The sequence below is a fragment of the Sphingomonas oligophenolica genome (genome assembly GCF_006438955.1).
Classification (GTDB): Bacteria; Pseudomonadota; Alphaproteobacteria; order Sphingomonadales; family Sphingomonadaceae; genus Sphingomonas; species Sphingomonas oligophenolica_A.
In genome coordinates, this window is the sequence record NZ_RCZK01000006.1 from 168,038 (window position 1) to 224,757 (window position 56,720).

51 protein-coding genes and 2 tRNA genes (2 of these 53 running past the window's edge) are annotated in these 56,720 nt (G+C 66.3%); 25 read left to right on the forward strand and 28 right to left on the reverse strand.

What is annotated here, in order from left to right; all coding sequences use genetic code 11:
• Positions 1 to 170, reverse strand: the beginning of a protein-coding gene (locus tag EAH84_RS09605) for a type II secretion system protein N (RefSeq protein ID WP_140871231.1). It extends 667 nt beyond the left edge of the window; only the first 170 of its 837 coding nucleotides appear in the window; it begins with the start codon at positions 168 to 170; its stop codon lies off the left edge, out of view.
• A gap of 127 nt (positions 171 to 297) precedes the next feature.
• Here EAH84_RS09605 and EAH84_RS09610 point away from each other — a divergent pair, with 127 nt between their 5' ends.
• Entirely contained in the window at positions 298 to 966 is a 669-nt protein-coding gene (locus EAH84_RS09610) for a prolyl hydroxylase family protein (protein ID WP_140871234.1), read from the forward strand.
• 31 nt (positions 967 to 997) lie between these two features.
• Here EAH84_RS09610 and EAH84_RS09615 read toward each other — a convergent pair whose 3' ends face one another.
• The 6 genes from EAH84_RS09615 to lon all read right to left on the reverse strand — a co-directional run bounded on the left by EAH84_RS09615 (position 998) and on the right by lon (position 9,294).
• Entirely contained in the window at positions 998 to 3,721 is a 2,724-nt protein-coding gene (locus tag EAH84_RS09615; protein ID WP_140871237.1) for a TonB-dependent receptor domain-containing protein, read from the reverse strand.
• 77 nt (positions 3,722 to 3,798) lie between these two features.
• A complete protein-coding gene (locus EAH84_RS09620) occupies positions 3,799 to 5,448 on the reverse strand; it encodes a hypothetical protein (RefSeq protein WP_140871240.1) in 1,650 nt (549 codons plus the stop codon).
• Between the two features lie 243 nt (positions 5,449 to 5,691).
• Positions 5,692 to 6,198, reverse strand: a complete 507-nt coding sequence (locus EAH84_RS09625; RefSeq protein ID WP_140871243.1) for a hypothetical protein — start codon at positions 6,196 to 6,198, stop codon at positions 5,692 to 5,694.
• Between the two features lie 117 nt (positions 6,199 to 6,315).
• A tRNA-Val gene (locus tag EAH84_RS09630) sits at positions 6,316 to 6,390 on the reverse strand.
• 87 nt (positions 6,391 to 6,477) lie between these two features.
• Positions 6,478 to 6,750, reverse strand: a complete 273-nt coding sequence (locus EAH84_RS09635; protein ID WP_140871246.1) for an HU family DNA-binding protein — start codon at positions 6,748 to 6,750, stop codon at positions 6,478 to 6,480.
• A 150-nt stretch (positions 6,751 to 6,900) separates the two neighbouring features.
• Positions 6,901 to 9,294 carry an endopeptidase La gene (gene lon, locus EAH84_RS09640; protein ID WP_140871249.1) on the reverse strand — a complete coding sequence of 798 codons (2,394 nt, stop codon included), beginning with the start codon at positions 9,292 to 9,294 and terminating at the stop codon, positions 6,901 to 6,903.
• Positions 9,295 to 9,439: 145 nt separating this feature from the next.
• Between lon and EAH84_RS09645 the strand changes: the two genes are divergently transcribed.
• The 3 genes from EAH84_RS09645 to EAH84_RS09655 are packed head-to-tail and all read left to right on the forward strand — an operon-like array spanning position 9,440 to position 11,975.
• On the forward strand, positions 9,440 to 11,158 hold the full coding sequence (locus tag EAH84_RS09645; protein WP_140871252.1) for a M1 family metallopeptidase: 1,719 nt from the start codon (positions 9,440 to 9,442) through the stop codon (positions 11,156 to 11,158).
• Positions 11,155 to 11,388: a hypothetical protein gene (locus tag EAH84_RS09650; protein WP_140871254.1), complete on the forward strand. Its 234-nt coding sequence runs from the start codon at positions 11,155 to 11,157 to the stop codon at positions 11,386 to 11,388. The genes EAH84_RS09645 and EAH84_RS09650 overlap by 4 nt, the downstream gene beginning before the upstream one ends.
• Positions 11,385 to 11,975 (forward strand): methyltransferase family protein, encoded by a 591-nt coding sequence (locus EAH84_RS09655; RefSeq protein WP_140871256.1) that lies wholly within the window; start codon positions 11,385 to 11,387, stop codon positions 11,973 to 11,975. Before EAH84_RS09650 ends, EAH84_RS09655 begins: the two co-directional genes overlap by 4 nt.
• Positions 11,976 to 11,985: 10 nt before the next feature.
• Here the strand turns inward: EAH84_RS09655 and thiE are convergent, their stop codons facing one another.
• The 8 genes from thiE to gap form a co-directional block, all read right to left on the reverse strand.
• Positions 11,986 to 12,669, reverse strand: coding sequence for a thiamine phosphate synthase (gene thiE, locus EAH84_RS09660; protein WP_140871258.1), 684 nt, complete (start codon positions 12,667 to 12,669; stop codon positions 11,986 to 11,988).
• A gap of 105 nt (positions 12,670 to 12,774) precedes the next feature.
• Entirely contained in the window at positions 12,775 to 13,071 is a 297-nt protein-coding gene (locus tag EAH84_RS09665) for a hypothetical protein (RefSeq protein WP_140871260.1), read from the reverse strand.
• A gap of 282 nt (positions 13,072 to 13,353) precedes the next feature.
• Positions 13,354 to 14,262, reverse strand: coding sequence for a class I fructose-bisphosphate aldolase (locus EAH84_RS09670; protein WP_140871261.1), 909 nt, complete (start codon positions 14,260 to 14,262; stop codon positions 13,354 to 13,356).
• A gap of 16 nt (positions 14,263 to 14,278) precedes the next feature.
• Positions 14,279 to 14,590 carry a type II toxin-antitoxin system PemK/MazF family toxin gene (locus tag EAH84_RS09675; protein WP_206663956.1) on the reverse strand — a complete coding sequence of 104 codons (312 nt, stop codon included), beginning with the start codon at positions 14,588 to 14,590 and terminating at the stop codon, positions 14,279 to 14,281.
• 11 nt (positions 14,591 to 14,601) lie between these two features.
• Positions 14,602 to 14,838, reverse strand: coding sequence for a type II toxin-antitoxin system RelB family antitoxin (gene relB / locus EAH84_RS09680; RefSeq protein WP_140871267.1), 237 nt, complete (start codon positions 14,836 to 14,838; stop codon positions 14,602 to 14,604).
• A 48-nt stretch (positions 14,839 to 14,886) separates the two neighbouring features.
• Positions 14,887 to 16,077: a phosphoglycerate kinase gene (locus EAH84_RS09685; RefSeq protein ID WP_140871270.1), complete on the reverse strand. Its 1,191-nt coding sequence runs from the start codon at positions 16,075 to 16,077 to the stop codon at positions 14,887 to 14,889.
• The gene (locus EAH84_RS09690) at positions 16,074 to 16,481 is read right to left on the reverse strand and encodes an MOSC domain-containing protein (RefSeq protein WP_194150382.1); all 408 of its coding nucleotides are present in this window, start codon (positions 16,479 to 16,481) and stop codon (positions 16,074 to 16,076) included. The genes EAH84_RS09685 and EAH84_RS09690 overlap by 4 nt, the downstream gene beginning before the upstream one ends.
• 62 nt (positions 16,482 to 16,543) lie before the next feature.
• Entirely contained in the window at positions 16,544 to 17,551 is a 1,008-nt protein-coding gene (gene gap / locus EAH84_RS09695; RefSeq protein ID WP_140871276.1) for a type I glyceraldehyde-3-phosphate dehydrogenase, read from the reverse strand.
• Positions 17,552 to 17,723: 172 nt separating this feature from the next.
• Here gap and EAH84_RS09700 point away from each other — a divergent pair, with 172 nt between their 5' ends.
• From EAH84_RS09700 to EAH84_RS09715, 4 genes are all read left to right on the forward strand, one after another.
• Positions 17,724 to 17,906 carry a hypothetical protein gene (locus tag EAH84_RS09700; protein ID WP_140871279.1) on the forward strand — a complete coding sequence of 61 codons (183 nt, stop codon included), beginning with the start codon at positions 17,724 to 17,726 and terminating at the stop codon, positions 17,904 to 17,906.
• A complete protein-coding gene (locus EAH84_RS09705; RefSeq protein ID WP_140871282.1) occupies positions 17,906 to 18,214 on the forward strand; it encodes a cell division protein ZapA in 309 nt (102 codons plus the stop codon). Before EAH84_RS09700 ends, EAH84_RS09705 begins: the two co-directional genes overlap by 1 nt.
• Before the next feature lie 176 nt (positions 18,215 to 18,390).
• Positions 18,391 to 18,945, forward strand: coding sequence for a 5-formyltetrahydrofolate cyclo-ligase (locus EAH84_RS09710; RefSeq protein ID WP_140871285.1), 555 nt, complete (start codon positions 18,391 to 18,393; stop codon positions 18,943 to 18,945).
• The gene (locus EAH84_RS09715; protein WP_140871288.1) at positions 18,930 to 19,154 is read left to right on the forward strand and encodes a DUF2842 domain-containing protein; all 225 of its coding nucleotides are present in this window, start codon (positions 18,930 to 18,932) and stop codon (positions 19,152 to 19,154) included. Before EAH84_RS09710 ends, EAH84_RS09715 begins: the two co-directional genes overlap by 16 nt.
• A gap of 17 nt (positions 19,155 to 19,171) precedes the next feature.
• On the opposite strand, the gene EAH84_RS09720 is transcribed toward EAH84_RS09715, so the two are convergent.
• Positions 19,172 to 19,248 (reverse strand) — tRNA-Asp (locus EAH84_RS09720).
• Positions 19,249 to 19,293: 45 nt separating this feature from the next.
• Complete coding sequence (locus EAH84_RS09725; protein ID WP_140871291.1) at positions 19,294 to 20,562, reverse strand: AI-2E family transporter; 1,269 nt, start codon at positions 20,560 to 20,562, stop codon at positions 19,294 to 19,296.
• 54 nt (positions 20,563 to 20,616) lie between these two features.
• Here EAH84_RS09725 and EAH84_RS09730 point away from each other — a divergent pair, with 54 nt between their 5' ends.
• From EAH84_RS09730 to EAH84_RS09745, 4 genes are all read left to right on the forward strand, one after another.
• The gene (locus tag EAH84_RS09730) at positions 20,617 to 22,086 is read left to right on the forward strand and encodes an FGGY family carbohydrate kinase (RefSeq protein ID WP_140871294.1); all 1,470 of its coding nucleotides are present in this window, start codon (positions 20,617 to 20,619) and stop codon (positions 22,084 to 22,086) included.
• Between the two features lie 95 nt (positions 22,087 to 22,181).
• Positions 22,182 to 22,961 carry an SDR family oxidoreductase gene (locus EAH84_RS09735; RefSeq protein WP_140871297.1) on the forward strand — a complete coding sequence of 260 codons (780 nt, stop codon included), beginning with the start codon at positions 22,182 to 22,184 and terminating at the stop codon, positions 22,959 to 22,961.
• Between the two features lie 78 nt (positions 22,962 to 23,039).
• The gene (gene dinB / locus EAH84_RS09740; protein ID WP_140871300.1) at positions 23,040 to 24,128 is read left to right on the forward strand and encodes a DNA polymerase IV; all 1,089 of its coding nucleotides are present in this window, start codon (positions 23,040 to 23,042) and stop codon (positions 24,126 to 24,128) included.
• Positions 24,129 to 24,352: 224 nt separating this feature from the next.
• The gene (locus EAH84_RS09745) at positions 24,353 to 25,492 is read left to right on the forward strand and encodes an SET domain-containing protein (RefSeq protein ID WP_140871302.1); all 1,140 of its coding nucleotides are present in this window, start codon (positions 24,353 to 24,355) and stop codon (positions 25,490 to 25,492) included.
• A 270-nt stretch (positions 25,493 to 25,762) separates the two neighbouring features.
• Here the strand turns inward: EAH84_RS09745 and recA are convergent, their stop codons facing one another.
• The 4 genes from recA to EAH84_RS09765 all read right to left on the reverse strand — a co-directional run bounded on the left by recA (position 25,763) and on the right by EAH84_RS09765 (position 31,044).
• A complete protein-coding gene (gene recA / locus EAH84_RS09750) occupies positions 25,763 to 26,833 on the reverse strand; it encodes a recombinase RecA (protein WP_140871305.1) in 1,071 nt (356 codons plus the stop codon).
• Between the two features lie 125 nt (positions 26,834 to 26,958).
• A complete protein-coding gene (locus EAH84_RS09755) occupies positions 26,959 to 27,795 on the reverse strand; it encodes a 4-(cytidine 5'-diphospho)-2-C-methyl-D-erythritol kinase (protein WP_140871307.1) in 837 nt (278 codons plus the stop codon).
• A complete protein-coding gene (locus tag EAH84_RS09760) occupies positions 27,795 to 29,267 on the reverse strand; it encodes a tetratricopeptide repeat protein (protein ID WP_241656533.1) in 1,473 nt (490 codons plus the stop codon). The genes EAH84_RS09755 and EAH84_RS09760 overlap by 1 nt, the downstream gene beginning before the upstream one ends.
• 121 nt (positions 29,268 to 29,388) lie before the next feature.
• Positions 29,389 to 31,044: an electron transfer flavoprotein-ubiquinone oxidoreductase gene (locus tag EAH84_RS09765; RefSeq protein WP_140871313.1), complete on the reverse strand. Its 1,656-nt coding sequence runs from the start codon at positions 31,042 to 31,044 to the stop codon at positions 29,389 to 29,391.
• A 130-nt stretch (positions 31,045 to 31,174) separates the two neighbouring features.
• On the opposite strand from EAH84_RS09765, the gene EAH84_RS09770 reads away from it, so the two are divergent.
• Together EAH84_RS09770 and EAH84_RS09775 are read left to right on the forward strand one after the other, a co-directional pair.
• The gene (locus EAH84_RS09770; protein ID WP_140871316.1) at positions 31,175 to 31,942 is read left to right on the forward strand and encodes a uracil-DNA glycosylase; all 768 of its coding nucleotides are present in this window, start codon (positions 31,175 to 31,177) and stop codon (positions 31,940 to 31,942) included.
• Positions 31,939 to 33,777: a lytic transglycosylase domain-containing protein gene (locus EAH84_RS09775; RefSeq protein WP_425326452.1), complete on the forward strand. Its 1,839-nt coding sequence runs from the start codon at positions 31,939 to 31,941 to the stop codon at positions 33,775 to 33,777. Before EAH84_RS09770 ends, EAH84_RS09775 begins: the two co-directional genes overlap by 4 nt.
• Positions 33,778 to 33,978: 201 nt before the next feature.
• On the opposite strand, the gene EAH84_RS09780 is transcribed toward EAH84_RS09775, so the two are convergent.
• The 3 genes from EAH84_RS09780 to EAH84_RS09790 all read right to left on the reverse strand — a co-directional run bounded on the left by EAH84_RS09780 (position 33,979) and on the right by EAH84_RS09790 (position 36,106).
• A complete protein-coding gene (locus tag EAH84_RS09780; RefSeq protein WP_140871318.1) occupies positions 33,979 to 34,701 on the reverse strand; it encodes a Crp/Fnr family transcriptional regulator in 723 nt (240 codons plus the stop codon).
• A 66-nt stretch (positions 34,702 to 34,767) separates the two neighbouring features.
• Positions 34,768 to 35,379: a sigma-70 family RNA polymerase sigma factor gene (locus EAH84_RS09785; protein WP_277753728.1), complete on the reverse strand. Its 612-nt coding sequence runs from the start codon at positions 35,377 to 35,379 to the stop codon at positions 34,768 to 34,770.
• Positions 35,372 to 36,106: an ATP-binding protein gene (locus EAH84_RS09790; protein WP_140871324.1), complete on the reverse strand. Its 735-nt coding sequence runs from the start codon at positions 36,104 to 36,106 to the stop codon at positions 35,372 to 35,374. Before EAH84_RS09790 ends, EAH84_RS09785 begins: the two co-directional genes overlap by 8 nt.
• Before the next feature lie 234 nt (positions 36,107 to 36,340).
• On the opposite strand from EAH84_RS09790, the gene EAH84_RS09795 reads away from it, so the two are divergent.
• The 4 genes from EAH84_RS09795 to EAH84_RS09810 all read left to right on the forward strand — a co-directional run bounded on the left by EAH84_RS09795 (position 36,341) and on the right by EAH84_RS09810 (position 40,072).
• A complete protein-coding gene (locus tag EAH84_RS09795) occupies positions 36,341 to 36,622 on the forward strand; it encodes a hypothetical protein (RefSeq protein ID WP_140871326.1) in 282 nt (93 codons plus the stop codon).
• Positions 36,623 to 36,960: 338 nt separating this feature from the next.
• Positions 36,961 to 37,488 (forward strand): molybdenum cofactor biosynthesis protein B, encoded by a 528-nt coding sequence (gene moaB / locus EAH84_RS09800; RefSeq protein WP_140871329.1) that lies wholly within the window; start codon positions 36,961 to 36,963, stop codon positions 37,486 to 37,488.
• A 40-nt stretch (positions 37,489 to 37,528) separates the two neighbouring features.
• Complete coding sequence (locus EAH84_RS09805; RefSeq protein ID WP_140871332.1) at positions 37,529 to 38,599, forward strand: PA0069 family radical SAM protein; 1,071 nt, start codon at positions 37,529 to 37,531, stop codon at positions 38,597 to 38,599.
• Between the two features lie 39 nt (positions 38,600 to 38,638).
• Positions 38,639 to 40,072 carry a hypothetical protein gene (locus tag EAH84_RS09810; RefSeq protein ID WP_140871336.1) on the forward strand — a complete coding sequence of 478 codons (1,434 nt, stop codon included), beginning with the start codon at positions 38,639 to 38,641 and terminating at the stop codon, positions 40,070 to 40,072.
• Here EAH84_RS09810 and EAH84_RS09815 read toward each other — a convergent pair.
• The 3 genes from EAH84_RS09815 to EAH84_RS09825 all read right to left on the reverse strand — a co-directional run bounded on the left by EAH84_RS09815 (position 40,044) and on the right by EAH84_RS09825 (position 47,092).
• Positions 40,044 to 41,636 (reverse strand): long-chain fatty acid--CoA ligase, encoded by a 1,593-nt coding sequence (locus EAH84_RS09815; RefSeq protein ID WP_140871339.1) that lies wholly within the window; start codon positions 41,634 to 41,636, stop codon positions 40,044 to 40,046. The two genes, EAH84_RS09810 and EAH84_RS09815, sit on opposite strands and share 29 nt — an antisense overlap.
• Positions 41,637 to 41,739: 103 nt before the next feature.
• Positions 41,740 to 45,231, reverse strand: a complete 3,492-nt coding sequence (gene dnaE / locus EAH84_RS09820; RefSeq protein WP_140871342.1) for a DNA polymerase III subunit alpha — start codon at positions 45,229 to 45,231, stop codon at positions 41,740 to 41,742.
• A gap of 112 nt (positions 45,232 to 45,343) precedes the next feature.
• Entirely contained in the window at positions 45,344 to 47,092 is a 1,749-nt protein-coding gene (locus tag EAH84_RS09825; RefSeq protein WP_241656534.1) for a class I adenylate-forming enzyme family protein, read from the reverse strand.
• Between the two features lie 145 nt (positions 47,093 to 47,237).
• Between EAH84_RS09825 and EAH84_RS09830 the strand changes: the two genes are divergently transcribed.
• From EAH84_RS09830 to EAH84_RS09860, 7 genes are all read left to right on the forward strand, one after another.
• A complete protein-coding gene (locus tag EAH84_RS09830; RefSeq protein WP_241656535.1) occupies positions 47,238 to 48,458 on the forward strand; it encodes a serine hydrolase domain-containing protein in 1,221 nt (406 codons plus the stop codon).
• 94 nt (positions 48,459 to 48,552) lie between these two features.
• Positions 48,553 to 50,577, forward strand: coding sequence for a 3-hydroxyacyl-CoA dehydrogenase NAD-binding domain-containing protein (locus tag EAH84_RS09835; RefSeq protein ID WP_140871348.1), 2,025 nt, complete (start codon positions 48,553 to 48,555; stop codon positions 50,575 to 50,577).
• Between the two features lie 145 nt (positions 50,578 to 50,722).
• Complete coding sequence (locus tag EAH84_RS09840; RefSeq protein WP_140871351.1) at positions 50,723 to 52,033, forward strand: amidase family protein; 1,311 nt, start codon at positions 50,723 to 50,725, stop codon at positions 52,031 to 52,033.
• 90 nt (positions 52,034 to 52,123) lie between these two features.
• A complete protein-coding gene (locus EAH84_RS09845) occupies positions 52,124 to 53,311 on the forward strand; it encodes an acyl-CoA dehydrogenase family protein (RefSeq protein WP_140871354.1) in 1,188 nt (395 codons plus the stop codon).
• 178 nt (positions 53,312 to 53,489) lie between these two features.
• The gene (locus EAH84_RS09850; RefSeq protein WP_140871357.1) at positions 53,490 to 54,617 is read left to right on the forward strand and encodes an acyl-CoA dehydrogenase family protein; all 1,128 of its coding nucleotides are present in this window, start codon (positions 53,490 to 53,492) and stop codon (positions 54,615 to 54,617) included.
• Entirely contained in the window at positions 54,617 to 55,519 is a 903-nt protein-coding gene (locus EAH84_RS09855) for an acyl-CoA thioesterase (RefSeq protein WP_140871361.1), read from the forward strand. The genes EAH84_RS09850 and EAH84_RS09855 overlap by 1 nt, the downstream gene beginning before the upstream one ends.
• Positions 55,520 to 55,595: 76 nt before the next feature.
• Positions 55,596 to 56,003, forward strand: coding sequence for a BLUF domain-containing protein (locus EAH84_RS09860; RefSeq protein WP_140871364.1), 408 nt, complete (start codon positions 55,596 to 55,598; stop codon positions 56,001 to 56,003).
• Between the two features lie 9 nt (positions 56,004 to 56,012).
• On the opposite strand, the gene EAH84_RS09865 is transcribed toward EAH84_RS09860, so the two are convergent.
• Positions 56,013 to 56,720, reverse strand: the 3' portion of a protein-coding gene (locus EAH84_RS09865; RefSeq protein WP_140871367.1) for an SDR family NAD(P)-dependent oxidoreductase. It continues 105 nt past the right edge of the window; 708 of the gene's 813 nt are visible here — the last part of the coding sequence; the start codon falls outside the window, past its right edge — the gene reads right to left on this strand; its stop codon occupies positions 56,013 to 56,015.

Consider the following 56,720-nt stretch of genomic DNA (forward strand, 5'->3'; position numbering starts at 1 on the left):
GGGGGGCGCCAGTCGCCGAGCGGCGCGATCGGCGTCACGATCGTCCACACCAGGCGCGAGGCCTGCGCCGCCAGCGCTGCGATCAGCACCAGTTCGGTCAGGCTATAGACGTTGACGACGGGCAGTCGCCGCAAGATGCGGCGCGCGCGTGCGTCGAATTTCAACTGCATGGCGATTCCTGATCCCGCGTGCCTGCGCCTACGCATGGCATGTTACAATCCTGCGTCAATCGCTCGCGGTGCGGTGCAGCGCCTCGGGGCTGGCGCCGAGACACCCGATCGCGATAGACCAGACGACATGACCGCGAACGATACCGATATGCCGAAGCTTGGCAGCGGCCTCGATGCCGCACCCGTCGTCGATCACATCATGACCCAGCCTGGCGTCCAAAAGGCCGCCGGCGCGAAACTGACCTTGTTTCTCAAGCGCGGCTTCCTCGCCCCCGAGCTGTGCGCGACGATCATCGACCGGATCGACGCGGTGCGCCGCCCTTCGACGATCGCGGACAGCAATGGCGATGCGGCCTACCGGACGAGTGAGACCGGCGATCTCGCCCCCGACGATCCCGCGGTGATCGCGGTCGAACGCGCGCTCGCCGCGTTCACCGGCCTTGCGCCCGAATTCGGCGAGCCGCTCCAGGGCCAGCGCTATGCGGTCGGGCAGGAATTCAAGCCGCACACCGATTATTTCGAGCCCGGCAATGCCGATTACGACCGCTATTGCAGTGTCGCGGGCAACCGCACCTGGACGGTGATGGTCTATCTCAACCAACCCGAAGCAGGCGGGGCCACCCGGTTCAAGGCGATCGACCGGATCGTCCAGCCCGAAACCGGCAAGCTGCTCGCTTGGAACAACCGCCGCCCGGACCAGTCGTTGAACCCCGCCACGCTCCACCATGGGATGAAGGTGCGCAGCGGGGTCAAATACGTAATCACCAAATGGTATCGCGAGCGGCCGTGGGGATGACCCGTCGCGCGCGCCTCCTACCCAACGACGATCAGAAGTTTACCGCTACCCCCAGCGTCGCGGTCGTGCCGACGTTGTAGAGGTTGTAATAGATGCGGTTGTCGCCGCTCTGCTGATATTCCTGATATTTGGTCCCGGTGATGTTGCGCACCTCGAACTTGATTTCGGCGGGCACGCCCTCGAACTCCACGCCTTCGCGCGCGATGAAATCGAGGTGAAATCCGGGCTGTTCGCGAATGTCGGGCTGGCCCGACGGCCCGCGCCGCGTCGTCCGCATGCTCGCATAGGATAGCAGCAGCGTCTGCTGCGACAGGTTATCCTGATCCTCCAGCCCCAGCTCGATATTGGCAATGTGGTTCGACTGGCCGGTCAACGGCGTGCCGTCACGGAACAGCTGGTTGGCCAGCGTCACCGACAGCGGGAACGCCGCCACCGGATCGTCGGGGCCGACTTTGATCCGCGAATGGGTGTAGGTGTAGTTAGCGACGACCACCGCCCGGCGCGACGCGAAGAACTCGCCCGGTAACGACGACAGGTCGAAATATTTCTGGGTTTCGACCTCCGCGCCATACAGGTTCGCGCGCGGCGCGTTGGCGAAGCTGGTGGTGACGTTGTTGCCGTCGAAGCTGGCATAGGTTTCGATTGGATGATCGATCCGCTTGAAGAACCCGGCAAGCGAGATGCGCTGGTCGCGCGCGAAATAATATTCGTAGCGCGCCTCCGCATTATAGAGCTGGCTGTCGGTCAGCTGCGGGTTACCGCGGAACGATGCGTTGGTTTCCGGATCATAATAGGTCTGGAACACCAGCTCGCGAAACTGCGGGCGCGCGATCGTCTTCGATCCGCTGAGCCGGAACTGCATTTCGGGGTTGAGCTGATAGGTCAGCGTCAGCGCCGGCAGGAAATAGTCGCGGTTCAGGTTCGTCGCGGGCGGTAGCGTGGGATTGACCGTGAACACCTGGATCGGCGCCACGGTCTGTTTGGCGGTCTCGTAGCGGACCCCGCCGTTGACGCTCAGCGCATCGGTGATCTGCGCCTGGAACTGCGCATAGCCCGCGTGATTGCGCAGCTTTGCCCGGTACGAAGGATTGCCGCCCTCGTTATTGACCAGGCCGATGCCGAACGCGTTGATGACCGAGGATTGCAGCAGAAAGTCGGGACGGAACAGCGAGACGCCGAGCGGCACGTTGCTGTTGCCCTGAAACAGGAACGATCGCCGATCGGTCCGGCGATTCGTGTCCGAATAGGCATAGCCGAAGGTCAGCGTCAGGTCGGGGAACAATTTGTAGCTCAGATCCGCACCGCCCGACCACAAATCCTCGTTCAGTTTCGAAAACGCGATCGACGCGGTGCCGGCGTTGCCGCCGACGTTGAGCGTATCGAGGAAATACTGGCCATAAGGGTCGGCGGATTTGTTGCTGCGCGCATAGGTGAAGCTGATCTCATCGGGCGCGTCACGCTGCGAATTCGCGTACCCGCCGCGCACGTCGAGCGACAGCGCGTCGCTCAGGTGGAATTCCCCAACCAATTGGCCATCGATCAGCTGCCGCGCGAACCAGACCGAATCCTGTTCGAGGAAGCTGACGCCGGGGCTGTCCGAATTCAGGCTGCCCAGCCCGAGCCGGGCCTGTTTCAGCGTATCGCGGATGTACAGGCCGGTGGCGCGGACCTTGTTGCGCCCGAATTCCGCGGACAGCCCGAGCAAGCCGTTGACGACGATCCGGTCGTCGGTGACGACGCGACGGAAATCGCGGTTGGTCGACGACAGGTCGAGCGCGTTCGCGGTCTGCTGGATGATGTCGCGGGTACGCCACTTGTTGCTATACCCTGCGGTCGCGATCACGCCGAGCGTCGCGCCGCCGGCATCGAAGGACGCGCCCCCGCTAAGCAGCGCTGCGGCGTTCGCGGGGATCTGATTGTTGCGCTGGATGAGCGAATTGTTGCCGGTGATCAGCTGGCTGGCGATCGCCTGCTGATCGACCCCCGGATCGCTGATCCGCTTGCCGCTGTCGAAGAACGACTGCAGCAGCGGCGGAACCCGGCGGACGCCATTGCCGAATCCGGTCCAGTCGCTCTTGGTGCCGTAATAGGTGTAGCCTAGCCGACCGGTCGTTTCGGTATCGATTCCGAAGCTGCCGCCCACCGACAGAAACGGCTCCTTGGGGGCCGACTTGGTCGTGAGGTTGATGAGACCGCCGCCGAATTCGCCGGGAAAGTTCACCGAATAGCTTTTCTGGACCAGCGAGGATGCGATGATGCTGCTCGGGAACAGATCGAGCGGCACGACGCGGCGCAGCGGTTCGGGACTGGGCAAGGGCGAACCGTTGAGCAGCGCCGAGGAATAACGATCGCCGAGGCCCCGCACGTAGACGAAGCCGTTGCCCACGACGCTAAGGCCGGTAATGCGCCCGAGCGCGCCGGCGATGTCGCCTTCGCCGGTCCGCGCGATGTCGGCGCTGGACAGGATCGACACGACCTGTGCGGTCGAGCGCGCGACGTTGGTATTGCGCTGACCGACGACGACGATGTCGCCGCCACCGCCCGGAATTGAGACATCGGGCACTTCCTGCTCTTCGATCGTCGTTTCCGCCGGGGTCGTGATCTGACCCGGCGTCACGGTCTGGGCACCGGCCTGAACCTGATCGCCGGTCGGCGGCACCGGGCTCGATGAACTACTCTGCGCTACCGCGACCGATGGCACCATCAGCGCCGATGACAACAGCAACAGGCTCGCGACCTGGGACAGCCTGGACATATCAACCCCCTTGTTCATTCCGACAGGGGCGGCGCGCTGCATGTCGCAACGCCCCGCCCCCGTTCATTCACCGTCGATCAGGCCGTCGGGAGCGTGGTGCAGGCACCGCTGTTCCCGGTACCGAAACCGGCCGACGCGCTGTTGCAGGTCCAGCCCTGGTACCAGGTGTCGGACGCATCCTTGACCGCGCCGATATAGGTCGTCTTGTCGAAAAACCCGGCCGGCGTGATCAGATTGCCGTTGATGGTCCGGCCATTGAATTGCGTCGCGTCATAGGCAGGAACGGCGGCTTCGTTGGCGCCGTCGACATAGAGGTTGGTCAGCGTCGAGGTGAAGCTCGCATTGGTGTTGGAGGTCGAGCCCGACCGCGTGAACAGCGCCATCACGTCGGCATCGGTCGGACCGTTCGACCCGATAAAAGTCCGGGTCGCGCAGCCGCTGAACGCCACCGAGAAGAACTGCGGCGCGCCGACTTCGTCGATCGCCGGGTTCGCGGTGGTCGATGCGGTCTGCGCCCGGCTGACGTTCAGGCAGGGGTTGGAGACGGTGTTGACCAGGACGCCATTGGCGAGCGTGTAGTCGGTACCGCCACGCAACAGGATCGAGGCGGCATCGGAGTTGCCGGCGACGCGGTCGATGAAGGTGAAGTTGGAGACGGTGGTGTTCTGGCGCGGGTTGTCGCCATCGACCCCATTGTCCGAATCGGCTTCGATGATCGAATCCGCCAGCTGTGGCGTGGCGTTCAATCGCTGCGCCACGATCACATATTGGAAGTTGCCCTTGAGCCCGGTGTCGGTGTCGAGGTTGTCGTCTTCCGCGCCGACCGAGATGTAATATTTCATGTTGACGTGGCCACCGAAGAATTCGGCGCCGTCGTCCGAGCTGTTGTACGACATGATGTGGTCGAGCACGGTGCCACTGCCGACGCCCTGCGTGGTCAGCGACTGGAGTTCGCTGTTGGCGGACAGGATATAGCCCGAATAGCGGATCTGGACGTAGCTCAACTGCCCGCTGTTATCGGTGTTGGTGGCGCCACCATAGAGCGCGGGGTCGACCGCGCCTTCGGTCTGCCGCTCGCAGGCGACGGTCCCCGGCGTCGCCGTCGGTGCTGCGCAATCGGTGATCTGCGCGCGCCCCGACAGCACGATGCCACCCCACTGACCCGAAGAGCTATCGGTGGTCGACCCTTCGGCATTCGCGCGACTGGTGAAGATGATCGGCTGCGTCTTGCTGCCGACCGCCATGATCTTGTTGCCGCGGTTGATGTTGATCCACGTCGGGCCATTGTCGGCGATGACGGTGACGCCCGGCTGGATGGTCAGCGTGACGCTCGGCTCGCCGGACTTGGGCGTCGGCCCCTGGTCGGTGCCGACGTCGACGCGCGACGCCAGATTGTAGAGCACCCCGGTCACCTTCGGCAGGATTGAGCTGGTGTTGATCCGCGCGGGCAGCGCGCAGACCCGATAGGTGCCGGTCGTCCCCGTCAGGATGCCGCGATCGGTCAGGCCCTGCGAATCGCCGATCACGGGGCAGGCCGAGGCTGCGGTCACCAGCGGGGCGGAGGGAGTCGGCGTCGCCGTCGGCGTCGGCGTCGGCGTCGGCGCGGGATTGTTGGTGACGATGCTGACGTTGCCGCCCGCACCCGGCGAGGCGATGTCGGTCGCGCCACAGGCGCTCAGGATCATGGCAGAAGCACTCGCCATCAGAACGTTACGCAGAATTTTCATCGTCGGCCCCCTTGCAAGATCGATCCGCGGTGCGAATCGTCGGCTGAATTTCGACCGACGGCGCGCTTATCGCCGAACGGTTCGATAGGCCGGGTAGGCTGGCCACATGATAGTTTGATGACACCCCCGCCACAAAACGAGCGATCGATGCTAGGAAAGGAGAAATTATAGGCTTTGTAGCAAATCCGTAACTGAACGGTCATCGTTTCGACCGTGAGTTATACTTCAAACTGTCACATCTCTTCAATGTGCCGTGCGGATGTCGACGCCCCAGATGGTCCAGTCGCGGTCACCGGTATCCGCCGAGTCGGGGTCGATCGAGCGCCGGAGCATGACCGGCCCTTGCTGGTCGAGGATCTTGCCGGTCTTGGCCTGTTTGGCGTGAACGGTCGTGCCGATATTCACATATTGCATGCCGTCGGCGACATGGACGTCGGTCGGTTCGCCGACCGTCGGTTCATACATCGCATAGGGCGCAAAGATCGCGGCGAAAGCCTTGGCATCGCCGCCGCTATCGGCGCCGCCGTGGCCCCACAGTTTGCGCGCCCCGGCATAGTCATGGTGCTCGATCAGATCGAAATAACGCACGACCACCGACCGTGCTTCACGCGCGCTCGCCGACGTGCTGGCCTCGGGACCGCGCACATTCGAACTGGCGACGGTCGCCGCGTTCGCGCCCTGGTCCGACCCGGAATGGCTCCGCGAGCAGGCGGCGGTCGCCAACAGGGCGAAGAGGATCGAACGGCGCATGATGGGATCTCCGATGCTGTCGGGGAGCGGCCTCTATAGAATCGCGGCGTCCCGACAAGCGCTTTGCGCGCGCCATCGGATCGGACAATGGCCGATCGATAATAACCGATCGGATAATGGTGGGCGCGACAGGGATTGAACCTGTGACCCCACCCGTGTGAAGGGTGTGCTCTACCGCTGAGCTACGCGCCCGCATCGCCATTGGAGCGGCGTCGGAAGCGGGCCTCTACGCAAGCCCGCCAGACCTGTCCACCCCCGGCGCACCGGGGGTGGTGGTTCTCAGTTGACCGCGTCCTTCAGGCCTTTGCCGGCCTTGAACTTGGGCTGGGTCGATGCCTTGATCGTCATCGGTTCGCCGGTCCGCGGATTGCGGCCGGTGGATGCCTTGCGCTTGGATACCGAAAAGGTGCCGAACCCGACCAGGCGGACTTCGTCGCCCTTCTTCAGGCTCGCGGAGATTGCGTCGAACACCGATTCGACCGCCTTGGACGCATCGCTCTTGGCGAGCCCCGAATGATCCGCGACGGTCGCGATCAGTTCCTGTTTATTCATGTAGTCTTCCCCCGTTTTCGATACGCTATGAGCCAGAGAATCGTCGCAAAGCCGAAACCGGCAATAAGGCGTGGGCACGCCGACGAGTCAAACAAAACTACCGTCCACAAATGAAACGGATCGCCGCCCCGCCCCGATCACGCGCCCCGATCAGTGATGCAATTCGCCGCCGACCGGCGGGATCTGCGGGGGCGGCAACGCGGCGAGTTCGTCCGCGTCGGTCCAGTCGATCGCCTCGAGCGGTTTGGTCAGCGCCAGCCGCAGCACTTCGTCGACATGGCTGACCGGAATGATCTTCAGCCCGTCCTTGATGTTCTGCGGAATCTCGGCGAGATCCTTCTCGTTCTCCGCGGGGATCAGTACCGTTTCGATCCCCCCGCGCAACGCCGCGAGCAGCTTTTCCTTGAGCCCGCCGATCGGCAACACCCGGCCGCGCAGCGTCACCTCGCCGGTCATCGCGATCTCGCGGCGAATCGGCACCCCGGTCAGCGTCGAGACGATCGAGGTGACCATGCCGACACCCGCCGACGGGCCGTCCTTGGGCACCGCGCCTTCGGGCAGATGGATGTGGATGTCCTTGCGCGCGAACAGGCTCGGCTTGATGCCGTAACTCGGCGCGCGCGCCTTGACGAAGCTGAACGCGGTCTCGATCGATTCCTTCATGACATCGCCGAGCTTGCCGGTGAGCTTGGCCTGGCCCTTGCCCGCGACGGTGACGCTCTCGATCGTCAGCAACTCGCCGCCGACTTCGGTCCACGCAAGCCCGGTGACCGCGCCGATCTGATCCTCGGTTTCGGAAAGGCCATGGCGGTATTTCTGCACGCCCGCATATTCGCCGATATTTTCTGGCGTGATCGTGACGCTCGTCTTCTTCCCCTCTAGGATCTGGCGCAGCGCCTTGCGGCACAGCTTGGCGATCTCGCGCTCGAGCGTGCGGACCCCGGCCTCGCGGGTGTACATCTGGATCAGCGCGCGCAGCCCCTCTTGCGTCAGCGTGAACTCGCCGTCCTTCAAACCGTGCGCCTCGATCTGCTTGGCGAGCAGGTGGCGCTCGGCGATCTCGACCTTTTCGTCCTCGGTATAGCCTTCGAGGCGGATTATCTCCATCCGGTCGAGCAGCGCCTGGGGCAGGTTGAGCGTGTTCGCGGTGGTCACGAACATCACGTCGCTGAGGTCGATGTCGATCTCGAGATAATGATCCTGGAACTTCGAATTCTGTTCGGGATCGAGCACTTCCAACAGCGCCGACGCGGGGTCGCCGCGGAAATCCTGACCGAGCTTGTCGATCTCGTCGAGCAGGAACAGCGGATTGCTCGCCCCCGCCTTCTTGAGATTGGTAACGATCTTGCCTGGCAGCGAGCCGATATAGGTCCGCCGATGCCCGCGGATCTCCGCCTCGTCGCGAACGCCGCCGAGCGACTGGCGGATGAACTCCCGCCCGGTCGCCTTGGCGATGCTCTTGCCCAGCGACGTCTTGCCGACGCCGGGAGGGCCGACGAGGCACAGGATCGGCCCCTTCAACTTGTTGGTCCGCGCCTGGACGCCGAGATACTCGATGATCCGGTCCTTGACCTTTTCAAGCGCATAATGATCCTCGTCGAGCACCGCCTGCGCCGCTGCGATATCCTTCTTGATCTTCGATTTCTTGCCCCACGGCAGCCCGAGCAACACGTCGAGATAATTGCGCACGACGGTCGCCTCGGCGCTCATCGGCGCCATCGTCTTCAGTTTCTTTAGCTCGGCGGTCGCCTTGCTGCGCGCTTCCTTCGACAGCTTCAGCGTCGCGATCTTCTGCGTCAGCTCGGCGATTTCGTCGCCATCGCCTTCCTCGCCCTCGTTGCCGAGTTCGCGCTGGATCGCCTTGAGCTGTTCATTGAGATAATATTCGCGCTGGGTCTTTTCCATCTGGCGTTTGACCCGGCTCTTGATCTTCTTCTCGACCTGCAGGACGCCGAGTTCGCCCTCCATCAGAGCATAGGCCATCTCGAGCCTCTTGGCGGGATCGGTCTCGACCAGCAGCGCCTGTTTGTCGGCGACCTTGACCTGGATATTCGCCATGACCGCGTCGCTCAGCTTCGCCGCCTCGACGAGTTCCGATAGCTGTACCGCAGTTTCCGACGGCAGCTTGCGATTGAGTTTCGCGTAATTTTCGAACTGCGACACAACCGATCGCATCAGCGCCTCGACCTCGGTGCCCTCGGCCGCGGCGTCGTCGATCATCTCGATCGTCGCGGTCAGGAAATCGCCCGATTCGGTCAACTCGTCGAGTCGCCCGCGTGCGACCCCTTCGACGAGCACGCGCACGGTGCCGTCGGGCAGCTTGAGCAGCTGCAACACCGTCGCGGTGACGCCGACCTCATAGAGATCCTCGCGCGCGGGATCGTCCTCGGCGGGGTCGAGCTGCGCGACGAGGAAGATTTCCTTGTCCGCCGCCATCGCGGCTTCGAGCGCGGCGACCGATTTGTCGCGCCCCACGAACAGCGGCACGATCATGTGCGGAAAGACGACGATGTCACGAAGCGGAAGAACGGGATAGCTAGTCATGGATACTCCGGCGGGGCGCGGAACCGGGCACCCCTTCGCTGCCATATATGGGGAGGATGAAGCATCCATCAATCCGCAACCGCGGGCTTGTCATCCGTCAGCACGCGCGCGACACCCGGAAGCGATGCCGACCGATAGGATACCCATGCCCCACCTGCTGTTCGTCGCGCTTCTGGCCGCGTCGAGTGCCACCGCCGCGCCGCTCCCCAAAAAGGGTGAGCCCGCGATCACCGAACAGACGCAGAAATCGGGTGGGGTGCGCCCAGCCGAACAGCGCGCGCTCCGGTTCGACACCGCCGATCTCTCGTTCGAGGTGCTGCCCGACCAGGAGCGGCTCGACGGCATCGCGACGCTGGTCTTCACCGCCAAGGCGCCGCTGACCCGCCTGCTGATCGACCTCGACCGCAACCTCCCCGTGACCGCGATCGCGATCGACGGCGTCGCGCTACCGCGATCGGCGTGGACCAACCCCGCCGGGCAGCTCGCGATCACCCTCCCCCATCGGCTCGCGGCCGGCGCGACGGTCAGCGCGCGGATCAGCTATGGCGGCACCCCGCACGTCGCGGTCAACGCGCCGTGGGACGATGGCATGGTCTGGTCGAAAACCCCCGACGGCCGTACCTGGTTCGCGACCACCGCGGAGGGCTATGGCTGCGACCTGTTCTGGCCGTGCCTCGATTTTCCCACCGGCGAGCCCGCGCTGGTCACGCTCCACATCACCGTGCCCAAAGGATTGAAGGCGCCGAGCAACGGCAAGCTGCTCGGTGTCGACCAGCTTCCCGACGGGCGGACGCGCTGGAACTGGCAGGTCAAGCACCCCAATACCTATGCGATCGCGCTGAATGTCGGGCCGTATGAGGAGATCAGCGGGACGTACCAGAGCCGCTACGGCAACACGATTCCGATGTATTATTGGTATCTTCCCGGCGAGAAGCGCCAAGCCGAGGGGTTGTTCGCCGAATTCGCGCCGACGCTCGATTTTTTCGAGACCATGATCGGTCCCTACCCGTTCGGCGACGAGAAGGTCGGTGTCGTCGAAACCCCGCACAAGGGCATGGAGCACCAGACGATCAACGCCTATGGCAATGGCTATGCCAAGGCACCCGAGGGGTTCGACTGGCTGTTCCAGCATGAATTCGCGCACGAATGGTTCGGCAATCAGCTGACCGCCGCCAATTGGGACGATTACTGGCTCCACGAAGGCTATGGCACCTATATGCAGCCGCTTTACGGCCAGTGGCGCGACGGCGACGCGCGCTATGCCACGATGATGGACACCGAGCGCGACAAGATCGCCGATCTGGTGCCGATGGTCCGCGGCCGCGAAATCACCGAGGAAGAGGTCTACGAGCCGACCAAGGGCGGCCCCGGCCAGGACATTTATTACAAGGCGTCGTGGATGCTCCACACGCTGCGCTACCTGATCGGCGACCAGGCGTTCTTCGACGTCGCCCGCCTCGCGGTCTATGGCCGCACCGATCCGAAGCCCGGCAATTTCACGACGCGCTACGGCTCGACCGCGGAGTACGAGCGCTTCGTCCGCCAGGTGACGGGCAGGGATTATCGCTGGTTCTTCGACGTCTATCTGCGTCAGGCAGCGCTCCCTGACCTCGTCGAGACCCGCACCGGCGACACGCTATCGCTGGCGTGGAAAGTGCCGGGAGGCGGCGCGTTCCCGATGCCGGTCGAGGTCAAGGTCGGTGACCGGATCGCGACCGTCGCGATGACCGATGGGAAGGGCACGTTGGTGGTCCCCGCTGGCGAGCACATTGTCATCGATCCGTGGTCGCGCATCCTGAAGCACAGCGCGGCGCTCGACGCGGTCAAGACATGGCGCACGAGCCAGCATGGGCGTGCCTCATGAACGACCGCCTGATCGCGCGTGTCGCCGAGATGGCGGCGATCTTCATGGTCGGCGACGGTGTGGTCGGGCTGATCGAGCCGCGCCGCCACGTCGACCTGTGGAAGGATCGCGCGCTCGGCGCGGAAAAGGCGGTCGCACCGTTCGTCGATCGGCCCGGTCGCCGCCGCGCTTATGCGCTCATCCAGATCGCGGCGGGGTTGGCGCTCGCCAGTCGGCAACGCGCGCGATGAGCGGCGATCCGGTCGCGCTGCCCGGCCTTGCCGTCATTGCAGTGGGCCTGCTCGCCTTTCTCGTCGCGCTGCTCGCCGCCAGACGCCGATCCGGGGGTGAGCAGCGCGGCAATGCCACGCGGTCGCGTCGCTCGATGGTCGGAATCGCGGTCCAGGGGGTCGCGATCATGGCCGCGGCGTTCGGCCCGATCCGCGTGACGCTCGACCCGCTCTCGCCCAAGGCGCTGATCGAGGCGGGGGTAAGCGCGGCGCTGATGGTGGTCACGGTGGGGCTGTTCGTCTGGGCGAGCCGGGCGATGGGGCGCAACTGGAGCATCGTCGCACGAACCCGCGACGACCATCAACTCGTCGACACCGGCCCGTTCGCGTATCTGCGTCACCCGATCTACACCGCGCTGTTCCTGTTGATGATCGCGTTCGCCATCGCCTATGGCCACACCCCGCGGTTGTTGCTCGCGATCCCGCTCTACGCGCTCGGCACGTGGCTGCGGATCAGCGAGGAGGAACGGCTGCTCCGCACGATGTTCGGCGAGCGCTACGACGCCTATGCGGCGCGGGTGAAGCGGTTCGTGCCGGGCGTGTTCTGAACGCCCGCGTTCACCCGGCCAGTAACTCCGTCAACGCTTTCACCGCCGCCGCTTCGTCGCCGCCCCACACTGCGTTCGACACCGCCAGGAAATCGGCCCCCGCGGCGACCAACGGCGCAGCGTTGTCCAGCGTGATCCCGCCGATCGCGACCGCGGGGATCTCGAACATCGTCGCCCACCACGCCAGGATCGACGGATCGGGGCGATGCGTCGTGACCTTGGTGGTCGTCGGATAAAAGGCACCGAACGCGACATAATCCGCACCCGCCTCGCCCGCCTCCATCGCGAGATGGCGGCTGTCGTGGCAGGTCACCCCGATCTGCGCCTCGGGACCGAGCTCGGCGCGCGCGTCGCGCGGGTCGCCGTCGTCCTGCCCCAGATGGACGCCGTCGGCACCCAATCGCTTGGCGAGGCTGACGCTGTCGTTGACGATGAACGCCACCTCGCGTGCCTCGCACACCCGCTGCAGCGGTTCCGCCAGCGCCGCCGCGGCGTGCTGGTCGATGTCCTTGACCCGGAACTGGAATGCCGCGACCGCGCCCGCATCGAGCGCGCGCGCCAGCCGATCGGGAAAGCCGCCACCGACGTCGAGCGGCGACACCAGGTACAGCTGACACGGGGGGCGACGATTGTCGCGGCGGAACCTGGCGGCGAAATCGGGGTCGAGCGGGCCGAGCGGGTCTTCGATATCCATTTCGCTCCACTAAGGCGTGAAAGCCATTCGCGAAAGCATGGATTAATGTAGGATCCCGCCTCGATCGCTCATGCGCTCAGCCCACCGGATTGAATGGTTGACGCGCTATCGAGGAGTTGCCTGAGGACTCGCACTCCCGGTGGGCCGCGGCTTGGGCGTCGGCGAAGACGAGCCGTCATTCATCGCTTCATCAAGAGCCTTCTGACGACCAGGATTAGCGTACGGCCTGCCTTGGGTTTGCGCTTTTAGCTGATCGACGCCCTTCGCGGTATCGGACTTGTTATCGAACTTTTGCTGATCCGTCTGCGGCGCATTGACCGGGTGCGCTGCAATTGACAACGTACCCAAGCCTGACATGGATGCGATCACCACCAAGCCAATATTTGCTAACGTTCCCATCACCTTGCCTCCTTCAGTTAAAAACCAAAGTAACATTACCAAAAGAGAATAAGCGAAGAAGTGAAGCGAGTCAAACTCGCATTAATTTTTACATCGTAATTGCAACCACTACCGCTCAGCACCCCTTTACGTTTGTTGTAATCCCGACGGATAAGAAGCGAGCGAACAAGATTCTCATCCCGCCGATCTTGCTTCCCGCCTCGGGCAGCGACCGCTGCCCTCAGCGACAATCCATCGCCCCAGGCCGCTAGGATTGTTCCCGTTATCGTCGAACAGTCATTTCCGTTATTCCTCGTTCTTGTAGATCTTCACGAGCTTGTCGAGCATCGCCAGCGCTTCATCGCGCGGGCGCTGGAAGGTGTTCCGTCCGATGATCGACCCGTTACCGCCGCCGTCGCGGATGTCGCGCGCATCCTGGTACACCGCATCGGTGCCCTTGGCCGCGCCGCCCGAGAAAACGTTGATCCGCCGCCCCGCGAAGCTCGCCTGGCGGACGTGCGCAACCCGCTTGGCCATCGTCGACCAGTCGCCATCCTTGTACGCGGCGACGGCATCCTTCTGCTCGATATGATCGGTCGGTAGCTTGGTCTTGATGATATGCGCGCCGAGCCCCGCCGCCATGTATGCGGCATAGGCGCCGACATCGAGCGCGAGTTCGCCGTCCTTGCTGAGATCGCCACCGCGGGGATAGCTCCAGATCACGGTCGCGAGTCCCGCGGCTTCCGCTTCCTCGCGCAGCGCGCGGATTTCCTCGATCATGTCGAAAATTTTGTCCGCGCCGGGATAGATGGTGAACCCGATCGCCGCGCAGCCGAGCCGCACCGCATCCTTGACGCTGCCGGTCACCGCCTGGTCGATCGTCGTCGCCCAGCTGTTCGAACTGTTGAGCTTAAGGATCGTCGGCATCTGCCCGGCGAAGCTATCCGCCCCCGCCTCGAGCGGCCCGAGCGGCGCGGCATAGGCGCTGAGCCCCGCATCGACCGCGAGCTGATAGTGATAATGCGGGTCGTACGCGGCGGGATTGACCGCGAAGCTGCGCGCGGGGCCATGTTCGAAGCCCTGATCGACCGGCAGGATGATCAGCTTGCCGGTGCCGCCGAGCCGCCCCTGCATCAGGATGCGTGACAGGTTGCCCTTCACCGCGGCACTCGTGCCTTCATACTTGTCGAGAATGGCCTTTACGGTCGGCGTCATGGGAATTCCTTGGTAGCTAGAGTTGGAGCCAGCGACGCAGCGCGTCGTCGACCATGGTCATGATGTTGGCAGGCACCGCGCCAATCACGCGCACGACCCGCTGTCTGCGGAGCGATTGGATCTTGTCGATCTGGATCTCGCTGTTGCGATCGAGCACAGTGTCAATCGACGCATCGATCGCGATACGGAAAAGATGTGCGCCATTGGTTGTGCTTGTAACCGGGCACATCGCAAACGAGGCATGTAGTTCGTTGAAGCTATCCGACTGAACGATCACGAAGGGGCGAGGCTTGCCCGAGAATTCACCCGGTCCGGCCGCCAGCACCAAATCACCCCGCTTTATTTCCAACGTCCGTCCTCAGCCTCGATCGCTTCGAGAAATTCCCAATCATCGGCGCGATCTTCCGCCGCCGCTTTTAATGATTGTCGCTTCGCCTCGGCCAGGAATGCCTCGTCGTGTCGTTCGACATAACGCCGCACTGCTTCGCGCGCGATATCGCTCTTGCTTCGTCCTTGGGTGCGAGCAACCGCAGCCAGCCTTTCCTCAAGATCAGTATCCAGCCTGACACCCAGCATCGGAGCCTCCGTTTAACATGTTAAACATAGGCTGCGCCGGGCCACGAATCAATCCCGCAGCGCGGCGACTCCGGGCAATTCCTTACCCTCCATCCATTCCAGGAACGCGCCGCCTGCGGTCGACACGAAGCTGAAATCGTCCGCGACGCCGGCCTGGTTGAGCGCCGCGACGGTATCGCCGCCGCCCGCGACCGACACCAGGCTGCCGTCGCCGGTCAGCGCCGCGGCGGTCTTGGCGAGGCTGACGGTGGCGACATCGAACGGCGGGGTCTCGAACGCGCCGAGCGGGCCGTTCCACACCAATGTCCGGCAGTTCTTGAGCACATCGGCCAGCGCCTCGGTCGCGGCGGGACCGATATCGAGGATCATCTCGTCGGCGGCGACCTCATGGACGTTGACCGTCCGCGTCGCCGGGTTGGGCTTGAACTCCTTCGCGACGACGACATCGTACGGCAGGTGAACGGTGCAGTTCGCCGCCTCGGCCGCCGCCAAGATCGCGTCGGCGGTGGCGGCGAGGTCATGTTCGCACAGCGATGTGCCGACATCGACGCCGCGCGCGGCGAGGAAGGTGTTCGCCATCCCGCCGCCGATGATCAGGTGATCGACCTGGTCGACGAGGTGGCGCAGCACATCGAGCTTCGACGACACTTTCGCGCCGCCGACGACCGCCGCGACGGGGTGTTCGGGATGGCCCAGCGCTTTCTCGAGCGCGTCGAGTTCGGCCTCCATCGCGCGCCCCGCGAACGCCGGAAGCTTGTGCGCGACACCTTCCGTGGAAGCATGTGCGCGGTGCGCCGCGGAAAAGGCGTCGTTGACGTAGAGATCGCCGAGCGCGGCGAAGCGATCGACGACCTGCGGATCGTTGCGCTCTTCGCCTGCGAAGAACCGGGTATTCTCGAACACCGCGATGTCGCCCGGCTGCATCATCGCGACCGCCTCAGTCGCGCCGTCCCAATCGACGAACCGAACCTCGCGCCCGAGCACCTGGCTGTACGGCCGCACCACCATCGCGAGCGACAGGTCAGGATGCCGCTCGCCCTTGGGGCGACCGAAATGAGCCAGGATCAGGACGATCGCGCCGCGGTCGGCGAGCTCGGTCACGGTCGGGATCGTCGCGCGGAGCCGGGTATCGTCGGTCACCGCGCCATCTGCCATCGGTACGTTCAGATCCTCGCGGACCAGCACGCGTTTGCCCGTGATGTCGCCCATGTCGTCGAGCGTCTTGAACAGCTTGGTCATGGTTCCTCGATTCCGATCTCATCGCCGACCGCGATGTCGCCGCCCGCCTTTACCCGCGTACACACGCCGCCGCGCCAATCGACCGACAACGCGGCCGTCAGCCCCGTCGCGAGCATTTCCATCCGTTCGCAAGGGTCGGTCTGGCGCGTAATTTCAAGGATCACGTCGCCGATGCGGAGCAACGTGCCCGGCACCTGCGGCAGGTCGAGCCCGTCGACCAGCAGGTTGGCGCGGCGTTCCTGCCAGGCGATATTGTGCCCGACCTCGGCCATCGCCGCGTCCCAATCGCCCCGCTCGATCAGCGTCACCTGCCGCCGCCCGCGCCCGCCCGGTTTCACGGTACCGCGGAAGTCGCCGTGGACGCCGCCCTCGACGGTGATGTCGACCTGGTCGATCACCTCCATCGGCGCCTTGGGAAAGGCGTGGCGGGCAATCCCCGCGATCGTGCCGCGGCGCGTCACGGGATTTAGAGGAACGCCGCCATCGCGGTGGCGGTGTCGACCATCCGGTTCGAAAAGCCCCATTCGTTGTCGTACCAGCTGACCACGCGGACCAGCTTGCCGTCGAGCACCGCGGTCTCGAGGCTGTCGACCGTCGAGGAAGCCGGGGTGTGAACGATGTCGATCGAGACCAGCGGCTCGTCCGAATAGACGAGCACGCCCTTGAGCGGCCCGCTTTCCGACGCCGCCTTCAGGATCGCATTGACCTCGTCGCGCGTCGTGTCGCGCTTGGGGGTGAAGGTCAGGTCGACCAGGCTGCCGTCGGGCACGGGCACGCGCACCGCGGAGCCGTCGAGCCGCCCCTTGAGTTCGGGCAGCACCTCGCCCACCGCGCGCGCCGCGCCGGTGGTGGTCGGGATCATGCTCATCCCCGCGGCGCGCGCGCGGCGCAGGTCGGGGTGTATCTGGTCGAGGATCTTCTGGTCGTTGGTATAGGCGTGGATCGTCGTCATCAGCCCACGCTCGATCCCGATCGAATCGTTGAGCACCTTCGCGACGGGCGCCAGGCAGTTGGTGGTGCACGACGCGTTCGAGACGATATTGTGGTCGGCGGTCAGCTTGTCGTGGTTGACGCCATAGACGACGGTCAGGTCGACGCCCTTGCCGGGGGCCGAAATCAGCACCTTCTTCGCGCCCGCATCGATATGTTTCTGGCACGACGTCTGGTCGGTGAAGAAGCCGGTGCATTCGAGGACGAGATCGACGCCGAGTTCCCGGTGCGGCAAATTGGCGGGATCGCGCTCGGCGGTGACGCGGATGCGCTTGCCGTCGATGACCAGGTCGTCGCCCTCGGCCGACACCGCGCCGGGATATTTGCCGTGGACGCTGTCGCGGCTGAACAGCCATGCGTTCGATTTGGCATCGGCGAGGTCGTTGATCGTGACGAGTTCGAGATCGCCGCCACGCTCCATCATCGCGCGCGCCACCAAGCGCCCGATCCGACCGAAGCCGTTGATCGCAACCTTCACCGTCATGTCGAACTCCCTGGCTTGGCTTGGCGGTATCGAGCCCGCCTGAATGGCGGTGCCTTTGCGGGGGCGCGCCCTGCTGTCAACCGCACGCGATGGTGAAACGCCCCGTCGCACGCCGACCCGCCCGCGGCAAAATCGGGTTGTCGCGCCGTCATGGCGTGCTATCCCGAGAGTCATGGCCGCTACCCATCCCGCTACCGACCGGATCGACGACGCGATCGCGCGAATCGAGGCCGCGATCGATACCCGCGCGACCGCCGCCGAACGCCTGTCGCACCGCCATGCCGCGCTGAAGGCGCGGATGGCCGAAGCGGTCGCCGCGCTCGACGAGGTCATCGCACGCGAAAGCGCGTCCTGATGGCCGACGTCACGCTCACCATCGGTGGCCGTCCGCACACCGTCGCGTGCCGCGATGGCGAAGAGGCGCGGGTCACGCTGCTGGGGCAGATGATCGAGGATCGCTGGGCGATGGCGTCGCGCGCCGCGGGGGCCGCCGGATCCGAACGCGCGATGCTGTTCGTGGCGCTGATGCTCGCCGACGATCTGGACGAGGCGGCCAATCGCGCCCCCGTCGGCGCCGCGGTCAGCGAGTCCGCGCTCGCGCGGATCGCGGATCGGCTTGAGGCGCTTGCCGAAGCCCTTGAGCATTCCCCGCAAAGCGCCTAAATGAAAGGCGGCGGGTTCTGCCCGGTACGAGCCTTTATTATCCCTGAGGCTATTCATCTTCCTAGGGGACTGTCCCTGCCCGGGCCCTGGTCCGACGCACATGGTTCCCACCTGACGTACCGTGCGTCAGAGGATAACCCGGCAAACGACCATGGTGGGCCCGCCACCCACCGGCCATGACGGGATCGAGCAAGCCGGACCTGCGCGCGCGATTGCGCGCCGCGCGTCGCGCCTATGCCCCCGTCGCGATCCTCGTGCCCGACAGCTTCCGCGCCAGATTGTCCCCCCGCCTCATCATCGCCTCCTATATTCCGGTCGGCAGCGAGGCCGATCCCGCACCGTTTGCGCAAGCTGCGACCGCCGCAGGGTGCAGGATCGCGCTCCCCCATGTGGTCGATCACGCAACGCCGTTGCGGTTTCTGGCGTGGGCGACCGGCGCGGCGCTGGTGACGGGGCCGTTCGGGTTGCGACAACCCGCCGCCGATGCCCCCGAACTCGCCCCCGACATCATCCTTACCCCGCTGGTCGGCTTCGATCGCCGCGGCGCCAGACTCGGCCAGGGCGCGGGCCATTACGACCGCGCCTTCCTTGCCTATCCCGATGCCTGGCGGGTCGGGGTTGCGTTCGCGGGTCAGGAGGTCGAATTGCTCCCCATCGACGCGTGGGACATGCCGCTCCACGCGATTGCCACCGACAAGGAATGGATCGTGCCCCGATGGACCGTATCGTGACCCCGAGCTGGCGCAAGCCGGCGGGGATGCTCATCATCCTCACGCTGCTACTGCTGTGGTGCGTCGCGATCGTCAGCCTGTCGGGGCTGGTGGGCCGCTGGCACTGGGCGCTGCAACTGGCGTTCTACATCGCCGCCGGCATCGCATGGCTGTGGCTACTGCCGATGCGGCGGATGCTGTCGTGGATGGAAACGGGACGATTTCGCTAGGCATCCCGGCGGAGGGATGGCGCGAGTGACGGGACTCGAACCCGCGACCTCCGGCGTGACAGGCCGGCGCTCTAACCAACTGAGCTACACCCGCTTGGAAAGCGTGAGGCGCGGCCACTAGGCGACCCACCCTACCCTGTCAACCGCCCGACGGGTCGATCCCGCCGTTCGCGTCGTCCGCCGCGGCGGCGCGGGTCCGGGGGCCATCGACCAGGGTGCCGTGTTCGAACAGGAAGCCCGCAATATCGGGCTTGCCCGCGGCGCGGATCACGGTCTGGATAATGATCAGCAGCGGCACCGCGAGCAGCGCGCCCGCGGTCCCCCAGACCCAGCTCCAGAAGCTGAGCGAGATGAGGATCATGATCGGGTTGATCGTCAGCCGATGCCCGACGACCACAGGAGTGATCGCATTCGCCTCGATCAGGTGCAGTCCATACATCACCGCGGGTGGCAGCATCGCGACCCACACGTCGCTGAACGTCATCAGCCCGCCCAGCGCCAGCAGGAACGCCGCGATCACCGGCCCGAAATAGGGGATGTAGTTGAGCAACGCGACGATCCCGCCCCACATCAGCGGATAGGGCATCCCGATCAGATACAGCGCCAGCGCCACGCTGAGCCCCAGCACGATGTTGATGAGGGTAATCGTGCCGAGATAGGCGGAGACGTCATCGACCACATCCTGGATCACCCGCGCGGTCGCCATCGCGCCGTCGAAGCTGCTCCGCCCGGTGATCGTCTGCTGGCGCATCCGCGTCCACCCGGCGAGGAAGAAGAATACCGTCAGGATGCTGAAGACGAACTGGACCACCACCGTCGGCGCGGAGGTCGCGGCGAGTTCCAGAATCGAATTGGGCGGTGCCACTGCGCTTTGGGTCTGCGCATGGACCGGCGCCGCCGCGACCTGGCGGAGCATCTTGTTGACCGATTTTTCGAGCGTCGAATACAGATCGAGCAGCGGCGACAAATTCTGCTGGATTCGCGGGATGCGAGTCGGCAGCAGGCGGAAGAAATCGGTCGCGGGCACGACGATCGCGGCGATCGCGATGTTGGCGAGCAACAGGAACGCCAGGATGCACAGGATCGCGGCGATCGGGGACGGCACGCGGCGCCGCTCAAGCCATTGCAACACCGGCACCAGCGCCACTGCGATCACCAGCGCGATCGTCACCGGCAGAAAGAATTCCGCCCCCGATTTCAGCGCGAACGGCGTTGCCAGCACCAACCCCGCACCCGCGATCAGCGTCAACGCCGCCAGCAACCGATCGCGGCGCCCCGCGACGCGGAATGCCTCCGCGGGGGACAATCCGCCCGCGCCGCTCGCGCGCGCGGCCACATCGCGCGCCAGCGCGTCGTCGCGCGCGTCCGGCGGCGGTAAGTCGGTCGAGTCGATGCCCAGGTCTGCCATCACGCCACGGTAACGGCTTTCCCTCGGCGTGTAATCAACGCTAATCACACTGCCATGGGAAAGTATCTGCTGGTCATCGACGAAGGCACGACCTCGACCCGCGCGATGCTGTTCGCGCCCGAAGGTGCGTGCATCGCAAGCGAGGCGGCGGCGCTCGACCAGCATTACCCGCGCCCCGGCTGGGTCGAACACGACGCGGCGGAGATCTGGCGCAAGACGCTGCGCGTTACCGCCGCGATGGTGGCGCAGGCGGGGGGGGCGGACCGGATCGCGGGAATCGGCATCACCAACCAGCGCGAAACGATCGTGTTCTGGGACAAGACCACCGGCGCGCCGCTCGCCCCCGCGATCGTGTGGCAGGATCGCCGCACCGCCGACTGGTGTGCCGCGCACCGCGAGGCGGGGCACGAGGCGCTGGTCCAGGCGCGTACCGGGCTGTTGCTCGATCCCTATTTCTCGGGGTCGAAGATCGGCTGGGCGATGCGCGAATGGCCCGCCCTCGCCGCCGCGGGCGACCGGCTCGCGATCGGCACGATCGATTCGTGGCTGATCTGGAATCTGACCGGCGGGCTCCACGTCACCGACGCGACCAACGCCAGCCGCACCGCGCTGATGCGGATCGCGGCGGGCGGCTGGGACGACGACCTGATCGCGTTGTTCGGCGCGCCGCGCGCCGCGCTACCCGACATCGTCGACTGCGCCGGGATGATCGGCACGACGAGCGCGTTCGGCGGCAGCATCCCGATCACCGGCGTCGCGGGCGACCAGCAGGCCGCCTCAATCGGCCAGGCGTGCCTGTCGCCCGGCGACACCAAGGCGACCTATGGCACCGGCGCGTTCATCCTCACCCACGCGGGCGCGACGCAGCCGAACTCCGACCACCGACTGCTCTCGACGATTGCGTGGCAGCTGGCGGGCGAGCGCGCCTATGCGCTCGAAGGATCGGTGTTCGTCGCGGGCAGCCTGATCCAGTGGCTCCGCGATTCGCTCGGGCTGATCGCCACCGCGGCTGAAACCGAGACGCTGGCGCGCGGGGTCGCGGACAATGGCGGGGTGTATCTGGTGCCCGCGCTGAGCGGGCTGGGCGCGCCGTGGTGGGAGCCTGACACCCGCGCGGCGTTGTCTGGCTTAAGTTTCGCGAGCGGCAAGGCGCATGTCGCGCGCGCTGCATTGGAGGCGATGGCGCACCAGACCCACGACCTCAAGACCGCGTTCGCCGCCGACGGTCAGGACTGGGCGAGCCTCAAGATCGACGGCGGCATGGTCGCCAACGACTGGATCGCGCAGGACCTGGCCGACATGCTCGCGCTCCCCGTCGAGCGCCCCGCGTTCGCCGAAACCACTGCGCTCGGGGCGGCGATGCTGGCCGGGGTCGGCGCGGGACTGTTCGCGGACCTTGCCGCCGCGAGCGCGATGCGCGGCGCGGTCGAGACGTTCGCGCCCCGTACCGACCCCGCCGCGCGGGACACGCGGCTCGCGGGATGGCAGCGCGCGGTTCGATCGGTCATTGCTGCCGCACGCTGACAAACGGGGTGACCCAGCCCGGCTGGACGGTTCAACCAATCGCGCCATCGGAAAGTTCGTGATCGATCACCTGTCGACTTTACAGCGAGAATATCATGCAACGATTGACCGACAAGACGTGCGTCGTCACCGGCGCGGCGCGTGGCATCGGCCGCGCGATCGCGGCCTGTTTTCATGCTGAGGGCGCTACCGTTATCGTCACCGACTTGGACGAAACGACAGGAGCGGCAACCGCGGCCGCGATTGGATGCCGATTCGAAAAGCTCGACGTGCGCGAAGAGCGTGACTGGCGGCGGTTGGCCGACATCGTTCCCGTCGCCGATGTCGTGGTCAACAATGCCGGGGTGACCGGGTTCGAACACGGCATGGTGCCCCATGATCCCGAACACGCCAGCCTGGCGGATTGGCGCGCCGTTCACCGCGTCAATCTGGATGGGACCTTCCTGGGCTGTCGCTATGCGATCGGCGCGATGAAGCGGCGGGGCACGGGGTCGATCATCAACCTCTCGTCGCGGTCGGGGCTGGTCGGCATTCCGCTCGCCGCGGCCTATGCCTCGTCCAAGGCGGCGATCCGCAACCATAGCAAGACGGTCGCGCTCTATTGCGCGCAACAGGGGTGGCAGATCCGATGCAATTCGATCCACCCCGCCGCGATTCTGACGCCGATCTGGGAACCGATGCTGGGGACCGGTCCCGACCGCGACGCCAGGATGCAGGCGCTCGTCGCCGACACGCCGCTGCGGCGGTTCGGGATGCCCGAAGAGGTCGCGGCGATCGCGCTGACGCTGGCGTCCGACGAGGCGACCTATGTGACGGGGACCGAAATCACCATCGACGGCGGGCTGCTCGCCGGCTCCGCCGCGTCCCCCGGCTGAGGGAGCGCGACGGGAGGCGATCGCGCGCCGAAACCTCGCTTGACTTGGCTGCCCCCACGCCCTTCGGTCGCTCTCGCGATGCTTCCCCCCGACGACATCCCCCCGCAGCGCAAGATCATCCATGTCGACATGGACGCCTTCTACGCCTCGGTCGAACAGCGCGACGATCCCACGCTCAAGGGCCGCCCGGTCGCAGTCGGGGGGTCGCGTGCGCGCGGCGTCGTCGCAGCGGCGAGCTATGAGGCGCGCGCGTTCGGGGTGCGCAGCGCGATGCCGTCGGTCACCGCGCTGCGGCGCTGCCCCGACCTCGTCTTCGTGCCACCCCGGTTCGACGTCTATCGCGCGATCAGCCAGCAGATTCGCGGCATCTTCGCCGATTATACCGCGCTGATCGAACCGCTCTCGCTCGACGAGGCGTATCTCGACGTGACCGAGGATCGCCACGCGCTCGGCAGCGCCCGCGCGATCGCGGAGGCGATCCGCGCGCGAATTCACACCGAGACCGGGCTCACCGCGTCCGCCGGGGTCAGCTACAACAAGTTCATCGCCAAGCTCGCGTCCGACCAGAACAAGCCCGACGGAATCTGCGTCATCCCGCCGACCAAGGGCGCGGCGTTCGTCGCCTCGCTCCCGGTCAAGCGCTTCCACGGCGTCGGCCCGGTCACCGCGAAGAAGATGGCCGCGCTCGGCATCCTGACCGGCGCTGACCTGCGCGACCGATCGCTCGCCACGCTGGCACAGCATTTCGGCAGTTACGCCGATTATCTCTTTGCCGCCGCGCGCGGGGAGGACCACCGCCCGGTTAGGGTCGACCGCGCCACCAAATCGGTCGGCGCCGAGCGGACCTTCGAGGTCAACCTCGTCGACCCCGCCGATCTCGACGCCGCGCTGGTCCGCGTCGCCGAGGCGGCATGGGTGCGGATCGACCGCAGCGGCACGCGCGGGCGCACGGTAACGCTGAAGCTGCGCTACGCCGATTTTCACACGATCACCCGCGCCCGATCGGTGTCCACCAGCGTCACCGATCACCCCGCCTTCCTCGCGCTCGGCCGCGACCTGCTCGCCCAGCAGCTCCCCGTACCCGACGGCATCCGCCTACTCGGCCTGACGCTGTCGGGAATCGTCGCTGACGAGGAGGTGGACGACCAACCTACGCTGCCGCTTTGATCGGGCTCTCCGGGCGTGCGAACGCAAGATCGTTCTGATTCACACCCGTTCGCCCTGAGCTTGTCGAAGGGCCTTAGGCTAGCCGTGCTTCGACAGGCTCAGCACGAACGGCCTCCTTAGAAGTCGTTGGCCCCCAACCCCGCGACTCGCCGCAATCCCTAGCTTTCGATGGACGGATTCACCGCGTTCGTTTACCACGAGGGTCTTGTTGGTCGGGCGGGGGCATGACGATCGAACCCTGGTTCATCGTGGCGATGGTATTCAGCCTGGCGGGCTATGGCGTCTATCTCGCGGGATTGCGCCGCCACCTCGTCGAGCCGAGCCGCGCGTCGTGGCTGATCTGGTCGGTCGCGACCGGGGTCGAGGCGGCGACCTATCTCGCGGTCAATCCCGGGCAATCGCAGGGGCTGATCTTTGCGCTGTCCGCGATTGCGTGCCTGATCGTGACGTTGTCGATGTGGCGGCGGTCGCGCTGGAACCGCCCGTCGCCAACCGAATCGGTGTGCATGGGCGCGAGTCTCGCCGCGATCATCCTGTGGTTGCCGCTCAAGGAAACCTTCTGGGCGCACATGCTCGTCGTCGCCGCGGTCCCGCTCGGGTTCTGGCCGACCTGGGCGAGCGTGTTCGAGGATCGCGCACGCGAACGTTCGCCCGCCTGGGGGCTGTGGACGCTCGGCGATTGCGCGACGCTGCTCCTCGCAACCCGCACCCACGGCTTCGGGGTCGGCGAATATGCGTATATCTTCGTCGAACTGCTCTGCCACGCCAGCGTCTGGTTCATGGTCGGGCTCGCGACGATCAACCCGATGCGCTCGTTCGGGCAGCGCCGCGGCGGCTTGCGCGTGCTCGACACCTATTACGCCGCCAACCCGTTCGCGGTGCGCGAAACCCATCTCGGCAAGGCGGTGTTCGCGGCCGATGGCTTCGCCGCGCACGAGACGATCGTCCGCTTCTCGGGCCCCCGCATCGCCGCGGCGCGCGTCCCCGGCGGGATCGCGGGGCCGGACGATCGCTTCGTCCAGATCGGGCGCGACGAATATCTCGGCCCGTCGGGGCGGATCGACGACCTGATCAACCATAGTTGTTCACCCAATGCGGGGCTGCGCTTCACCGATCGCGGGGTCGTGCTCGTCGCATTGCGCGCCATCGCGGCGGGTGAAGAAGTCGCGTGGGATTATTCGACGACGCTCGCAGGATCGACCTGGGCGATGGCGTGCGCGTGCGGCAGCTCGGAGTGCCGCGGCACGATCGGCAATTTCGCCGCGCTGCCCGCCGATCGCCGCCGCTGGTACATCGACCGCGGCGTGGTCGCCCCCTACGTCCTCGACACCCACGATCACGACGCCCGCGAACGCGCCGCGTAAAACTAGCCCGGCCACGTGAGAATGAGGCCCTTCGACAAGCTCAGGTCGAATGGTTCAGGGGCTGATTGATCTTACCTCATCACCAGTCAGCGAGAAGCAAACTTACAGCATCCCGTTCGTGCTGAGCCTGTCGAAGCACGATGATACTCAGGCTCGTCGACCCGGCTCAAGGTCCCGCCTCGCCACAAAAAGCCCGCGGCGCCTCTTGCAGCCGACCGCCTAGGCGCCCGCACCATCCGGGCGGCCCGCTCGATCAACCCCGCCGTGCGATCAGCCGTCGTCCTCGTCGGGGCCGACCATCATTTCCTCGGCGACCTTGTCGGTGCGGCTGCGGATCGCCTTTTCGAGGCGGTCGGCCATCTCCGGATTTTCCTTGAGATAGGTCTTCGAATTCTCGCGGCCCTGCCCGATCCGGACGCTGTCATAGCTGAACCACGCCCCCGATTTCTCGACGATCCCGGCCTTGACGCCAAGGTCGAGAATCTCGCCGATCTTCGAGATTCCCTGGCCGTACATGATGTCGAATTCGACCTGCTTGAACGGTGGTGCGACCTTGTTCTTGACGACCTTGACGCGGGTGGCGTTGCCGGTGACGTCGTCGCCCGACTTGATCGCACCCGTGCGGCGGATGTCGAGCCGGACGCTGGCGTAGAATTTAAGCGCATTGCCGCCGGTCGTGGTTTCGGGGTTGCCGTACATCACGCCGATCTTCATCCGCAGCTGGTTGATGAAGATCACCATGCAGCGCGAACGGCTGATCGAACCGGTCAGCTTGCGCAGGCTCTGCGACATCAGCCGTGCCTGAAGCCCGACGTGGCTGTCGCCCATCTCGCCCTCGATTTCCGCACGCGGCACCAGCGCGGCGACCGAATCGATCACCAGCACGTCGATCGCGTTCGAGCGGACCAGCGTATCGACGATCTCGAGCGCCTGTTCGCCGGTATCGGGCTGCGACACGATCAGTTCGTCGATGTCGACGCCCAGCTTCTTGGCATAGACCGGATCGAGCGCGTGTTCGGCGTCGACGAACGCCGCGGTGCCGCCGCCCTTCTGCGCCTCCGCGATGACGTGGAGCGCCAGCGTCGTCTTGCCCGACGATTCGGGACCGTAGATTTCGATCACCCGCCCGCGCGGCAACCCGCCGACGCCCAGCGCGATGTCGAGCCCGAGGCTGCCGGTCGAGATCGTCTCGACCTCCATCGATTGCTTCGAGCCCAGCTTCATCGCCGAGCCCTTGCCGAACGCGCGGTCGATCTGCGCCAGCGCGGCGTCGAGCGCCTTCTGACGGTCGGTGGTTGCAGTTGCCATACCGGAGTCGATCACTTTCAGATTCGCGGCCATCAGATGCCTCCCTCGCTAGAGCAAGCGCGCGAACGGATCAACGCGTTGACAGCGATGTATCGCATTTGTTCTTCAGGAACAAGAGGAGAACTTTCGTTGCCGATGAAGGGGTTCGCGCGAAAAAATCAGGCGAGCGATGTCCCCAGCGTCCACCAGCCCCGCCGCTGTGCCAGCACGGCAGCCGCCTCACGCTCGCCGATGGTGTCGAACAGCGCGAAACAGGTCGCACCCGAGCCGGACATGCGTGCGAGGGTGACGCCGGGGCTATCGTTCAGCATCGCGCGAACGTCCGCAATGACGGGGGCGAGCGTGGTGGCGGAGGGTTCGAGGTCGTTGCGGCCGGCTCTCGCGCGATCAAGCAGCGCACCATCGGGAATCGGTCCTCGATCCTTGCCATCCCAGGCGGCGAAGACCGCGGCGGTGGAGACGGGGACCAGCGGGTTTACCAGCAGCAGCGGGGTACCGGGTGCGCCCATGATCTCGACGAGCGCATCGCCCTTGCCGGTGCCGAGCGTCGTGCGACCAAGCAAGCAGGCGGGAACGTCGGCGCCGAGTGCGGCGGCGATGATGTGCAGGCGGGGATCGATCAAGGGAATGGCGTGAAGGCGGGCGAGCGCGCGCAGCGTTGCGGCAGCGTCGGCCGAACCGCCGCCGACGCCGGAGGCGACCGGCAAATGCTTTTCGAGCGTGATGGCGTGGCCGTCACCGATGCCGAAGCTGTCCGCGAAGGCGCGGGCCGCCCGCGCGACCAGATTGTCGCCCGTCGCGGTCAGTCCCGCCGCGAAGGGGCCGGTGATGACCAAGCTGCCGGCCTCCGCCTCCGCCTGCGCCACCGCCACGCGCACCACATCGCCGTCGCGCGCGAACGCAAACAGCGTCTCGATGTCGTGATACCCGTCATCGCGCCGTCGCCGGACGTGAAGCGCCAGGTTGATTTTCGCGGGCGCGATCTCGCGAATCATCAACGCGCCGGCAGCCCGCGCACGATCTTGCCCGCGAGCCGCGGCGCGTCGATTGCCGCCGCGGTCAGCGCCGCCGCGCGCCACGCATAGCGCGCCTCGTACCGGCGTCCGATCGCCCAATAGACATCGCCCAGATGCTCGCCGATCTCGGCATTGGCGGGGTCGCCGCGCGCGGCGCGCTCGATCAGCGGCAGCGCGCGCGCCTCGTCCCCGCCCAGATAATAGGCCCAGCCGAGCGAATCGACGATCGACAGATCGGCGGGCTTCAGCGCGTGCGCGCGCTCGAGCAACTTGGTCGCCGCGGCGATGTCGCCGCCACGCTCGGCCATCGCATAGCCCAGGTAATTGAGCGCGAGCGGCTCGGTCGGCGCCAGCGCCACCGCCTTTTCAAGCGCGGGGCGGGCCGCCGCCCAATCCCCTGCCTCGTCGAGCGCACCGCCATATTGCAGCCACGCCGCCCAATTGCCCTGCGCGCCCGCATCGAGCACGCGGCGATAATAGCCCGCGCCCTCGGCATAGCGCCGCGACGAGACGAGCTGGTCGCCATAGACTTGGAAATCGTCGCGTCCCGCATCCGGCGTTTCCACACGCGCCTTCGCCGCCGCGATCGCCTCCGCGTCGCGCCCCCCCTCCGCCAGCACCGCGATCCGCGCGTCCGCGGCAGCGCGTGCAAATGCGCTGTCGGTAGGGATCGCGGCCAGCGCGGCGAGCGCGCCATCGGTTGCGCCGTCGCGCGCCAGCGCGTTGGCGAGCAGCAACCGCGCGCGATCGTTCGCCGGGTCCGCGATCAGCGCGGTCCGCGACAGCGCGATCGCCAAGTCGCCCGCACGCGCGCTGGTGAGATCGGCGGCAACGCGCGACAGCAACCGCGACACGCCGAAGCCGAGCGTCGGCTTGGCCCCCGCCCCGTCGCGCAACGCGACGATCACCGCATCGTCGCCGATCAGAAGCGCGCGCCCCGCGTCGCGCCGGCCGGTTCCCAGCAGCACCATCGCCGCCTCGATCCGCACGTCGCCGGGCGCTCCTGCGGCCAGCGTCGCGCGCAACGTCGCTAGTCCGGTCGCGGTAGCGCCCGCCGCGAGTTGCAGCACCGCGCGTTGTTCGAGCGCGAGCCGGGTCGCGAGCGGATCGCGGGTCGTGCTCGCGGCATCGAGCGCACGCGTAAAATCACTCCCCCGCGCGAACGCGGTCCAGCCACGCAACGCGGGTGCCAGGATGCCGAGTGTCCCCTTGTCGAGATCGGTGATCGCGGCATCCGCGGCGGCGGCATCGTCGCGCCGCGCCGCCTCGGCGAGCGGCAGCAGCGCGAGGTCGACCGGGGGTGTCGCGGACCTGCGCAGCGCCGCGGCGGCGCGGTCGGCGAGCGCGAGATCTCCCGCCGCCAGCGCCGCGCGATACGCGGGCGCGGCGACGACCTCATTGCCCGGCGTGTCGGCGAGCGCGGCGGCATAGTCCGCGGCCGCGGTCCTCACTTGCCCGTCGGCATCCGCCACCCGCGCACGCATATACGCGGCCAGGTCGCCCAGGTCCGCGCCCGCCGCCAGCGCCCCGGACGCGGGAACCGATGTAAGCAGGAGTGCTAGGAACCGGCGCTTACATGTTGGGATAATTGGGGCCTCCCCCGCCCTCGGGCACCACCCAGTTGATGTTCTGGGTCGGGTCCTTGATGTCGCAGGTCTTGCAGTGGACGCAGTTCTGCGCGTTGATCACGAAGGTCGGGTTGCCGGTATCCTCGCCGACCACCTCATACACCCCCGCGGGGCAATAGCGTTGCGCGGGCTCGTCATAGACCGGCAGGTTATAGTCGATCGGGACGCTGGCATCTTTCAGCGTCAGGTGGACCGGCTGGTCCTCCTCGTGGTTGGTGTTCGACACGAACACCGACGACAGCCGATCGAACGTCAGCACCCCATCGGGCTTGGGATAGACCGGCGGCTTGACCAGATCCTTGCGCCACAGCGTGGCGTGATCGGGCTTGTGCGTCATCGTGAACGGCATCTTGATCCCGATATGCTCCGCCCACATCGTCACGCCCGCGAGCCCCGATCCCAGGAAATCGCCGAACTTCTTCACCAGCGGCGCGACGTTGCGGACGACCGACAGTTCCTTTTTCACCCAGCTCGCCTCGAACGCCGCGGGATAGGCGGTCAATTCGTCGTGCGCGCGGCCCGCCTGGATCGCGTCGAACGCGGCCTCGGCGGCCATCATCCCGCTCTTCATCGCGGTGTGCGTGCCCTTGATCCGCGGCACGTTGAGGAACCCCGCGCTGTCACCAATCAGCGCGCCGCCGGGGAACACCAGCTTGGGGATCGCCTGCAGCCCCCCGTCGCTGATCGCCCGCGCGCCATAGCTGACGCGCTTGCCACCCTTCAGCAGCGCCGCGATCTCGGGGTGGGTCTTCCACTTCTGCATCTCGCTGAACGGCGAGAGATAGGGGTTGGTATAGTTGAGCCACGTCACGAACCCGATCGAGACCTGTCCGTTGGCCTGATGATAGATCCATCCGCCGCCATTGGCATCCTCTCCCAGCGGCCAGCCCTGGGTATGGATCACCCGCCCCGGCACGTGGAGCGCTGGATCGATGTCCCACAACTCCTTGATGCCCAGGCCATAGATCTGCGGGCTGGCGTCCTTCGCCAGGTCGAACGTCCGGATGATCTCCTTCGACAGGCTTCCCCGGCAACCCTCGCCGAACAGCGTATATTTGGCGTGGATTTCGAGCCCCGGCGTATAGTCGGGCTTGTGCGTGCCGTCGCGCGCCACCCCCATGTCGCCGGTCGCGACGCCCTTCACGCGGCCATCGTCATCGAACAGGATTTCCGCTGCTGCGAAGCCGGGGAATATCTCGACGCCCAGCGCCTCGGCCTGTTCGGCAAGCCACCGGCACGTGTTGCCCAGGCTGCCCGTGTAGGTGCCCTTGTTGTGCATGAACGGCGGGGTGAGGAAATCGGGCAGGTCGGTCTTCTTCGACGCCGACAGCACCCAATGGTGGTTCTCGGTCACCGGCGTCTCGGCGAGCGGGCAGCCCTGTTCCTTCCAGTCGGGGATCAGCTCGTCGAGGCTGCGCGGATCGACCACCGCGCCCGACAGAATGTGCGCGCCGACCTCCGACCCCTTTTCCAGAATGCACACCGACAGGTCGGCCCCCGCTTCGGTCGCGCGCTGTTTCAGCCGGATCGCGGCGCTCAGCCCGGCGGGGCCAGCGCCGACGATCACCACGTCATACGGCATCGATTCACGGTCGCTCATGGTCTTCTCCAGCATCGGCGCGGGCAGCGTGTCGATCACGGCATCGAACGGGCGCGGGCCGGCAACGTCTTGTCTCGCAAAGCCGATCCGACAAGTTGACCGCCACGTCAACCGCGCGCCTATGGAAGCGATGGGGGCAGACCAGCATTTCGATTTTCTAGGCCACGCCGCCAGCGCGCTCGATTGGTGGGCGGACGCGGGCGTCGACATGCTGGTCGACGACGCCCCGCGCGACTGGCTCGCCCCGCCCGAACCCGCCGCCGTTCCCGCCGCGGGCGGACACACCCCGCCTCGCGCCGACGCCTCCGCGATCGCGACCGGCGCCCTCCCCGACACCGTCCCCGCAACCCTCCCCGACACCCTCGAGGCGTTCGCCGCCTGGCGCAGCTCCGCCGACGCCCCCGAATCCGCCTGGCGCGGCCCGTTCCTTGGCCCGACCGGCCCCGCCGACGCGGCGATCATGATCGTCGTCGACTGCCCCGATCCCGACGACGCGCACGGCGGACACTTGCTCTCGGGATCGGTCGGCAAACTGTTCGACCGGATGCTTGCCGCGATCGGGCTGGCGCGCGACGCGGTGTACCTCGTCCCCGTCTGCGCCAAGCGCCCGATCGCGGGGCGGATGCCGCGCGAGGTCGAGGCGCGATTGGGTGACATCGCGCGCCATCACGTCCGCCTCGCGACCCCCAAACGCGTGCTCTGCCTCGGCAATGCGGCGAGTCGTGCGATCACCGGGACGGAAATGCCCGCCAGTCGCGGACTTTTACACGGCTTTAACCATAGAGGTGGAAACATCGGGGTGGTCGCCAGCTTTCACCCGCGCCTGCTGCTCGAAAAGCCGGCGCTGAAGGCGGAGGCCTGGAAGGATCTGCAATTGCTGATGGGGAATTTGACGTGAACCGCACGCTGGCACTGGCCCTGAAGCTCACGATCCTCCCACTCGCGATCGCCCCTCTGCCCGCGCTCGCCGCCCCCGCCGACGGCGCGCCTGCGATCACCACCCGCCAGCCCGCAATCAAGGCGGATCGCATCCCCGACCAGCTCGATGCCGCGCAACGCGACGGCTATCGCGCGGTGTTCGCCGCGATCCGCGACGGCCAGTGGCAGAACGCGCAGATCGGGCTCGACGCGATGAAGCCCGGTCCCTTGCACGCCATCGCCCGTGCCGAACTCTACACCGCCAAGGGCTCGCCCCGCGTCGAGATGGAGCCGCTCGTCGCGCTCCTCAACCAGGCCCCCGAACTCCCCGAGGCGGACCAGATCGCGCGCCTCGCCCGCTTGCGCGGCGCGACCGACCTGCCCCCGCTGCCCGCGGCGCAGCGCCTGGTCTGGCGCGACGGCGCGCCCACCCGGATCCGCGCCAAGAGCGTCCGTAGCGACGAGATCGCCGCGGCCCTCGCGACCCAGATGGTGCCGTTCATCAAGGTCGATGACGGCGCCTCGGCACAGGGCTTGCTCGACGCGACCGAGGGTCTGTCCCCCGAAGCGCTGACCGAATGGCAGGCCAAGACCGCGTGGATGTATTTCCTCTCCGCCGACGACACCAATGCGCGCGCGATGGGGATGAAGGCCGCCAACGGCGAAGGCGACTGGGCGATCCAGGGTCGCTGGACCGCCGCGCTCTCGGCGTGGCGCCAGAATGATTGTGCTGCGTCGGAGTCCGGGTTCGAAGGCGTCGCCGCCCGCGCGGGCGATGTCGACCTGCGCGCCGCTGGGATGTACTGGGCCGCACGCGCCGACATGGCGTGCGGGCGCCCCGACAAGGTCCAGCCCCGGCTACAGGCCGCGGCGCAGTTCACCGAAAGCTTCTACGGCCAGCTCGCGCGCCAGGCGCTCGGCCTCGCCGACAAGGCCGCGCCAATCCCCGGTCGCGTCGCCGCCGACTGGAAACTGCTCGACAACCGCCCCAACGTCCGCGTCGCCGCCGCGCTCGCCGAGATCGGCGAGACCGACCTCGCCGACGACGTCGTCCGCCAGCAGGCGAAGATCGGGAACCCGGGCGAATTTTCCTCGCTGGTCCGCGTTGCCGAGGCGTTGAACCTGCCCGCAACCACCGTCTGGCTCGCGCACAATTGTCCGCAGGGGGTCACCACCACCGCCGAGGCGCGTTACCCGACCCCCAACTGGACCCCCGACAGCGGCTGGCGCGTCGACAAGTCGCTGGTCTACGCGCACACGCTCCAGGAATCGGGCTTCCGCAACAAGGTCGTCAGCCCCGCGGGCGCCTATGGGCTGATGCAGATCATGCCCGCCGCCGCGACCGATTTCGCGCGCGAACAGGGTCGCGGCGCGATCGACAAGGCCGAACTCACCAATCCCTCGACCAACATGGACATCGGCCAGCGCCACCTCGAACGCCTCCGCGACATGGCCAGCGTCACCGGCGGGCTGCTCCCCAAGGTGATCGCGGCGTATAATGCGGGGCCGAAGCCGGTCGGCGACTGGAACGCCATCGTCCGCGATAACGGCGACCCGCTGCTTTACATCGAAAGCATCCCCTATTGGGAAACCCGCGGCTATGTCGTCACGGTGATGCGCAACTATTGGATGTACGAGGCGCAGAACGGCAAGACTGCGATGCCCAGCCGCGCCGCGCTCGCGCAGGGCATGTGGCCGCGCTTCCCCGGCCTCCCCGGCGCCACCGCGATCCGGATGAACGCGCGCGCCTCCACCACCGCGATCGCGGTGAATGCTAACGTCTCGCCGCAATCGACGACGGTTAGCGCGAACTGATTCCCGGGTGGCTGGGGACTGGCGTGAGATGATCAGAATCTGATCCGTTCGCCCTGAGCTTGTCGAAGCCTGTCCTGAGCTTCGCCGAAGGGAGCCTGAGACTCACCGTGCTTCGACAAGCTCAGCACGAACGGTGCTTGGTAAATTCGTCGTGGTCCGGACCAACCTTCTAGCCGCCACCCCAGCCTCCACCCGACCGCCTCACCCGCTGCGATGGTTCAACCGCCCATGCAGATAATTGTCGTCGAATCCCGCGATTTTCGCCAACCGCGCCAGATCGGACACGATCACCGAGCCGGGCCGCATCTCGAGCGCGCCCGCCTCGCGGAGTTTCTTGACGACCCGGTTGGTATGAACCGGCGTCAGCCCGACCGCATCGGCCAGCACAATCTGCGAAAACGGCATTTCATATGGGCCATCGCCAGTCAGGCCGATGTTACGCATCCGAAAGCACAGTTCGCACAACAGATGCGCGACGCGCTCCATCGTGGTACGGCGACCCATGCTCACGATCGTCGCGCGAAGCACCCCCTCGTCGACCAGCTGGGTCCACCAGAACGCCTTGGACAGGCTGGGCCGCGCATCGATCAGCGCCTCCATGCGCGCGCGCGGGATGGTCGCGATCCGCGCCTTGGTCAGAGTCGCGATGCTGTGATCCATTTCAGCCAGGACCCCGGCGTGAAGGTCGCAAAAGTCGCCCGGCATCATGAACGCGATGATCTGACGCCCGCCGTCGGGGAGCATCTTGTACCGGCACGCCCAGCCCGCCAGCACGACGAACACCGCACTCGGCGCGCCCTCGCGGATCAGGTCGTGGCCGGGGGGAAGGCTGCGCGACTGGTGACAGGCATCATCGAGCAGTTGCTCGTCGTCGCGAGAGAGCGGAGCGTAGCCGCGGATCTTGTCGACAAACGGATTGGTCATGACGGCCCCTGACGTCGTCGCGATCACCACGGCGGCCTGAAATTAATATAGATCAGGAATATGCCGTCACACAAGCGCGCGTTCATCCGTTTCGGCAGCGAAAAAATCGTGACGCATCACCGTGGGCCCTTCCCGGATCCGGCGCTTCATCGCGTCGATCGAGATTCCCTGGCGTCCCGCCAGCTCAGGATAGGTCGCGCCGTCGAAAAATGCCGCGCAGATCGCATGGCGCTGCCGGGGATCGAGCTTGGCGAGACACTGTTCCAGTGGCTGCGCCGGTTTTGTACTGATGCATCGGTCGACGATCCGGACGGCATCATCGATCGGCAGCGCCCGGGACGCCGCTTCGCTCGCTCGCCGCCAGGCGATCGCGTGGTCGCGCGCGATCGACGCGAGCCATGTCATCGCGGAGCCTCCGGCAGGATCCCACGCCCCGGCGCGCTGCCAGATCGTCTGATACACGTCGTGCAGCACGTCTTCCGCCGCCTGCCGCTCGCCGCACACCCGCAGGCAGATGCCGAACAATCTGGCCGAGGTCATCGCGTACAGCTCGCGCAGCGCGTGTCGATCGCGCTCCCCCGTTCGCTGCAACGCGTCCGCCAGCTCGATCGTAGCCGCGAATCGTCCGTCATCGCCCGGTCGTTCCCGCGCGACCGCACCGCGCGCAGCGCTAATCAACCCAGGCTTCCTCGGCGATTACGATCGCCGGTACGCCGACCGTTACGCACCAGCCTGCGCCGTTGACGTTCGTCGAGCGCACCACGGTCGCGTCCAGCACATGAGCCAGCCGGTCGAGCAGCCCGAAGCCTTGCCCCAACCCGTGGCTATTGGGGACGCCGACGCCGTCGTCGGCAACCATCAGCGCAATTCCGTCGTCCCGATGCTCCAGCGAGACCGTGATCGTTCCCGGCCCGCCCGCCGGAAACGCATATTTCAGCGCGTTGATCACGAGCTCGCTGCACATCAGCGCCAGCGCACGCCGGTGCTCGGGCGGCGCGAACACCTCTTCGCCGACCACCTCCACCGCGATCCCGCGGGCGCGACCGAACATTTGCGCCAGCCGCACCGCGATCTCGCTCACCAGCGCGAAACACGGCACCGGGGCGGGATGATCGCCATCGCGACCCAGCAGCTCATAGGTGCGCGCCAGCGACCGGGCCGGCGCCGCCGACGCCGCGACGTTCCAGCGATTCGCCGGATCGGCGACGACATGCGCCAGCGATAGCGACAGCTGCGCCAGATTCTTGGCGCGATGCACCGCGTCGACGCGCCACAGCATCGCCAAGTCGCGCGCGTGGTCGTCACCGCCCCGCTGGCGATCGGCCCCTGGCGGCGCGAACAGGTCGAGCAGCAGTGTCTCCACACCGACCGGCGTGGGTGTTGGAATCTGGGCGTAGCTGGTCATGTGGAATTCCCAAGAACGGTCGATTACTGACGCAACGCTCCTCGACAATAACAGCCGCGCCGACCCCCTAGTTGATTGTAATCAAGGCAAACCGTCGAAATCGCACCGGCGCATAGATTAGGGTTGTGGCGGGCGATCCGCATCGCGCCCATGATCGGCGGATCGACGGCAATCGAACCAGGCGCCGTCGGCAGAGAGAAACATGCTCCCGCCTGATGACGACAGGCGGATCGCATGTTCCAGAACCCCAACGACCACGAAGAGCGCGGCGCCACCCCCCCCATCATCGAGCCCGATGCACACGGCCAGGCGGCACTGATGCTGGCCGAAAGCATCCTGCACGCGCTGATCGAAACGCGCACCTTCACCCTCGAACAGGCGCTGTCGGTCGTCGCCACCGCGCAGGAGATCAAGGTCGAATTCGCGCAACTCGCGGGCGAATCGCAACGACGGATGCGCGCCTCGCTCGATTTGTTGTCGATGATTGCGGGCAGCCTGCAGCACGAACTCGGCTAGCAGGCGATGACCTCACCTAAAATCCGTTCGTGCTGAGCTTGTCGAAGCACGGTGAGACTCACGCCCTTCGACCCGGCCCCATGAAAGCAATGGTGTCGGCGTCGCTGTCCTACACGCGCGAACCATGTCATCGTTCCGATCGCTCATTCTTAGCCTCGATCCACCCGTCCTCACCCGGCGATACACCGCGTCCCGCGCACTCGGTTCGTCGCATTTTCCGACCGTACGTCGCGTTACCTTCGTTACCTTTGCCCCCCGATCGCACCGCGCGCTGTCGTGACCATTCGTGACCTTCCACCCACCTTCCCCGTCGCGCCGCGATCCGGCATAGCGGCGCGATGCCGATCGATCCTGCGCTCACCTTCCTCCCCGTCGCGATCGCGGTCCTCACCGTGTCCGACACCCGCACCGCCGCCGACGATCGTTCGGGCGACGCGCTGGTCGACCGGCTGACCCAGGCGGGCCACCTCCTCGCCGCCCGCGCGATCGTCACCGACGACGCCGACGCCATCGTCGCGCAGCTCGACTCGTGGATCGACGACCCCGCGATCGATGTCGTCATCACCACCGGCGGCACCGGAGTCACCGGGCGCGACGTGACGCCCGAAGCGATCGAACAGGTCGCGACCCGGATGATCCCCGGCTTCGGCGAATATTTCCGCTACGTCAGCATCGCCTCGATCGGCAGCTCGACGATCCAGAGCCGCGCGTGCGCGTGCGTCGCGCGCGGCACCTATGTCTTCGCGCTCCCAGGCTCGACCGGCGCGGTCAAGGATGGCTGGGACCTGGTCCTGCGCGACCAGCTCGATAGCCGCCACCGCCCGTGCAATTTCGTCGAGCTGATGCCGCGCCTCACCGAACGCTGATGTTCTTGCTATGTTCCATGCGTTGAGGTAGTCCTCGGGGATGGCGAGTCCCCGGCCTCATCGCGGCGCGACGCTCAACGCGGCCAGCCGCCGCTTCAACCTGTCGCAGACGCTGGCGGATGGCGACTGGCTCGATGCGGTCGAGGCGATCGACGGCGCACCGCCGCCGCTGCGGACCACGGTGACGGTCGAACACCCGCGCACGATCATCAGCCGCAACCAGTCCCCGGACATCCCGTTCGATCGCTCGATCAACCCCTATCGGGGCTGCGAACATGGCTGCATCTATTGTTTCGCGCGGCCCACCCATGCCTATCACGATCTGTCGCCTGGACTCGATTTCGAAACCCGCCTCTTCGCCAAGCCGCAGGCGGCGGCACTGCTCCGTGCGGAACTGTCGCGGCCCGGCTATACCGCGCAACCGATGGCGCTCGGCACCAACACCGATCCTTATCAGCCGATCGAGGCGACCTGGCGGATTACCCGCGGCGTGATCGAGGTGCTGTGCGAAACCGACCACCCGCTGACGATCACGACCAAATCCGATCGCGTGCTCCGCGATCTCGACCTGCTCGGCCCCATGGCGTCGAAGGGGCTCGCCGCGGTCGCAGTGTCGATCACCTCGCTCGATCCCAAGGTCGCGCTGACCGTCGAGCCGCGCGCGCCGCACCCCGAACGGCGGCTCACCGCGGTTCGCCGCCTCGCCGATGCGGGGGTGCCGGTCTATGTCTCGATCGCCCCGGTCATCCCCGCGATCACCGATCACGAGATCGAACATCTGATCGAGCGCGCCGCCGAAGCGGGCGCGAAGGCCGCGTTCTTCCTCCCCGTCCGCCTGCCGCACGAGGTCGCGCCGCTGTTCCGTGCCTGGCTCGACACCCATTTCCCAGATCGCGCCGCCAAGGTGATGGCGACGATCCGCTCGCTCCGCGGCGGGCGCGACAACGATCCCGATTTCGGGTCGCGGATGAAGGGCAGCGGCCCGTGGGCCGACCTGCTCCGCACCCGCTTCCAGATCGCGTGCCGCAGGCACGGCCTCAACCGCGAACGGATCACGCTCCGCACCGATCTCTTCCGCCCGCCCCGCGGCCCGCAAGGCGAGTTGTTCTAGCGCGCGCATGCGGGCTATGGCATCGTCATGGGGGACTGGATGTCGACGCGCCGTTCGGGCTGGTGGCTGTTCGCGGCGCTCGCCATGCTCGCGCTGCTGTTGCGGCTGCCCGATATCGGCAACCCGCTGATCGACCTCGATGATCAACTCTACCTGCTCGTCGGCGACCGGATGCGCGCGGGCGCGATCCCCTATGTCGATATCTGGGACAGGAAGCCGGTTGGACTGTTCGTCATCTACTGGATGGCGCGCTCGCTCGGCGGCGACAAGTGGCAGGTGTATCAGCTGCTCGCGCTCGCGGTGGCGGCGGGCACCGCGTCGCTGGTCGGCCTACTCGCGCAGCGCGCTGCCGGATCGGCGTCGTCCCTGCGCGTCGGCATTGCCGCTGGCGCGGTCTATCTCGTGTGGATCGCGCTGCTGGGCGGGCGCGGCGGACAGTCACCGGTCTTCTACAACCCGATGATGGCGGGCGCGGCGTGGCTGACATGGCGGGCGACGACGGCGGAAGCGCACCAGCGGCGGTGGGGCATCGCCGCGATGCTGCTAGCGGGACTGGCGCTGCAGGTGAAGCCCGCCGCGGTGTTCGAGGGGGTCTGGTTCGGCATCGCGCTGCTCGTTGCGGCATGGCGCACTGGCGAGCGGCGGGCCATGCCACTCTATGCGGGCTCGCTCGTCGCGGCGGCGCTCCTTCCGACGCTGCTCGCATTCGGCGTGTACGCTGCGATCGGTCACGCCGATGCGTGGTGGTTCGCGAACGTCCGCTCGATCTTCCTGCGTGCGACGACGCCGGGCGAGCATGCGGCGATGCGGCTCGGCGGGATCACGCTCGTGCTGCTGGTGCCGTTCACCGTGGCGGTCGTCGGGCTGGCGCGCGCGGCGCAGGGGCGGTGGCTGATCGCCGGGTGGCTCATCGCCGCCATCGCGGGCTTGCTCGCGATCCCGCCCTATTTCAATCACTATGCGCTCCCGCTGGTCGTCCCGATCGCGGTGCTCGCGGGCGTCGCGATGGCGGCCAGCCGACCACTCACTTGGCTGGTCGCGGCGGCGGGGGCGGGCATGCTGCTCTTTTCGGGCTACCCGCATCTTGGCGAAACCCCGCGCGCGCGGCGACAGGTCGCGGCCGCGGTGGCGCTCGTTAACCGGTATCGCGGCGCGGGGTGCCTGTTCGCGTTCTCGGCACCGCCGGTGCTCTACGAAGCAAGCGATTCGTGCCTGCCCACGCGATGGCCGTTCGAAACGCATCTGACCCTGCTGGCCGAAGCGCCGGCGATCGGGGTCAATCCGCGCGCGGAAGTCGCGCGCGTGCTGGCCGTGCGCCCGCCGGTGATCGTCGCGGGGCGCGCGATCGGGCCGTTTGACCCCGCGGTCTACGCCGCGACCGCCGCGGTGCTTGCACGCGACTATCGCCCCGTCGGGACCGCGCTCGGCGCCACCGTCTATGCGCTCAAGCGGCGACCAGCCGATAATCCTTGAAGCGTTCGCGCAGCGCGGTCTTGAGCAGCTTGCCCGTCGCGGTGTGCGGCAGTTCCTCGACGAACTCGATCGCGTCGGGCAGCCACCATTTGGCGACGTGATCGGTCAAATGCGCGACGATCTCGGCGGGCGTCACCGTGCTCCCCACCTTGCGCACCACCAGCAACAACGGCCGCTCGTCCCAGCGCGGATGATAGACCCCGATCGCCGCCGCCTCGGCGACCCCCGGACAGCCGACCGCCGCGTTTTCGAGCTCGACCGAACTGATCCATTCGCCGCCCGACTTGATCACGTCCTTCGATCGATCGGTGATCTGCATCGTTCCGTCGGGGTGGATCACCGCGACATCGCCGGTGTCGAACCAGCCATCGGCGTCGATCGCGTCCGCGTCCGCCCCGAAATAGCGCTTCACGACCCAGGGCCCGCGGACATGGAGCCGCCCCGACGATTCGCCGTCACGCGGCAGTTCGGCGCCCGCGTCGTCGGTGACGCGCAGCTCGACCCCGAACGGAATCTGCCCTTGCTTGGTCAGGAAATCGAGCCGCCGCTCATGGCTCCAGTCTGCCCACTCCTCGGGCGGCGAACCCGCGGTCGCGACAGGCGAGGTTTCGGTCATCCCCCACAGGTGCTTCACCTCGACCCCCATCGCCATCAGCCGGTCGATCATCGCGCGGGGTGCCGCCGATCCGCCCACCGTCGCAAGTTCCAGAAACCGCGGCGCGTCACCGGTCGCATCGATATGCGCGAACAGCGCGAGCCAGACGGTGGGGACGCCCGACGATATCGTCACGCGTTCGCGGTTCATCAGGTCGCACAGCACCGCCGGATCGTTGACCGCGGAGAATACCAGCTTCGCCCCGGCGATCGCCGCCGCGAACGGCGTCCCCCACGCGGCGGCGTGGAACATCGGTACGACGGGTAGGAGCACCGATCGCGACGACATCGCCAGCACCGACGGCGCGACCACCATCATCGCGTGCAGGATGGTCGAGCGATGCGTGTAGAGCACGCCCTTGGGATTGCCCGTCGTGCCGCTGGTATAGCACAGCATGCACGGCGCGCGCTCGTCGCCCTCGACCCAGGCATAATCGCCATCCTCGGCGTCGATCAGCGCCGCAAAACTCCCCTCGCCCGTTCCGTCGATGACGACATAATGGTCGATGCTGGTCCATTGGCTCTTGAGCTTGTCGACGATCGGCTGGAACGCCGCATCGTACAGCAGCACTCGGTCCTCGGCGTGGTTGGCGATATAGGCCAGCTGATCCTCAAACAATCGCGGGTTGATGGTGTGGATCACACCCCCCATCCCGATCGTGCCATACCAGGCGACCAGGTGATGCGAATGGTTCATCGCCAGCGTCGCGACCCGCTCGCCGGGCTTCACCCCGAGCCGTTCGAGCGCCTGCGAAAGCTTCCTGGCATCGCGCGCGATCCCCGCCCAGTCGGTCCGCGTCTCGCTCCCGTCCGCCCAGTGGCTGACGATTTCGCGCGTCCCCGCCTCGCGCGCGACGTGGTCGATCAGCCTGGGTACCCGAAGTTCGAAATCCTGCATCCCGCCCAGCATCGTAATCCTCTCGTTTTATCGAAAGCCAGCATAAGGGGTGGTGCGACGGGGGCAATAGCGCCGCGCCGTGACAAACGATCGCCATGCGCCGGTCGTCGGGCGGTTATCCGACCAGCGCCAGTCTCGTTTCGGAGGATTTCATCGCGACGCTCGCCACCCCCGGTAGGGTCTCCAGCCGCGCCACGAGTTCGCCATCGAGCAGGAAATCCCGCCCGAGCAGCATCCTCGCCTCACCTTCCGGAACCGACGCGGTCACGCGGATCTCGCCCCGTCCCCCGCGGTGATCGCCGAGCATCGCCGCGAGCGCACCAAACGCAACCGCCTCGTTCACCGCGATCTCGACGACGAACCGCGCGGTCGAGGCGAGCCCCTCGAACGGCTGAATGCGCTTCACCGTCACCCGCGGCGCTTCCTCGCCAGGGCGCCGATCGAGCTCGACCGTCGCGAGCCCGCAGCCGCCGTTGCGCGCCGCCTCCTCCAGATCGTTGGCGACGCTGTCGTCGAAACACGTCGCGACAAACTGCCCGCTCGCATCCGATAGCGTCGCCATCATGTAGCGCTTGCCCCTTGCCGAGGTGCGCCAGCGCGCATCCTCGACCAGCACCGCCATCGACGCGCCCGCGCGGCTGCCGTCGTCGGGGATGTTGAGTTCGCTCAGCGCGACGAACGCGCGCGCGCCATGCATCCGGGCGATATGCGCATGGCGGTCGACCGGGTGCGCCGAGAAATAGAAGCCGAACGCCTCCTTTTCCTGCTCCATCCGTTCCGCCAGCGTCCAATTAGCGGTGCGCGGCAGCTTGATATCGTCGCCCGCGACCGCTTCGCCGCCGAACAGACCACCCTGCCCGCTGGTCTTTTGCTCATGCGTCCGCGCCGCGACCGCCAGGATCGTTTCGGCGACCGCATGGATCCCGGCGCGGTTGGTGTCGAGGCTGTCGAACGCGCCCCCAGCCGCGAGCGTTTCGAGCTGGCGCTTGTTGACCAGCCGCGGGTCGACCCGGATGGCGAGGTCGTCGATGCTCTTGAACGCGCCGTTGGCGTCGCGCTCCTCGACCAGCCGCTCCATCGCACCCTCGCCGACCGATTTCAGCGCCGCGAGCGCATAGCGGACGACCAGTCCGTCGCCAGCATCCTCGACATCGAATTCGGCGGCACTGCGATTGATATCGGGGCCGGCCAGCCCGACCCCCATCCGCCGCATGTCGTCGACGAAGATCGCCAGCTTGTCGGTCAGATGCAGGTCGTAGCACATCGACGCGGCGAAGAACTCCGCCGGGTGGTGCGCCTTGAGCCATGCGGTCTGATACGCCAGCAGCGCATAGGCCGCGGCGTGCGATTTGTTGAAGCCATAGCCCGCGAACTTGTCGATCAGGTCGAACAGCTCGTTCGCCTGTCGCTTGCCGATCCCGTTGACGCTTGCGCAGCCATCGACGAAGCCCGCGCGCTGCGCGTCCATCTCCGCCTTGATCTTCTTGCCCATCGCGCGGCGCAACAGATCGGCTTGACCCAGGCTATACCCCGCCAGAATCTGCGCCGCCTGCATCACCTGTTCCTGATAGACGAAGATGCCGTAGGTTTCGGCCAGGATCCCTTCGAGCAGGTGGTGCGGATAGGCGATCGGCTCCTGCCCGTTCTTGCGGCGGCCGAAGAGCGGGATATTGTCCATCGGGCCGGGCCGATACAGCGCGACGAGCGCGATGATGTCGCCGAAATTGGATGGCCGCACCGCCGACAGCGTCCGCCGCATCCCCTCCGATTCGAGCTGGAAGACCCCGACGGTATCGCCCTTCTGGAGCAGCTTGTAGACCGCCTCGTCGTCCCATTCGAGCGCGTCGAGATCGAGTTCGACCCCGCGCTTCTGCAGCAGCTGCACCGCCTTCTTGAGAACCGATAATGTCTTGAGGCCGAGAAAATCGAACTTCACCAGTCCGGCGCCCTCGACATATTTCATGTCGAACTGCGTCACCGGCATGTCCGATCGCGGATCGCGATACAGCGGCACGAGCTGGCTGAGCGGCCGGTCCCCGATCACGACGCCCGCGGCGTGCGTCGATGCGTGCCGCGGCAACCCCTCGAGCTTCATCGCCAGGTCGATCAGCCGGCGGACTTGGTTGTCGTTGGCATATTCCTTGGCGAACTCGCCGACGCCGTTCAGCGTGCGCTCCAGCGTCCACGGATCGGTCGGGTGATTGGGGATCAGCTTGGCGAGCCGATCGACCTGACCATAGCTCATCTGGAGCACGCGCCCGGTATCCTTCAGCACCGCGCGCGCCTTCAATTTTCCGAAGGTGATGATCTGCGCGACCTGGTCGCGCCCGTATTTCTCCTGGACGTAACGGATCACCTCGACCCGCCGGGTTTCGCAGAAATCGATGTCGAAATCGGGCATCGACACGCGTTCGGGGTTGAGGAATCGTTCGAACAACAGCCCCAGCTTCATGGGATCGAGATCGGTGATCGTCAGTGACCACGCGACAACCGACCCCGCGCCCGATCCGCGACCCGGCCCGACCGGGATGTCGTGGTCTTTCGCCCATTTGATGAAGTCGGCGACGATCAGGAAATAGCCGGGAAACCCCATCTGGACGATGACGTCGACCTCGAACGCCAGCCGCTGGCGATACACCTCGCGCCACCCCGGCTCGCCCCCGCCATGGAGTGCGGCGATCCGGTCGAGCCGCGCCTCCAGCCCCGCGCGCGCGTCGTCGCGCAACTTCGCCGCCTCGCCCTCCAGATCGCCTGCCAGCGTCGGCAGGATCGGCTTGCGATACGGCGCCGCCACCGCGCACCGCTGCGCGACGACCAGCGTGTTCGCGATCGCCTCGGGCAAATCGGCGAACAGCTCGATCATCACCGGTGCCGGCTTCAGCCACGCTTCGGGGCAACTGCGGGTGCGATCCTCGCTTTCGACATAGGTCGAATGCGCGATGCACAGCATGGCATCGTGCGCGTCGCCGAACGCGGATTCGGCGAAACAGCACGGGTTGGTCGCGACCAAGGGCAGGTCGCGGTTGTAGGCGAGGTCGATCAACGCTGCTTCCGCCGCCGCCTCGGTCGCATCGCCGCGGCGCGCGATCTCGATGTAGAGCCGATCGGGGAACAGCGCCTGCAACCGATCCGCATACGCGTCGGCGCGGGCCGACTGATCCTCCGCGAACAGTCGAGCAAGTCCGCCCTCGCCCCCGGCGGTCAGTGCGATCAACCCGTCGGTGCGTCCCTCCAATGCCGCCAGATCGACATGCGCGGCCTGCTCGATCGGGCGTTCGAGGTGCGCCATCGACACCAGCGCACACAGATTGTCGTAGCCGGTCGTGTCCTGCGCATAGAGTGCGATCCAGTCGAGCACCGGTGCCGCGCCCTCGGGCATGTCGGCGCGCGCGACCCCCAGCATCGTACCGATGATCGGCTGCACGCCGTCTTTCTTGGCGGCATCGCTGAACGCCATCGCGGCGTAGAGCCCGTTCCGATCGGTCAGCGCGGCGGCGGGAAAGCCCAGCGCCTTGGCCTGTTTGGCGATCGCCTTCGGCTCGATCGCGCCGTCGAGCATGGTGTAGCTGGAAAAGATACGGAGAGGCACGAAGCCGGCATGGGGCATGGGCGCGACCCTAACCGACGATCCGTGATTCGAACAGGCGAAGCCGGCGCCCAGCTGTGGAAAACCCGATGATCGGTGAGTCGCGCACGTGGACCTACCGTGTTCGCCACGATCAGGTCGCCGCCACCCGATCCGCGAACAACGCCTTCAGATCCTTCTTCAATATCTTGCCGTTCGCGTTGCGCGGCAGCGTCTCGTCAACGAACCGCACCGCGACCGGCGTCTTGAACACCGCCAGCCGTTCGCGGACCCACGCCTGGAGCTCCGCCTCCGTCGCACTCTCGCCGGGCGCGAGGTGGACGACCGCCGCTGGCTCTTCGCCCAAGGTCCGGTGCGGGATGCCGATCAGCGCGCAGTCGGTCACCGCGGGATGCGCGTATAGAACATTCTCGACCTCGGTCGAATAAATGTTCTCACCGCCGCGGATCACCATGTCCTTGGCGCGATCGACGATGTAGCAGAACCCCTCGTCGTCGAGCCGGGCGAGGTCGCCGGTGCGCACCCAGCCATCGACGAAGGTCTCGGCGGTCGCTTCGGGCTTATGCCAATATCCCTTCACGATCATCGGCCCGCGCGCCCAAAGCTCGCCGACCTCACCCGTCGCCAATACCTTGACGCCGTCCTCGGCGCGTATCTCGAGGTCGGCCACTGGAACGGGTGGCCCCGCGCTGGTCGGGCGATTGAGATAATCCTCGCTCGAATGGCTCGTCACCGTCGCCATCGTTTCGGTCATCCCCCAGCCATTGCCGGGTAGCGCGCCGAATTCGGTGTAGATGCGCTTGACCAGCTCGGGCGCCGCAGGCGCGCCGCCATAGGCGATCGCCTCGATACTCGAGAGGTCGTACTTGTCGCGATCGGGATGTTCGAGCAACTGCCACGCGATCGTCGGCACGCCACCGGTGACATGCACCTTCTCGCGCTCGATGATCTCCATCGCGCGGACCGGATCCCATTTACGCATGAAAATCAGCGTGCTGCCGGACGCGACCGCGCCCATCATCCCCGCCGAACAGGCGGTAACGTGGAACAGCGGAATCACCGTCAGCGATGTGCGCGGGGTGGGCTCCGGAATCGGATCGCCGCGCCGCAGCAGCGACCGCGCCGCGGCATAGCCTCCTGACAGGATGTTGGTCATCAGGTTGCGATGCGTGCCCAGCGCGCCCTTGGGGGCGCCGGTGGTGCCACTAGTGTAGAAGATCGTCGCGTCGTCATCGGGCGCGATGTCGGCCGAGGGCAACGCGATATCGGCAAGCGTCGCCCAATCGTGCGGAGTACCGATCGCATCTTCCAGCCGCGCCGCCTTGCCCGCCAACGGTTCGGCTGCGCGCGCCACCAGCACATGGTCCAACGCCGGCAGCGCGTCGTAATAGCCCGCGATCCGATGATGGCGCTCATCGTCGACGATCAGCAGTTTCGCGCCCGAATCGGCCAGCCCGTATTCCAGCTCGCCCCCGGTCCACCACGCGTTCAGCGGCACCATGATCGCGCCGATGCTCGTCGCGGCAAAGAACGCCACGGGCCATTCTGGAAGGTTGCGCATCGCCAGCGCGACCCGGTCGCCCTTGCCGACCCCCAGTTCGACGAGCCGCGCCGCCAGCGCGGTGATCGCGCGCCATGTCGCCTCATAAGTGACGCGCTCGTCCTCATGGATCGTGAACGTCCGACTGCCATGCGCACGCGCCGCGGTGATCAGCGCGCGCAGCGAAGCCGGGGCGTTTTTCCACACCCGCGTCGGGATGCCCCCGATGTCGACCGTGTCCATCTCGAACTTCGACCCCGGCGGGGTCAGCATTGCCTGCGCCTGGGGCAGCGAGACGACCGGCCATTCGGGGGACAACGCGATCAACGGTTCACTGGCCAAAACGCTACCTCTCTTCTACCTGTCATCACGCCGACTTGAAACTCGGGTTTGGCTTCACGTCCGCGCGTTGCGAGGTTAGTGTTGATTCACGGGCCGCTCAAGGCAATAGGACGTCCGCATTCGAATTAGAGGTATGGACCGCCGCATGAAGATATCCAAGCCCGCCAACCACGGTTTCGACGCTGATCGGCTGGCGGCGATCGACGGCTTCCTGAAGGAGCGCTATCTCGATTCGGGCAAGCTCCCCAACACCCAGCTGCTGGTCGCGCACGAGGGCAAGGTCGTCCATTTCGCGAGCCAGGGCGCGGCACGAGAGGATGGCACCGCGATCGACGAGGGATCGCTGTTCCGGATCGCCAGCATGACCAAGCCGATCACCTCGATCGCGTTCATGATGCTGGTCGAACAGGGCAAGGTCGCGGTCGACACCCCGGTCCATCACGTCCTCCCCGAATTCAAGGGACTGGGAGTCTACAACGGCGGCGGCGCGGGCGTGCCGTTTCAGACCAAGCCGACCAGTGAGCCGATGCGGATGGTCGATCTGCTCCGCCACACCTCGGGCCTCACCTATGGCTTCCAGAATCGCAGCAACATCGACGCCGCGTATCGCGAGGCCAAGATGGAAAATTGGCACGGCGGCCACGATCTCCAGGGCTTCGTGGCGGCGCTCGGCAAACTGCCGCTCGAATTCTCGCCGGGCGAGGGCTGGAATTATTCGGTGTCGACCGACGTCCTTGGCGCGGTCGTCGAGCGCGTGTCGGGCCAGACGCTCGACGCCTTTTTCCACGACCATATCTTTGCGCCGCTCAAGATGGACGACACCTTCTTCCACGTCCCCGCCGACAAGATCGATCGCCTCACCGATTGCTACACCTTCGTGGCCGGAACGGGCCGCATCATGTACGATCGCGGCGATAAGAGCGCGTGGAGCCGGATGCCCAAGCTGCTCTCGGGCGGCGGCGGGCTCGTCTCGACCGCACTCGATTACCACCGGTTCTGTTCGATGCTGCTGGGCGGCGGGGAACTCGACGGCGCGCGGATCGTCGGTAGGAAGACGATCGAGTTGATGACGAAGAACCATCTGCCCGGCAATTCAGACCTAGCGACGATGTCGCAATCCTTGTTCAGCGAGGCGGCGAACGCCGGGACCGGCTTCGGGCTCGGCTTCGCGGTCAACATGGACGTCGCCAAATCAATGGTGCCGGGGTCAGCGGGCGAATATTATTGGGGCGGGATGTTTTCGACCGCCTTCTTCGTCGATCCCGTCGAGCGCATCACGATGGTGTTCATGACCCAGATGAGCCCGAGCAACGTCTACCCGATCCGGCGCGAGTTGAAGACGATGATCTATTCCGCGCTGACCTAGCATGTGCTCCCGCGAAGGCGGGAGCCCAGAGTTTCAAACGCCGCGCCCGCGGCTCTGGACCCCCGCCTCTGCGGGGGAACAAGGAGAAGAAGATATGACCAGCCCGATCCGCACCGAACGCCATGACGACATCCTCGTCATCATCTCGAACAACCCGCCCGTGAACGCATTGGGCGCGGCAGTACGGCAGGGTCTCGAGGCGGGCATCAAGCAAGGCGTCGCCGATGCGAGCATCAAGGCGATCGTGATCCGCTGCGATGGGCGCACCTTCTTTGCGGGCGCGGACATCACCGAATTCGGCAAGCCGATGCAGGAGCCGGGGCTGGGCACCGTGATCGACATGATCGAGGCAAGCGACAAGCCGGTCGTCGCCGCGATCCACGGCACCGCGCTCGGCGGCGGGTGCGAGGTGACGCTCGGCTGCCATTATCGCGTCGCGGTGCCGAGTGCCAAGATCGGCACCCCCGAGGTCAAGCTCGGCCTGCTCCCCGGCGCGGGCGGCACCCAGCGCATCCCGCGGATCGCGGGCGTGCCCTTGGCGCTCGAGATGACCGCGATCGGCAACCCGATCTCCGCCAAGAGGGCGCTCGACGCCGGACTGATCGACAAGATCGTCGGTGAGGACAGTCTTGAGGCCGACGTGATCGCCTTTGCGCGCGAGATCGCGAGCCAGCGCCCCCTGCCCCGTGCCTCCGAAAAGACCGCCACCGCCGACCCGGAGGCGGTCGAGGCATTCAAGACGGCCAACGCGCGCAAGTTCAAGGGCTTCGACGCCCCCGCCGCCAACATCCGCTGCGTCGAGGCATCGACCACCGGATCGTTCGCCGACGGCATCAAGACCGAGCGCGAGGAATTCATGAAGCTGATGGGCGGCACCCAATCCGCCGCACAGCGCCATTTGTTCTTTGCCGAGCGCCAGGCTGCCAAGATCGACGACGTCCCCGCCGACACCAAGAAGCGCGACATCAAGCAGGTCGGCGTCATCGGCGCCGGCACGATGGGTGGCGGCATTTCGATGAACTTCCTGTCCGCGGGGATCCCGGTGACGATCGTCGAGACCGCGCAGGACGCGCTCGACCGCGGCGTCGCGACGATCCGCAAGAATTACGACAATTCGGCCAAGAAGGGCCGTTTCACGATGGACAAGGTCGAACAGATGATGGGGCTGCTCACCCCCACGCTACGCCTCGACGACCTTAAGGATTGCGACCTCGTGATCGAGGCGATCTACGAGAATATGGACGTCAAGAAGGAGGTGTTCGGCAAGCTCGACGCGATCTGCAAGCCCGGCGCGATCCTGGCATCGAACACGTCGTATCTCAACGTCGACGAGATCGCGGCCTCGACCACGCGGCCGCAGGACGTGATCGGGATGCACTTCTTCTCGCCCGCCAACGTGATGAAGCTGCTCGAGGTGGTCCGCGGCGCCAAGACCGCGCCCGACGTGCTGGCAACAGTGATGGCGCTGGCGAAACCGATCGGCAAGGTCGCGGTCGTCAGCGGGGTGTGCGACGGCTTTATCGGCAACCGCATGCTCTCGCAGCGCCAGCGCCCCGCGACCGAGATGCTGATGGAGGGCGCGCGCCCCGAACAGGTCGATGCGGTCCACACCGGGTTCGGGATGCCGATGGGGCCGTTCCAGATGAGCGACCTGGCCGGGCTCGACATCGGCTGGCATCGCGACCCGACGCGGATCGAGAGCATCCGCGACGCGCTCGCCGCCGAAGGCCGTTGGGGGCAGAAAAAGCAGGCTGGGTTCTACGATTATGACGAGAAGCGCACCCCCTCGCCCTCCCCCCGCGTCGTGGAAATCATCGACGATTTCCGCGCCAAGGCGGGAAAAGACAAGCGCGACATCAGCGACGAGGAAATCGTGGAGCGCACGCTGTACCCGATGGTCAACGAGGGCGCGAAAATCCTCGATGAAGGCATGGCGCAGCGCGCGTCGGACATCGATGTCGTCTGGATTTATGGCTATGGCTGGCCGGTCTACACCGGCGGCCCGATGTTCTGGGCGAACAGCGTCGGGTTGGACAACGTCGTCGCGGGGCTGGAGAAGCACGGCATCGAAGTGGCGCCGTTGCTGAAGCGCAAGGCGGCGGCGGGCGAAACGTTCTGAGCATGACCGACGTCGCTCACCCTTCCGCGCTTCAAGGCCCCATGAAAGTACTACTGTCATGGGAACCCCGCGCCTCTTCCCTCTCCCAATGGGTGAGGGGGGGCGCGGCGAAGCCGCGGAAGGGTGAGGACAGGGAGAAAGTGTCGTGACCGAACGCTCCGCCCTCGCCACCGCCGCCGCGATCCGATCGGGCGAGACCACCGCACTCGCCGAATGCGATGCCGCAATCGCGCGGATCGAGGCGTGCGACGGTGCGATCAACGCGGTCGTCGTCCGCGACTTCGATCGCGCGCGGCGCGCCGCGGTGGAGATTGACCAGCGCCGCGCCCATGGCTTCGACGCGCCGCTCATCGGCGTGCCGATGACGGTGAAAGAAAGCTACGACGTCGCGGGACTTCCGACGACCTGGGGCCTTGAAGAGCATCGCGATTTCATCCCCGACACCGATGCAGTCGCGGTAAAGCGGCTGAAAGCGGCGGGCGCGGTGCTCCTGGGCAAGACCAACGTGCCGCCCAGCCTCGCCGACCTGCAGTCGACCAACCCAGTCTACGGCCGCACCAACCACCCCGACGACGACGCGCTGACGCCGGGCGGATCGTCGGGAGGCAGCGCCGCGGCGGTGGCAAGCGGGATGGTGCCGATCGAGATCGGGTCCGACATCGGCGGATCGATTCGGGTGCCCGCCAGCTTCTGCGGCATCTGGGGTCACAAATCGACTTACGGCACGCTGTCGATCGAGGGGCAGATCCTGCCCGGCACCGATGGCGCGGCGATCGCGATGTCGGTAATCGGCCCGATGGCGCGCGATGCCGACGATCTGGCCGCGGTGCTCGACGTGATGGCGGACATTCCATTGCCGCGCGCGCGCGCGATCGATCCCGCGGCGCTGCGCATCCTCGTTCTCACCAGCCACCCCGTCGCCCCGGTCGCCAGCGCGATCAGTGACGGAATCGACGAAGTCGCCCGCGCGCTGTCCGACGCGGGCGCCACCGTCAACCGCGTGAGCGCGCTGCTTCCTGATCTGGCGCAGCAATTCGCGCAGTACATGCGGCTGCTTTCGATCACGCTCGCGCGCGGTGCCCCGTCCGACGAAGGTGTCGTCGCGACGCTGCCCGACTGGCTCGCGATGCTCGACGATCAGGCGCGCAACGCCCGAAGTTGGCGGCGGCTGTTCGCCGACTATGACGCGGTCATCGCGCCCGCGCTCGGCACCCAGGCCTATCCGCACAGCGACCTGACGATCCGCGAGCGCACGCTGACGATCAACGGCGAAACCTCGCCGTTCGGGCTCCAGTTCGCGTTTCCGGGGCTCGCCACCTACCCCGGTCTGCCCGCGACCGCGATGCCGGTCGGCCGCGCCAACGACCTTCCCGTGGGTTGCCAGGTCATCACCGATTTCCATCAGGACCACACCGCCATCGCGATCGCCAAGCACGCGCATGAATTGCTGCGATGACCGACCCTTTCCCCGCTCGTGCTGAGCCTGTCGAAGCACATGCGCCCCATCATCCGCCCTTCGACAAGCTCAGGGCGAACGGAGCTATTTATGGAAACGCTTGATCAATTCCGCACCGAAACCCGGGCGTGGCTCGCGGAAAATTGCCCTCCGGAAATGCGCGAGCCGGTGCGGAGCGACGCCGACGTGTGCTGGGGCGGGCGCAACTACGATCCCGCCACCAATCCCGCGCAGGCACAGTGGCTGAAGGTGATGGGAGAATGCGGCTGGACCGTCCCCGATTGGCCCAAGGCATATGGCGGCGGCGGGCTGTCGCCAGCCGAAACCAAGGCGCTGCGCGAGGAGATGGCCGCGATCCGCGCGCGCAGTCCGCTGAACTCGTTCGGCATTTCGATGCTCGGCCCGGCGTTGCTGAAATACGGCACCGAGGAACAGAAGCTCGACCATCTGCCCAAGATCGCGCGTGGCGAGATCCGCTGGTGCCAGGGCTATTCCGAACCCAATGCAGGGTCTGACCTCGCCAGCCTCGCCGCCAGCGCCGAGGACGCGGGCGACGATTATGTCGTCAACGGACAGAAGGTGTGGACCAGCTATGCCGACAAGGCCGACTGGATCTTCTGCCTGGTGCGCACGAGCAAGGAATCGAAGCAGGGCGGGATCAGCTTCGTCCTGTTCGACATGGCGAGCGAGGGGGTTTCGACCAAGCCGATCCTCCTCATCAGCGGCTATTCGCCGTTCTGCGAAACCTTCATGGACGATGTGAAGGTGCCCAAGAAGAACCGCGTCCATGACGAGAACAAGGGCTGGGACGTCGCCAAATATCTACTCGGTCACGAACGCGAGATGATCAGCGGGATGGGCCTCGGCGGCACCGGCGGCAATCCGTTGATCGAGGGCGCGATCGCCACCATCGGGCTCGACCATGACGGCCGTCTCGCCGATCCGTTGCTGCGCGCGCAGATCGCGCTGTTCGAGGTGCGCGCGAAGGCATTCACGGCGCAGTCCGAACGCTTTATCGACGAATTGAAGGCGGGGAAGGCACACCCCGCGCAGCCGAGCATGATGAAATATTTCGGCACCGAGCTGAACAAGGCGCGCCACGAACTGGTGATGGCCGCGGGCGGGTCAGACGCGCTGGAATGGGAGAGCGACGCCTCGAACGGCGGTGCCGCCCCCCGCGCGTGGCTCCGCACCAAGGCCAATTCGATCGAGGGCGGAACGAGCGAGGTCCAGCTCAACATCATCGCCAAGCGGATCCTGGAACTGCCGGGGGCGTAGCCGTTTTTTAGCCCTCTCCCGCTTTCACGGGAGAGGAGCGAGACTTGGTCGGCATGCTCCATGATGACCTAGTCGCAGCGGTGAGGGTCTTCTGCGTCGCAACCGTCGACAAGAAGAAGACCCTCACCCCACCCTCCCCCGCGAATAGCGGGAGAGCGCTAAGGAAGAGAGAAGATCGATGCCACTCTATCTCAACGATGAACAACAGATGCTCCGCGACACCGCGCGCGATTACGTGAGCGAACACGCCCCCGTCGCACACCTGCGCAAGTTGCGCGACGACGACGATCCGACCGGCTTCTCCCGTGATCTGTGGAAGCAGTTCGCCGAAATGGGCTTCACCGGCATCCTGATCGGCGAAGACCAGGGCGGCCTAGGCCTCGGCCATGTCGAGGCGGGCGTGGTGCTCGAGGAGATCGGGCGCAATCTGTCGCCCTCGCCCTTCCTTACCACCGCGGTCGCCGCGGTCGCGGCGCTCAAGGGCAGCGCGCAGGCGAACCGCTGGTTTCCCGGGATCGTCGCCGGGAACACCGTCGCCGCGCTCGCGATCGACGAGGGCGCGAAACACCGCAGCGCGGTGGGGCTCAAGGCCGAACGCGCGGGCAATGGTTTCAAACTCACCGGCAGCAAGCAATTCGTCACCCACGGCCATGTCGCGGACCTGCTGATCGTCGCCGCGCGCACCGCGGGCAGCGCAGACGACGCAGAGGGCGTAACACTGTTCGCGGTCGAGAAGGGCGCGGCGGGGCTCGACATCACGCCCGAACGCCTCGCCGATTCGAGCCTCGCGGCGCGCGTATCGTTCGATGGAGTCGCGGTCGATGCCGACGCGGTGATCGGTGAAGTCGACGCGGGCCGCGATCCGCTCGGGCGGTTGCTCCGCGCAGGGCGTTCCGGCGCATCGGCGGAGTTGCTCGGGGTCGGCGGCGGCGCGATGGACCTCACCGTCAACTACCTCAAGGAGCGCAAGCAGTTCGGGCAGCTAATCGGCAGCTTCCAGGCGCTACAGCATCGCGCCGCGCATCTCTACAGCGAGATGGAGGTTGCGCGCGCGGCAGTACTCAAGGCACAGCAATTGCTCGACACCGGTTCCGACCAGGCCGACGCCGCAGTATCGGTCGCGAAGGCGATGACGAGCCTCGCCACGACGCTCAGCGTCCAGGAAGGCATCCAGATGCATGGCGGCATCGGGATGACCGACGAATATGATATCGGCTTCTATATGAAGCGCGGGAGGGTGCTCGCCGAGATGTTCGGCGACGCCAACTTCCACGCCGATGCACTGGCCAAAGCGGCGGGATATTGATGACCGACGACACCTGGACCCCGCCCTCTCCCGAGACGCTCGCCGCGGCGCTCGTCGACCTGCTCGACGTCGAGGAGATCGATACCGACCTGTATCGCGGCGCGCGCAATCCCGGCGGCAAGGGCCGGGTGTTCGGCGGCCAGGTGATCGCACAAGCGCTGCAGGCCGCGCAGCGTTCGACCGAGGGCAAGGCAGCGCATTCGATCCACGCTTATTTCATGCGCGCGGGTGATGAACAGCATCCGATCGTGTTTCGCGTCGTCCGCGATTTCGAGGGCAAGAGCTTCGCCACGCGCCGCGTCGTCGCGCTGCAAAAGGGACAGCCGATCCTCAACCTGGCGGCGTCGTTTCAGGTCGAGGAGGACGGACTCCATCATCATGACGCCATGCCCGCCGACATCCCGCCGCCCGAAAACCTGACATCCGAAAGCGAATTGCGCCGCGAACAGGCGCACGAAATCCCCGAGAAATTCCGCGAGATGTTCCTGCGTCGGCGCAGCCCGATCGATATTCGCCCGCTCTATCCGCGCAGCTGGTTTACCCCGGTCAAGCGCGATCCGGTAAACTATAGCTGGTTCCGCTGCGTCGCGCCGATCGGCGACGATCCCGCGACCCACCGCGCGGTGCTGGCCTATGCCAGCGACATGGCGTTGATGGCGACGAGCATGATGCCGCACGGCGTTAACTGGATGACCCCGGGGATGCAGAGCGCCAGCCTCGATCATGCGCTGTGGCTCCATGAGCCGGTGCGCGCCGACGAATGGCTACTTTATGCCACCGACAGCCCGTGGGCGGGGCATGGCCGCGGGATGAACCGGGGGAGCATCTATACCCGCGACGGCCGTCTGGTCGCCAGCGTCGCGCAGGAAGGGCTGATCCGGATGCGGAGTGAGCATCGATAATCTGGGTTAAGCACGCGTTTACCGGATGTTCGCGCTTGTCGGATACGCCCGGCGCATCGGCCTTCGGAGACCAACCGTGTACCGCCTGCTCTACATCAGCACTGCCCGTCAGATCATCACGACCACCCAACTCGGCGCTATCCTAAGCGTCTCGCGGCGCAACAACGCGGCGGTCGGGGTCACGGGCCTGCTCGTCGCGGGTGGCAAACGATTCCTCCAAGCGCTCGAGGGCGAAGAAGAAGCGGTCAGGACGGTCGTCGAGCGCATCCGGCTCGATCCGCGCCATATCGGGATCGCGACCCTGGCAAGCGGACCGATCACCGAGCGCGCGTTTCCGAACTGGTCGATGGGCCATCAGGCAGGTGGTGACGTGCTTCCCGGCACCTCGATCGCCAACGTGCTCGCGGCGTTGATCGCCCCGATCGAAGATCCGTCGCTGCGCGCCTATTTCACTGGCTTCGCGGAACTCCACGCCGCCGCATAGGACCGCTCGTCATACCGCTGTCCGACCATATTCCTGCTTGGTGACCGGGTGGCTCGACGATAGCCCGCCATCGACCGCGATCGCCTGGCCATTGACGTAGCTGGCGTCGTCGGAGGCGAGGAACAGCGCCACCTTCGCGAGTTCCTCCGGCTGCGCCCCGCGCCGCAGCGGATTGAGCCGCCCGACCCGGTCGATCTTCCCCGCCTCCCGCGCATAATCGAAGGTCGGCTTGGTCATCCCGGTCTCGGTCAGCCCGGGGCAAATCGCGTTGACGCGCACGTTGCTGCCCGCCAATTGCTGCGCAGCGGTCTTGGCGAGGTTGATGACGCCGGCCTTCGACGCCGAATAGGCCGGCGACCCCGCCCCCGAGCGGATCCCCGCGACGCTGGCGGTGAGGACGATCGCGCCTCCCGTCTGGTTCTGGGCGGCTCTCTCTGCAATTTTCGGCGCAGCATGCTTGATCGCGAGGTACGGCCCGATCAAATTCACGCGCAGCACTTCGGTGATGAGCGACACATCGGTGTCGAAGATATTGGCCATGCCCCCCGAAATGCCCGCATTGGCAAACATCACATCGAGCCCGCCGAATTCGGCACACGCCAGTGCGACGGTCTTAATGACATCGTCTTCGTTACCCGCGTCGATCCGGATCGCCTTGGCGGTGCCGCCCGCGTCCGCGATCATCCGCGCGGTCTGGTCGGCCCCTTCGGTCTTGTC

What these genes read in the sequence shown, in the direction of transcription:
- EAH84_RS09615 (WP_140871237.1), bottom strand. Translation starts at nt 3,721, where the DNA reads ATGTCCAGGCTGTCCCAGGTCGCGAGCCTGTTGCTGTTGTCATCGGCG.
- EAH84_RS09855 (WP_140871361.1), top strand. Translation starts at nt 54,617, where the DNA reads ATGACCGACGACACCTGGACCCCGCCCTCTCCCGAGACGCTCGCCGCG.
- EAH84_RS09685 (WP_140871270.1), bottom strand. Translation starts at nt 16,077, where the DNA reads ATGACCAAGCTGTTCAAGACGCTCGACGACATGGGCGACATCACGGGC.
- EAH84_RS09635 (WP_140871246.1), bottom strand. Translation starts at nt 6,750, where the DNA reads ATGAATAAACAGGAACTGATCGCGACCGTCGCGGATCATTCGGGGCTC.
- EAH84_RS09770 (WP_140871316.1), top strand. Translation starts at nt 31,175, where the DNA reads ATGGGGGCAGACCAGCATTTCGATTTTCTAGGCCACGCCGCCAGCGCG.
- EAH84_RS09780 (WP_140871318.1), bottom strand. Translation starts at nt 34,701, where the DNA reads ATGACCAATCCGTTTGTCGACAAGATCCGCGGCTACGCTCCGCTCTCT.
- EAH84_RS09645 (WP_140871252.1), top strand. Translation starts at nt 9,440, where the DNA reads ATGCCCCACCTGCTGTTCGTCGCGCTTCTGGCCGCGTCGAGTGCCACC.
- dnaE (WP_140871342.1), bottom strand. Translation starts at nt 45,231, where the DNA reads ATGCCCCATGCCGGCTTCGTGCCTCTCCGTATCTTTTCCAGCTACACC.
- gap (WP_140871276.1), bottom strand. Translation starts at nt 17,551, where the DNA reads ATGACGGTGAAGGTTGCGATCAACGGCTTCGGTCGGATCGGGCGCTTG.
- EAH84_RS09845 (WP_140871354.1), top strand. Translation starts at nt 52,124, where the DNA reads ATGGAAACGCTTGATCAATTCCGCACCGAAACCCGGGCGTGGCTCGCG.
- EAH84_RS09705 (WP_140871282.1), top strand. Translation starts at nt 17,906, where the DNA reads ATGGCCGACGTCACGCTCACCATCGGTGGCCGTCCGCACACCGTCGCG.
- EAH84_RS09725 (WP_140871291.1), bottom strand. Translation starts at nt 20,562, where the DNA reads ATGGCAGACCTGGGCATCGACTCGACCGACTTACCGCCGCCGGACGCG.
- moaB (WP_140871329.1), top strand. Translation starts at nt 36,961, where the DNA reads ATGCCGATCGATCCTGCGCTCACCTTCCTCCCCGTCGCGATCGCGGTC.
- EAH84_RS09810 (WP_140871336.1), top strand. Translation starts at nt 38,639, where the DNA reads ATGTCGACGCGCCGTTCGGGCTGGTGGCTGTTCGCGGCGCTCGCCATG.
- EAH84_RS09625 (WP_140871243.1), bottom strand. Translation starts at nt 6,198, where the DNA reads ATGCGCCGTTCGATCCTCTTCGCCCTGTTGGCGACCGCCGCCTGCTCG.
- EAH84_RS09755 (WP_140871307.1), bottom strand. Translation starts at nt 27,795, where the DNA reads ATGATTCGCGAGATCGCGCCCGCGAAAATCAACCTGGCGCTTCACGTC.
- EAH84_RS09815 (WP_140871339.1), bottom strand. Translation starts at nt 41,636, where the DNA reads ATGCTGGGCGGGATGCAGGATTTCGAACTTCGGGTACCCAGGCTGATC.
- recA (WP_140871305.1), bottom strand. Translation starts at nt 26,833, where the DNA reads ATGGCCGCGAATCTGAAAGTGATCGACTCCGGTATGGCAACTGCAACC.
- EAH84_RS09850 (WP_140871357.1), top strand. Translation starts at nt 53,490, where the DNA reads ATGCCACTCTATCTCAACGATGAACAACAGATGCTCCGCGACACCGCG.
- EAH84_RS09655 (WP_140871256.1), top strand. Translation starts at nt 11,385, where the DNA reads ATGAGCGGCGATCCGGTCGCGCTGCCCGGCCTTGCCGTCATTGCAGTG.
- EAH84_RS09745 (WP_140871302.1), top strand. Translation starts at nt 24,353, where the DNA reads ATGACGATCGAACCCTGGTTCATCGTGGCGATGGTATTCAGCCTGGCG.
- EAH84_RS09805 (WP_140871332.1), top strand. Translation starts at nt 37,529, where the DNA reads ATGGCGAGTCCCCGGCCTCATCGCGGCGCGACGCTCAACGCGGCCAGC.
- EAH84_RS09670 (WP_140871261.1), bottom strand. Translation starts at nt 14,262, where the DNA reads ATGACGCCGACCGTAAAGGCCATTCTCGACAAGTATGAAGGCACGAGT.
- EAH84_RS09730 (WP_140871294.1), top strand. Translation starts at nt 20,617, where the DNA reads ATGGGAAAGTATCTGCTGGTCATCGACGAAGGCACGACCTCGACCCGC.
- EAH84_RS09620 (WP_140871240.1), bottom strand. Translation starts at nt 5,448, where the DNA reads ATGAAAATTCTGCGTAACGTTCTGATGGCGAGTGCTTCTGCCATGATC.
- thiE (WP_140871258.1), bottom strand. Translation starts at nt 12,669, where the DNA reads ATGGATATCGAAGACCCGCTCGGCCCGCTCGACCCCGATTTCGCCGCC.
- EAH84_RS09610 (WP_140871234.1), top strand. Translation starts at nt 298, where the DNA reads ATGACCGCGAACGATACCGATATGCCGAAGCTTGGCAGCGGCCTCGAT.
- EAH84_RS09715 (WP_140871288.1), top strand. Translation starts at nt 18,930, where the DNA reads ATGGACCGTATCGTGACCCCGAGCTGGCGCAAGCCGGCGGGGATGCTC.
- EAH84_RS09735 (WP_140871297.1), top strand. Translation starts at nt 22,182, where the DNA reads ATGCAACGATTGACCGACAAGACGTGCGTCGTCACCGGCGCGGCGCGT.
- EAH84_RS09700 (WP_140871279.1), top strand. Translation starts at nt 17,724, where the DNA reads ATGGCCGCTACCCATCCCGCTACCGACCGGATCGACGACGCGATCGCG.
- EAH84_RS09710 (WP_140871285.1), top strand. Translation starts at nt 18,391, where the DNA reads ATGACGGGATCGAGCAAGCCGGACCTGCGCGCGCGATTGCGCGCCGCG.
- EAH84_RS09830 (WP_241656535.1), top strand. Translation starts at nt 47,238, where the DNA reads ATGAAGATATCCAAGCCCGCCAACCACGGTTTCGACGCTGATCGGCTG.
- EAH84_RS09795 (WP_140871326.1), top strand. Translation starts at nt 36,341, where the DNA reads ATGTTCCAGAACCCCAACGACCACGAAGAGCGCGGCGCCACCCCCCCC.
- EAH84_RS09790 (WP_140871324.1), bottom strand. Translation starts at nt 36,106, where the DNA reads ATGACCAGCTACGCCCAGATTCCAACACCCACGCCGGTCGGTGTGGAG.
- lon (WP_140871249.1), bottom strand. Translation starts at nt 9,294, where the DNA reads ATGACTAGCTATCCCGTTCTTCCGCTTCGTGACATCGTCGTCTTTCCG.
- EAH84_RS09650 (WP_140871254.1), top strand. Translation starts at nt 11,155, where the DNA reads ATGAACGACCGCCTGATCGCGCGTGTCGCCGAGATGGCGGCGATCTTC.
- EAH84_RS09765 (WP_140871313.1), bottom strand. Translation starts at nt 31,044, where the DNA reads ATGAGCGACCGTGAATCGATGCCGTATGACGTGGTGATCGTCGGCGCT.
- EAH84_RS09690 (WP_194150382.1), bottom strand. Translation starts at nt 16,481, where the DNA reads ATGGAGGTGATCGACCAGGTCGACATCACCGTCGAGGGCGGCGTCCAC.
- dinB (WP_140871300.1), top strand. Translation starts at nt 23,040, where the DNA reads ATGCTTCCCCCCGACGACATCCCCCCGCAGCGCAAGATCATCCATGTC.
- relB (WP_140871267.1), bottom strand. Translation starts at nt 14,838, where the DNA reads ATGCTGGGTGTCAGGCTGGATACTGATCTTGAGGAAAGGCTGGCTGCG.
- EAH84_RS09835 (WP_140871348.1), top strand. Translation starts at nt 48,553, where the DNA reads ATGACCAGCCCGATCCGCACCGAACGCCATGACGACATCCTCGTCATC.